Here is a 55,507-nt window from a genome sequence, read left to right as displayed (position 1 = left end):
GGTGTCCGGCTTCGTCGAGCTCTCCGATATTACTGAGGCCAGAGAAGCGATGGAACCGGCAAACTGCACCAGAATGTTACCGAGCGCGCCAAAGCGCACCCCAAAACAAAAACCGGCGCACACGCGCCGGTTTTCGTTTGCAGCAAAGCAAAGGGATTACTGGATTTTTGCCTTGTCCTTGAGCGACTTCATCATCGCCTGGAACTGCTCGCGCTGCCATGCCTGGTCGCCCATCAGCATCTGCTGGAGCTGCGGCTTCACTTCCTCGAACGTCGGGATCTTCTGGTCGCGCACGTCCACGAGTTCAATGATGTGCCAGCCGAACTGGGTCTTGACCGGCGTATCGGTCATCTGACCCTTCTTCAGGCCGGTCATGGCCGCTGAGAATTCCGGCACGTAGCTGCCGCTGTTGGCCCAGTCCAGGTCGCCGCCGTTGGCTGCCGAGCCGGTGTCCTTCGACGATGCCTTGGCGACGTCTTCAAACTTGGCGCCGCCCTTGATCTTGGCGATCAGTGCCTTCGCGTCCGCTTCCTTTTCTACCAGGATGTGGCGGGCGTGGTATTCCTTGCCATTGCCGAACTGGCCCTTGATCTTCTCGTATTGCTTGCGCAGTTCGTCGTCGCTGGCGCCATGTGTCTTGACGTAGTCCTCGAACACCGCACCCGCCAGCACGTTCAGGCGGGCCTGTTCGAGCTGGTCCTGGACGTCGTCGCGTTGCAGGATGCCGCGCTTGGAAGCTTCCTGCACCAGCAGTTCCCGGTCGATCAGCATGGTGCGGGCACGGTCGCGCAGTTCGGGCGAGGCGGGCTGGCCGGTGCCGGCGATCAGCTTGTCCACCTTGGCCGACGGGATGGGCTTGCCATTCACAACGGCGGCGTTCTGGGCGAACACGGGCAGGCTGCCAGCAGCAAGCACAGCCGCCAGGCTGAACGAGAGGACGGTGGTCTTCATGGAGTCAGGTCTGAGAGTAGCGAGAGCGCGTCGCGTCATGCTTCGCGGGATTGATATTCTTGGTCGGTGTACGCGCTGACGGCCAGCGCATGGATCTGCGCGGGGAATAGTTCGCGCAGCGCATCATACACCATACGGTGGCGGGTCACGCGCGAATGGCCGGCGAACCGGTTGCTGACGATCAGAACGTTGTAATGGCCCCCACCCGACGCCGCGCCGGCATGGCCCGCATGGGCCGCGCTGTCGTCGTGGACGTGCAGGTGGGAGGGTTCGAGCGCCGCACGCAGCAGCGCGTCGATGGTGGCGGGATCGGCTGCCATCGGTTAATCCTTCGGGAGTGTGATCGGGGGCGGCAGGGCGGCTGCGCTTATTCGGAGCGGCCTTCCTGCGACGGGCTTTCCTCGATGTGGCGCGACAGCCAGATGCTCTGCGCGACGATGAAGACGACCATCAGGCCCATGCTGCCGAACAGCTTGAAATTGACCCAGGTATCGGTGGAAAACTGATAGGCCACGTAGAGGTTCAGCACGCCCATCGCGGCGAAGAACGCGGCCCATGCGACGTTGAGGCGGCCCCACATCGCGTCCGGCATCGTGACCTGCTTTTCCATCATGGCGCGGATGAGGTTCTTGCGCCAGCCGATGACCGAGCCGATCAGCGTGACCGCGAACAGCCAGTACAGCACCGTGGGCTTCCACTTGATGAAGGTTTCGTTGTGCAGAACGATCGTCGCGCCGCCGAATACGCCGATGATCAGCAGGCTGACCCATTGCATCGGTTCGACCTTGCCATGACGGATGCGCACCCACGCGATCTGCAGCACCGTTGCCACAATGGCCACCGCGGTGGCCGGATAGATGCCGAACAGCTTGAAGGCGACAAAAAACAGGATGACCGGGAACAGGTCGAACAGGAATTTCATGCGGACCAAATCAGGTTGGCGAACCCGGCCGGCGGCCGGGCGCGCTGGCGATCCGCGAGGCGGATCGGGCGTGGCGTCCGGTGTGCGGGTGGCGTCACCCGCGATCAGCCGGATCGCGATCGTCGAATTTTAGCGCAGCCGAGTTGATGCAATAGCGCAGACCGGTCGGGGCGGGGCCATCCTCGAAGACATGGCCCAGATGGCTGCCGCATTCCTTGCAGCGGACTTCCACCCGCGTCATGCCGTGACTGTGGTCAACGTGCTCGGCAATCACCTCGCCGTTGATCGGACGGAAATAGCTGGGCCAGCCGCAACCGGCGTCGAACTTGGTGGCCGACTCGAACAGCGGGGTGCCGCAGCCTACGCAGTGGTAGATGCCCTGGTCCCAGTGGTCCCAGTAGCGGCCCGTGAACGGGCGCTCGGTGGCGGCCTCGCGCGTCACGCGGTACTCGATGTCGGACAGCTGTTCACGCCATTCGGCGTCGGTCTTGGTGGTGGTCATCTCGTTTCCTTGTTGCGATCCCGGGCAGTCTGCCGGACTTACGACGAACAGCTGACTTCGAGTCCCGACGCCCAGTCGGGCGGCAGGGCGGCATAGTGTTCCGCACCCGGCTGCTCGTCGAAGGGCGTGGACAGCACGGCCAGCAGGCGGTCCACTTCCGAGAAGTCCTTGTCGCGCGCGGCACGGATCGCGGTTTCGGCCAAATGATTCCGGAGCACGTATTTCGGGTTGACTTGCCGCATTGCAACCCCGCGCGCGGCGTCGTCGGACTGTTCCGCTTGCAGACGTGCGCGGTATTCGGCGGCCCACGCGTCCCAGGCCGCACGGTCCAGGAACAGGTCGCGCACGGGCGCATCGCGCGATCCGTCCTGCGACCCCACCTGGGCCAGGTTGCGCCAGAACAGCGTGTAGTCGACGCGATTGGCGTGCATCACACGGAACAGGTTCGTCATCAGCGTCTCGTCCTGGTCATGCGCGGTGCGCAGGCCAAGCTTGGCGCGGTAATGGCGGAAGAAGGCCTCGGCATAGCGGTCGCGGAAGGGGTCGAGCGCCTCGCGAGCGGCCTCCACGGCTGCGTCCTTGGCCGCTTCGGCATCGGCGGCATCCGCTTCGCGCCACAGCGGCAGCAGCGCCTGGGCCAGGCAATGCAGGTTCCAGAACGCGATCTGCGGCTGCTGGCTGTACGCGTAGCGACCCTGCTGGTCGGAATGGTTGCAGATGTGGTTCGCGTCGAACGCATCGAGGAAGCCGAACGGTCCATAGTCGATGGTCAGGCCCAGGATCGACATGTTGTCGGTGTTCATCACACCATGACAGAAGCCGACGGCCTGCCAGTGCGCCACCATGTCCGCCGTGCGCAGCGATACCTCGCGCAGCAGCGCCTGGTAAGGGCTGGCAGCCTCGCGGCAGGCGGGATAGAAGCGGTCGATCACGAAGTCGGCCAGCTGCTTCAGCGAGGCGTGGTCCTCGCGGGCAGCGAAATGCTCGAAATGGCCAAATCGGATGAAGCTGGGTGCCAGCCGCGTGACCACGGCCGATGTCTCGATGGTTTCCCGCCGCACCGGAGCATCGGACCCGATGATCGCCAGTGCCCGGGTGGTGGGCACGCCCAGCGCATGCATGGCTTCCGAGCAAAGGTACTCACGGATCGACGAGCGAAGCACCGCGCGGCCATCGGCCATGCGCGAGTAGGGGGTCAGGCCGGCGCCCTTGAGCTGAATCTCCCACGGGCCGTCGGGCATCGTGGCTTCGGCCAGGCGGATGGCGCGGCCATCGCCAAGCTGCCCGGCCCAGACGCCGAACTGGTGGCCCGAATAGACCGTGGCCAGCGGATCGGCCCAGTCAGGCACCGCGTTGCCGGCGAAGGTGTCGACAAACTTCGGATCCTGCGTGGCGGCGCGCAAGCCGCCTTCATCCCATCCGAGCAGGGCGCCAGCCTCGGGGGCTATGCTGACTACATAAGGCGAAGGCAGGGCGGTCGGAGCCAGCCGCGTAAAAAACCGTTCGCCCAATGCCGCCATGCCGGGTGCGGTCGTGAACGGCACGGGGAATGCAATACGCGGCAGGGCGTCGTTGGAATCAGTAGGCATAGACGGCGTGCATGACGCTAGGGGAAAACGACATATTGAGACGCATGAGGGCTCGCAGTATTGTACTTGCACCGGTTTTCTCCTGCCGGCCAAGGGTTGTCCGCTGCTCGCAGACCAGTCAAAAAGCGATGCAAATATTGGACATCAATCCCGTGCATGGCAGGGTCCGCGCGTAGGTGCGAAGAGAGCGCGCCCACTACGCGTCAGTCCACCAACAACACCAACAAGTTTCTTCATTTTTTGTCGATGCTTTTGCAGGGTGTGGGATAGTCGGCCAAAAATAAGAACGGTTGTTCGTTTTTCCCGAACCAAGGAGACCGTTTCATGGCATTGATGGGTCAAATGATGAGCGCGCCGCTGCTCATTTCCTCCATCATCAAGCACGCTGCGCGCTATTACGGCAGCACCGAAATCGTCTCGCGGCGAACCGAAGGCGATCTTCACCGATATACCTACCGCGATTGCGAACTGCGTGCCCGCAAGGTAGCCCAGGCGCTGGAGGCGTTGGGCGTGGCGCAGGGCGAGCGCGTAGGCACGCTGGCCTGGAACGGCTACCGGCACCTGGAGATCTACTACGGTGTGTCGGGCATGGGCGCCGTCTGCCACACGATCAATCCGCGGCTGTTCCCGGAGCAGATCGCCTACATCGTCAATCACGCAGACGACCAGTTCATTTTCTTCGATGCCACGTTCCTGCCGCTGGTGGAAGGCGTGGCGCCGCACTGCCCGAACGTGAAGGGCTGGGTCATGATGACGGACCGCGCGCATATGCCGGCGGAATCGAAGATTGACCTGCTGTGCTACGAAGACCTGATCGACGCCCACGACGGCGCCTACGAATGGCCGGAATTCGACGAAAACCAGGCGTCGAGCCTGTGCTACACGTCGGGCACGACCGGCAATCCGAAGGGGGCGCTGTATTCGCACCGCTCGACCGTGCTGCATTCCTATGCGTCGGCGCTGCCCGACGCACTGGGCTGCTCGGCCAAGGACGTGATCCTGCCGGTGGTGCCGATGTTCCATGTCAATGCCTGGGGCCTGCCGTATTCGGTGCCGCTGGTGGGCGCCAAGCTGGTGTTTCCGGGCGCCAGGCTCGACGGCGCATCGCTCTATGAGCTGTTCGAACAGGAAGGCGTCACGTTCTCCGCCGGCGTGCCGACCGTCTGGTTGGGCCTGCTGCAATACGTGCAGGCGAACAAGCTGAAGTTCTCCACCTTCCGCCGGACGGTGATCGGCGGCTCGGCCGCGCCGCCGGCGATGATCCGCACGCTAGAGGCATTCGACGTGGAGGTCATCCACGCCTGGGGCATGACCGAGATGTCGCCGCTGGGCACGTCCTGCAAGCTGCTGGCCCGCCACAAGGACCTGCCCGAGGACGCCCGGCACAAGATCCTGGAAAAGCAGGGCCGGGTGATCTACGGCGTGGACATGAAGATCGTGGATGGCGAAGGCCAGGAACTGCCATGGGACGGCAAGGCCTTCGGCGACCTGCTGGTGCGCGGTCCGTGGGTGATCGACCATTACTACCGCAACGACAGCAACCCGCTGATCGATGGCTGGTTCCCGACTGGCGACGTGGCCACCATCGACGAAGAGGGTTACATGCAGATCACGGACCGCAGCAAGGACGTGATCAAGTCCGGCGGCGAGTGGATTTCATCGATCGACGTCGAGAACGTGGCCGCGGCGCATCCGGCCGTGCATATGGCCGCGTGCATCTCCGCGTACCACCCCAAGTGGGACGAACGGCCACTGCTGGTGGTGGTCAAGCGCCCCGGCATGGATGTCACCCGCGAGGAATTGCTCGGCTTCTTCGAAGGCAAGGTCGCCAAGTGGTGGATTCCCGATGACGTGGCGTTCGTGACCGAGATTCCGCTGACGGCCACCGGCAAGATGCAGAAGCTCCGGCTGCGCGAGCAGTTCAAGGAATACAAGCTGCCCGGCGCCTGAAGGCCGGACTCCGGCATCTCAGGACCGGCAAGGCAGCAGCAGGCATTTGCGGTGTCCCGCCAAGGCAGTCGGATGGCGGTCACAGCGCAGACGCGGCGGCCCGGCGCGAGGAGGGCACGGGCCGCCGCCCATCGCCAATGACAACAAGTGAAGGAGACAGGTATGACAAGGTTGCGTCCGCTGGTACGAAGTGTGGCTGCAGTTGTTGCTCTGGGTTCCGCGCTGGCATCGGGCGCCGCGACGGCCGATACGGTGAAGATCGCCTTCATCGATCCGTTGTCGGGGCTGATGGCCCCGGTGGGGCAGAACCAGCTCAAGAGCTGGCAGTACGTGGCCGACGTGGCCAACCAGAAGGGCTGGGGCGGGGCGCACAAGTTCGAGGTGGTGGGTTTCGACAACAAGCTGAGCCCGCAGGAAAGCCTGACCATCCTCAAGCAGGTGGTCGACCAGAATATCCGCTACATCGTGCAGGGCAACGGTTCGTCGGTGGGCCTGGCGCTGGAAGACGCCGTGGCCAAGCACAACGAGCGCAACCCCGGCAAGGAAATCGTCTACCTGAACTACGCCGCGGTGGACCCGGACATGACGAACAGCAAATGCAGCTACTGGCATTTCCGGCTCGATGCCAATTCCGACATGAAGATGGAGGCCCTGACCACCTACCTGGCCAAGGATCCCAACGTCAAGAAGGTCTACCTGATCAACCAGAACTACTCGTTCGGCCACCAGGTGGCACGGGCGGCCAAGGACTACCTGAAGCGCAAGCGGCCCGACATCCAGATCGTTGGCGAAGACCTGCACCCGCTGGCGCAGGTCAAGGATTTCGCGCCGTATGCGGCCAAGATCAAGGCGTCGGGCGCCGATACGGTGATCACCGGCAACTGGGGCAGCGACCTGGCCCTGCTGATCAAGGCAGGCAAGGATGCCGGCCTGCCGGTCAACTACTACACGTACTACGCCGCCACGACCGGCGTGCCCACCGCCATGGGGGCGGCCGGCACCGAGCACGTCAAGTACGTGGGCTACTACAACCCGAACAACGCCACCTTCCGGGGCGGAGACATCGTCGAGGGCTACAAGAAGAAGTACAACGACGACTTCTACGTGATGGCGTCGTACACGGGCGTCGCCATGCTGGCCAAGGCCATCAAGGACACCGGATCCACCGATCCGGTCAAGGTGGCCAAGGCGATGGAGGGCCTGAAGGTGGAAAGCATGAATGGCACGGTGGAGATGCGTGCCAGCGACCACCAGGCCCAGCAGCCACTGGTAGTGGCAACCTGGACGAAGGTCAACGGCAAGGACATCAAGTACGACCAGGAAAACACCGGCTATGGCTGGAAGACCAATGCGACGCTTGACCAGTTCGTGGCGGCGCAGCCCACCTCGTGCCAGATGAAGCGGCCGGGCAGCGGAAGCTGACACCGCGGCAGGTGGGAAGGGGTTCCCCGCCGCGCGGGAACCCCTGACAATATGGCTTTTGTCGGGTCAGGCTCCGGCTCCGGGAACAGGCCCTGAGGACTTGCCGTGGAATTCTTCATCATCTCGCTACTGAACGGCGTCAGCTACGGCTTGCTGCTGTTCATGCTGTCATCGGGGCTGACGCTGATCTTCAGCATGATGGGCGTGCTCAACTTCGCCCATGCCAGCTTCTACATGCTGGGCGCCTACTTTGCCTACACCATCGCCACCAAGGTCGGCTTCTGGCCGGCGCTGATCCTGGCGCCGCTGCTGGTAGCCGCTGCCGGGGCACTGGTGGAGCGATTCGGCCTGCGCACCGTCCACAAGTACGGCCATGTGGCCGAACTGCTATTTACTTTCGGCCTGGCCTACCTGATCGAGGAAGGCGTCAAGCTGGTCTGGGGCCTGGCCGCCGTGCCGTACCGCATCCCGGCCGAGCTCGACGGGCCGCTGTTCACGGTCTTCACCTCGTCGTTTCCCAAATACCGCGCATTCATGATGCTGGTATCGCTGGGCATGCTGGTGGCGATCTACCTGGTCCTGACGCGCACCCGCATTGGCCTGGTCATCCAGGCGGCGCTGACCCATCCGGAGATGGTCGAGGCCCTGGGCCACAACGTGCCGCGCGTGTTCATGATGGTGTTCGGCGGCGGCGCGGCGCTGGCTGGCCTGGCCGGCGTGATCGGCGGCAATGCGTTTGTCACCGAGCCGTCGATGGCGGCGGCGGTCGGGTCGATCGTCTTCGTCGTGGCGGTGGTGGGCGGCATGGGCTCGCTGGTCGGGGCGTTCATCGCATCGATCCTGATCGGGGTGCTGCAGACGTTCGCGGTGACGATCGATGCGTCGCTGGCCGGCCTGTTTGGCAGCTTCGGCATGGCCGTCACCGATGCCACGCCGTTCAGTTCGGTCTGGAAGCTCACCGTGGCGCAGGTGGCGCCGGTGCTGCCGTACCTGCTGCTGGTGGTCATGCTGATATTCCGCCCGCGCGGGCTGATGGGCACCCGGGAGAGCTGAGCGATGGAGTCTACGACGATGCAACAAAGCTCCAACCCGGTCGTGACTGGCCGCACCCTGCGTTACCGCCCGTTAAACCTGGCGCGCTGGGTCATCTGGACCACGACGGCGCTGCTGATGCTGGTGATGCCGCTGGCCTTCACGGGCGGGTTCGCGGTAACGCTGATGTCCCAGATGGGCATCATGATCATCTTCGCGCTCTCGTACAACATGCTGCTGGGGCAGACCGGCATGCTGTCGTTCGGGCATGCCGTGTACTCGGGCCTGGGGGCGTTCATCGCGGTACACGTACTGAACATGATCGGCGCGGGCAAGGTCTGGCTGCCGGTGTCGATGCTGCCGCTGGTGGGAGGCCTGGCCGGGGCGTTCTTCGGCGTGCTGTTCGGGTACGTGACGACGAAGAAGTCCGGCACCACGTTCGCCATGATCACAATGGGCATCGGCGAAATGGTGTTTGCCAGTTCACTGATGTTCCCCGATTTCTTTGGCGGCGAAGGCGGGATCTCCACCAACCGCGTGGTTGGCGATCCCTTCCTGGGCATCACCTTCGGCCCGGGCCGGCAGGTGTACTACCTGATCGCGATCTGGTGCTTCCTGTCGATGGTGGCCATGTACGCCTGGACGCAGACGCCGCTGGGCCGCATCGCCAACGCGGTACGGGACAATCCCGAGCGGGTGGAGTTCATCGGCTACAACACCCAGCGCGTGCGCTACCTGGTGCTGATCCTGTCGGCGTTCTTCGCGGGCATTGCCGGGGCGCTGTCGGCCATCAATTTCGAGATCGTGTCGGCCGAAAACGTCAGCGCGGTTCGCTCGGGCGGCGTGTTGCTGGCCGCGTTTATCGGCGGCGCGGGCGTGTTCTTCGGCCCGGTCATCGGCGCCATCGTCTTCACGCTGTTCGCGGTGGCACTGTCGGACCTGACCAAGGCCTGGCTGCTGTACCTGGGCCTGTTCTTCGTGACGATGGTGATGTTCGTGCCAGGCGGCATCGCCAGCCTGCTGCTGATGCAGATGCCGCTGCTGGCGAGGAAGCAGTTCGGCCGCATGCTGCCGTCGTACGCAAGGGCCGGCGTGGCCGGCCTGGTGCTGCTGGCGGCCGTGATCCTGACCGTGGAAATGGTCTACAAGGTGCAGGTTGACAGTGCCAATGGCACGGCGATGTCGTTGCTCGGCGTCGGTTTCGACGCCGGCACGCTGCCGCCGTGGATCGTGGCGGCGGCGCTGTGGGCGCTGGGCTATGCGGCCTGGCGCTGGGCGACGGCGAAGGTGCGCGCCGAACTCGACGCCATCCAGGCGCAAACGGAAGGTCTGGCATGAACGCCGCACTTGAACTTTCGGATGTCCGCAAGCGGTTCGGGCAGACCGAGATCATCCGGGGGGTGACGCTGACCATCGGCAAGGGCGAGCGGCATGCGCTGATCGGCCCGAACGGGGCCGGCAAATCGACCACCTTCAATCTGATCTCGGGCCGGTTCGCACCGACGTCCGGGGCGGTGAAGCTGAACGGCCAGAGCATTGCGGGGCTGCGGCCGTTCGAGATCAACCGGATGGGCCTGTCGCGCAGCTTCCAGATCACGAACATCTTCCACCGGCTGTCGGTGTTCGAAAACCTGCGCTGCGCGGTGCTGTGGTCGCTGGGCTACAAGTATTCGTTCTGGCACCGGCTGTCGGCGTTGCGCGATGCCAAGGCGCGCGCCGACGAGGTGCTGGAACTGATCGGCATGCAGCACCGGCGCAATACGCAGGCCGGCCTGCTGACCTATGCGGAGCAGCGGGCGCTGGAGATCGGCATCACCATCGCCGGCGGCTCCGAGGTCATCCTGCTGGACGAGCCCACCGCCGGCATGAGCCGCTCCGAATCGGACCACGCCGTGGAGCTGATCCGCAAGGTGACGGTAGGCAAGACCCTGGTCATGGTGGAGCACGACATGAGCGTGGTGTTCGGCCTGGCCGACCGCATTTCGGTGCTGGTGTACGGCGAGGTCATCGCCACCGACACGCCTGAGGCCATTCGCAACAACCGCCGCGTCAAGGAAGCCTACCTGGGCACCTCGCTCGACGAACCCGCGCTGGCAGGAGCCCACGAATGAGCAAGCCCATGCTGGAAGTCACCGGGCTGCACGCCTATTACGGAAAGAGCCATATCCTGCACGGCGTGGATGCCCATGTCGACGAAGGCGAGATCGTGGCGCTGCTGGGCCGCAACGGCGTGGGGCGCTCGACGATGGCCAAGGCCATCCTGGGCATGGTCAAGGCGGAAGGATCGGTTCGCTTTCGTGGCGACGAAATCCTGGGCCGCCGTACGTTCGAGATTGCCCATGCCGGCATCGGCTATGTGCCCGAGAACCGCGACATCTTCCCGACGCTGACAGTGCGGCAGAACCTGCTGCTGGGCGAGAAGCGCAATCCGCGCCAGCAGAAGCCGCGCTGGAGCGTGGAGGACATGTACCGCATGTTCCCCCGGCTCAAGGAGCGCGAGAACACGTCGGCAGGCGTGCTGTCCGGCGGCGAGCAGCAGATGCTGACGCTATGCCGCACGCTGATGGGCGACCCCGACCTGATCCTGATCGACGAGCCCACCGAGGGCCTGGCGCCGATGATCGTCACGCTGGTGGGCGAATTCCTCAAGACGCTCAAGGAGCGCGGCGTGTCCGTGCTGCTGATCGAGCAGAAACTGGCCATTGCGCTGGATATTTCGCAGCGCGTCTACGTGATGGGCCACGGGCATATCGTGTTCGAGGGCACGCCCGTGGAACTGAAGGCCAATGCCCAGATCCGGAAGGAGTGGCTGGAGGTGTGAACCGATCGGCTCGATATGCCGCGTGCCCCCGCTGCCGCTGGCCTATCTGTTCCGGGTGTCGGCAGCCGGCATGCGCGCCGCTACCTGATCGAGTACGACCTCCGGCTCATCCGCTTCGATATCGGTCTCGCCGTCAAGCCTGCTGTGCATCCGCTCGACGTCCAGGTCGCCCGTCCACTTTGCCACGACGACCGTGGCGACGCCGTTGCCGATCAGGTTGGTCAGGGCGCGTGCCTCGGACATGAACCGGTCGATGCCGAGAATCAGTGCCAGCCCCGCGACGGGCACGTGTCCCACCGCGGAAAGCGTGGCTGCCAGCACGATGAAGCCGCTGCCTGTCACGCCAGCCGCGCCCTTCGATGTCAAAAGCAGGACCGCAAGCAAGGTAATCTGCTGGGTGAAGGTCATGTCGGTATTGGTGGCCTGGGCGATGAAGACCGCTGCCATGGTCAGGTAGATCGATGTGCCGTCCAGATTGAAGGAATAGCCGGTCGGGATCACCAGGCCCACCACCGATTTGCGGGCGCCCAGGTTTTCAAGCTTGGCCATCATCCGGGGCAACACCGATTCCGAAGACGATGTGCCCAGCACGATCAGAAGCTCTTCCTTGATGTACTTGATGAACTTCCAGATCGAGAATCCATGGAATCGCGCGATGGATCCCAGCACGACGAAGATGAAAAGCAGGCAGGTGGCATAGAACGTCGCCATGAGCTGGCCAAGCTGGAGCAGCGAACTCAGGCCGTATTTGCCGATGGTAAAGGCCATGGCGCCGAACGCCCCGATCGGCGCCACCTTCATGATGTACCCGACGATGGCAAACAGTACGTGCGAGAATTTTTCGATGAAGTCGAAAACCAGCGTGCCGCGCCCACCGAACCTGTGCAGCGCAAAGCCAAACATCACGGCAAATAGCAGCACCTGAAGGATTTCGCCTTTGGCGAACGCATCCACCACCGTATTGGGGATCACGTTCATCAGGAATTCGACCGTGCCCTGCATTTTTCCGGGGCCGGTATAGGCGGCGATGCCTTTGGTATCGAGGGTGGCTGGATCGACATTCATGCCTGCGCCGGGCTTGACGATATTGATGATGAACAAGCCCACCAGTAACGCAATGCTGCTGACGACCTCGAAATAGAGCAGCGCCAGGCCACCCGTTTTGCCGACCTTCTTCATGTCCTCCATGCCGGCGATGCCCACCACGACCGTGCAGAAGATGATCGGCGCGATGATCATCTTGATCAGCTTGATGAAGCCGTCGCCCAGGGGCTTCATGGCCTCGCCGGTCTGGGGAAAGAAGTGTCCAAGAATGACGCCAAGAATAATGGCGGTAATGACCTGAAAGTAGAGAGACTTGTAGAGCGGCTTTGAATGTCCGGCTGTTTCCATGATCGTCTCCATTGCTGGTTCAGTGTCGGAAGCCGGACATCGGCCGCGTCTTGGCCACCTCGCTCGATCCTCGGGCCGCATTCCGGAAACACGCTAAGCCGAGCTTAGTGCCGCGCAGTCGGGATTGGGTATGGACCCAAAGACCTAGAAGCCACCCGCAGATAAGCCGCGCGAGAAAAACGGGCCAGATGGTTGAGTAAAGTGCTTAATGAAGCACGTTATGCCGTCATGTAAGGCGCGGAACGCGGGGTTGCCCGGATGGGAAGTGGACCAAAGTCCATTGCCTGAAAACACCCGACGTCACATATTGGGGGGTAGGGGCCGAGTGGGCCGAGAAAACCGGGTATCGGTGATTCGATGTCGCCGCATCCCGCGCGTGGGAGGTGAAGACCAATGCTGTCCAAGTTGATGGCGATGTATCGCTATTTCATGTCAGTCGTACCGTTCCGGCTGACGCCCGCCATTATCGCCACGGCTGTCCTGGTCACGCTGCTGCTGCTTCCGGCGCCGGAAGGGCTGAAGCCCGAGGCCTGGCATCTGGTGGCGATCTTCCTGACCACGATTGTCGCGATCATCCTTAAGGTCATGCCGATTGGCGTGATGGCCATGATGGCGATCGTGATCGTGTCGCTGGCACAGGTGACATCGCCGACGTCGAAGGGCGCCATTGCCGACGCACTGAGCAGTTTCTCGAATCCGCTGATCTGGCTGATCGTCGTGGCGATCCTGATCTCGCGCGGACTGAAGAAGACGGGGCTCGGGAACCGGATCGGCCTGATGTTCATTGCCCTGCTGGGCAAGCGCACGGTTGGCATCGGATACGGACTCACCATCTGCGAACTGGTGCTGGCACCGTTCACCCCCAGCAATACGGCCCGCGGAGGCGGCATCGTCCATCCGATCATGCGATCGATCGCTGGCGCCTTCGACTCCGACCCGGCCAAGGGGACGCAGGGCAAGGTGGGCACATACCTGGCGCTCGTGAACTACCACGCCAATCCGATTACCTCCGCCATGTTCCTGACCGCCACCGCGCCGAACCCGCTGGTGGTGGATTACGTGGCCAAGGCCAGCGGCCAGGCGCTGCATCTGACGTGGACCACCTGGGCGTTGTGCATGCTGCTGCCGGGCCTGCTCTGCCTGCTTTTGATGCCGCTGATCATCTACCTGCTATCGCCGCCGGAGCTGAAGGTCACGCCCAATGCCGTCGACTACGCCCGGGGCGAGCTGGCGCGCATGGGCCCGTTGAGCGGCAAGGAACGCGTCATGATGGGCGTGTTCGCCATGATGCTGATCCTGTGGGCCAATCTGCCCGCGATGATTTTCGGGCCGGCCTACACGCTGGACCCGACCGTCGTGGCCTTCCTTGGCCTCTTTGGGCTGATCATCACAGGGACGATCGACTGGGACGATGTGCTGTCCGAAAAGAGCGCCTGGGACACGCTGATCTGGTTCGGGGCCCTGGTGATGCTGGCCGAACAACTCAACAAGCTGGGCGTGATCGCCTGGTTCTCGGCCGACATGCGCGACGCCATTTCCGCCAGTGGCATGGAATGGAAGGGGATTGCCGCCGTGCTGGTGCTGGCGTTCGTGTTCTCGCACTACCTGTTCGCCAGTACCACGGCGCATATCAGCGCCATGATGCTCGCATTCCTTACGGTCGGCGCGCATCTGATTCCGCCGGAGTACATCCCGCCGTTCATGCTGATGATGACCGCCGGGTCGGCGATCATGATGACGCTGACCCACTACGCAACCGGCACGTCGCCGATCATCTTCGGCAGCGGCTACGTCACGCTGGGGCAGTGGTGGCGGGCCGGCGCGGTGATGTGCGTGTTCGAACTCGTCGTCTTCGCCGTGGTCGGCGGCCTTTGGTGGAAGGTGCTGGGTTTCTGGTAAATCCGGCCGGTCTTCTGGCGGCTTGCGTGGCCGCCAGTACCGTCGTCACGTCATCAGCAGGTTCTCGTATTCCTCGCGAAACTGGTGCATGGAGCTTTCCACCACCGTCACCGCACCGTCGATCAGTCCGCAGCGGCCGCTGCCCGGCAGGATGCGGCAGAGGTTCTCCAGCGCCTCCAGGTCTGCCCGCACGCCGCGGCCGGTGTCGATCCGGTTGAGCAGCCGCATCAGCTGAAATGTGCCGCCCTTGCAGGACGGGCACTGGCCGCACGACCCCTGGGCAAAGAAGCTCACGTATTCGGCAACCTTGCGGACGATGCTGGTGCCTTCCGAGACGACGATCATGGCCCCGGTCCCCAGGCTCGAACGCCGCTGACGCACCGCGTCGAAATCCAGCGCGACGTCCAGGTCGCGCTTGGTCAGCAGGGTGTTGGAAGGGCCTCCCGTAAATACCGCCTTGAACTCCTTGCCCTGAAGCATGCCGCCGCCGTGCCCGAACACCAGCGATTCCAAACTCGTCCCCATCGGCAGTTCATACAGGCCCGGGCGCAGCACGTCTCCTGAAAGCGAATAGAGCTTCGTGCCCACCGCCTTGCCGAGACCGAGATCGCGATACCACTGTGGGCCATGGCGCAGGATGCCTGGCACGTGAGCCAGCGTCTCGGTGTTGTTGACGATGGTGGGCGCGCCATGGACGCCGTGCTCGGCCGGGTAGGGCGGCTTGCGGCGCGGGAACGGAAATCCGCCTTCCACGCTGGCAATCACCGCCGTCTCCTCGCCGCCGATGTACAGGCCGGAACTCGGCATGACTTGCAGCGAGACGGCGCCGCCGACCACGGCCGCCAGACGGTCGAACAGCGGATGGGTCTGCCACTGTTGCACCGCCAGCCGCGTGACTGCCAGCGACTGCAACTGATGCGGGTTGACGTACAGGACGACATGATTGGCCCGCGTGGCGGCCGCCGCGATCAGCGCGCCCTCGATCACCTGGTGTGGTGTGTGCTCCAGCAGAAAGCGATCCTTGAAGGTGCCCGGTTCGTCTTCGTTGCCATTGCAGATGACGTACTTTTCTCCGGCAGGCGCCGCCGCGACGGGCGCCCATTTTCGATGCGTCGGGAACCCGGCGCCGCCCATGCCACGCAGTCCCGCCTGTTCGATTGCTCCGATGATGGCCGCTGGATCGTCGAGGGCCCTGGCCAGCCCTTCACCGCCGCCGTGTGCCAGCCACGCGGTCAGGTCGGCACCGACCTGGATGTCGTCATTCAGCAGGACCTTGTTCGGGCGTTCCATGGCGTGGCTCATCGCAGGCTACCCACCGTACGGCCTCGCGCACCGGCACGCAGGCCGGCATCGACACGCAGATCGAAATGCGCGTAGCCGGGAAAAAGCTGGGGCGCCTGGACGTGCAGTGGCAGGCCGGCCAGCGTTAGTTCGCGCTGCCATGCGTGGACGTGGCCGATTCCGGCGCGGCTGGGCAGCGCGCCGCGCATCGATTCCGCCGCCTTTGCGCCGGCCCGGCGCCCCATGCTCAGGATGTCCAGCAGCGCATTGCCCATCAGCCGGTTGCGTCCGTGGATGCCGCCGGTGACTTCGCCCACGCCATACAGGCCCGGCACGTTTGTCGATCCATCCTTGTCGATCGCCATGCCGCCGTTCTGGTAGTGCAGCGTCGGGTAGACCAGAAAGGGCACCTGTGCCGCGTCATGCCCGCATTTGTGCGCCAGATGGGTGAGGGTGACCAGCCGGTTGGCGAGGATGCCAGGGTTTTCCAGTTCCAGCGTGGGCGTGTCGAGAAACACGCCAACCTGTCCATCGCGGCTGATGCCGCGGCCTTCCGCGCATTCTCGCAGGATGGCCGAGGCCACGACGTCGCGCGGCTTGAGTTCGTCCACGAATCGCTCCCCTTCGCCATTGATCAGCTTTGCCCCGGCCGAGCGCGCGGCCTCGGAGATCAGGCCGCCCGCCAGGTGGGGCGGATAGGCAATGCCGGTGGGATGGTACTGGAACGAGTCGAGTTCCCGCAGGCGGGCGCCCATGCGATAGGCCAGCACCAGGCCATCGGCGGTGGCGCCATAGTGGTTGGACGTCGGGAACGCATTCAGATGCAGCCGGCCGGCGCCACCGGTGGCCAGGATCACCGAGCGGGCGCGCACCAGCACGAAGGCGCCCCATTCGAGGTTGTAGATTACGGCCCCGGCGCAGCGTCCGCGCTCGTCGGACAGCAGTTCGACCACCGGGCAGCGGTTCCAGACGGCAATGCCCGGATCCAGGTCCACCGCCTCGCGCAGCACGCGCATCATTTCCAGGCCGGTGTAGTCGCGATAGGACAGGATGCGCGCAGCGGATGCCCCGCCGGGCTTCTTGCGCAGCAGGTTGCCACCGATGGCCCGATCCTCGGTCTGGTCGAACATCATGCCCAGCCGGATCAGCCACCGGATCACGTCCGGACCGTCAGAGACCATCTGTGCGACAAGTTCACGGTCTGCGCAAAAATGGCCGGCGCGCAGCGTGTCCTCGAAATGCATTTGCAGGGTGTCGTCCTCGCCGATGGCTGCCTGGATGCCACCTTCGGCCATCACGGTGTTGCTGTCGCCCAGGCGCAGCTTGGTGGCAAGGACGACCTGCGCGCCCTGTGCCGCGGCGGTCAGCGCCGCCGCGCAGCCGCCTCCGCCGCCGCCGATGACCAGGACGTCGGTCGTGACCAGTTGCGCGCCGGCGATATCGACGTCGTCGATCAGCGCATTGGCCTGAAGACTGCGGGCCAGATCGGGCTGGCAGGGGTCGCCACGGTTCGGCCCCACGGACAGGGCGACTCTGGCGTTCGGCCCATGATCGGGGTGATAGGCCTTGAGGAGCGCCTCGACGGAAGTCGTGTCGTCGCGCATGGCGGGCGTCACGCCACGCTTGTAGCGTTGGCATGCCTCCTGATAAGGGATGCTGTCGGGCATGGTGTGTGGTCTGTCAACCTTGTTGTGGGGGATGCGCGCCCGGCGCGTCCAGGTCGATCGTCATCTCGCCCCGCTCGGTCTGCTGCAACCGCTGCATCAGGTTCGCCGGACGCAGCGACAGCGAAGCGATCATGCGCCGCACGAACAGGCCAAGATGGTTGGGCTGGATCAGTTCGGGGCAGGCCAGCGTGCAGAGGTTGCACATGACGCATTCGTCGAAGACCTTCGCCGACGCCGCCAGTTCGCCGGCCACGGCAAGGTTGACGCCGCGCTGGACATCGAGCTGCTTGGGACAGGCCCGGTCACAGCCGCTGCAGTGCCGGCAATGGGCGGCCTCCGGAAAGGTCTCGGCAATGGTGCCCAGGATCTGCCAGCTGTCGCCGATATCCTCGATTCGATAGACATGGCGCGATGACGAGGTGAAGTAGTCAAGGAAGGCCACCTGCATGCCGTCCTCGACCATCGTCTCGCAGGCCAGCGCGGTCTTGACCTCCGGCTCGCCCTGGCGCCGGACCATGACCCGGCAGGAGCCGCACACCCCCTGGCCCATGCAGCCGACACCTTCCACGAGCGTCTCGCCTGCGTGGATGAATGCCTGCAGGATCGAACAACCGGCCGGCGCCGCGATTTCCCGTCCTTCTATGTTCAGACGTGCCATGCTTCTCCCGCGCATCCCGTTTTGCGGCAGTGGCCTGACCCCGCCGCGTCTTCGAATAGGTCGTATAAACCTTAGCACAGGGAAGGTTATTGCCAAGTCGGATCGCATGTTCCCAGCGGCGGCACCCGGTTAGCACTGACGACTCGCCTTCGCGGGGCAGGCGGTTGTCGTCGGGCATCTTTTTGCCGATTGGAGTGCCATGTCAAAAATTTCCTCGCCGAGAAGGATTGCCCGCGGAAGGGTGATTTATTCGGCATAAATGCCCTGATTCCGTCCCGCGTCCTACGGGTTCCCCCTGAGGGTTTGAACCCCGCTGCAGGCTCAACATGAATGCCGGAAAAAGCGGCCATGAAGGCCGCGCATGACGGCCGTTCCGCGGTGGAAAATTGAAATTGAACGACCGTGCTATTTTGTGTATGCTTGTCCCGCCTTCGAGCCGGATGGCTTGTGGCACAAGGGATTGCGGGCCATCGCGCAGGCGGCCCGAAGTTCCGGCAGGATCAGAGCAAGAACTGCATTCGAGAATTCGAATCCCGAGACAACCCATGAGCCCCTAGGAAGACGAAGGGCTCGCAAATACCAAAGGAACGCGTATGACAGCGCAGTATCAGGTACAGGACGGCGTAGCCGTTATCACGCTCGACAATCCCCCGGTCAACGGCCTCGGTCACAGCACCCGCCTGGGCATCGTCGAAGGCTTGACCCGTGCGCTGGACGATGCCGCCGTCAAGGCCGTCGTCATTACCGGCGCTGGCAAGGCGTTCTCGGGCGGCGCCGACATCCGTGAATTCAATACGCCCAAGGCCACGCAGGAGCCGACGCTGCATTCGGTGATCCGCGCGCTGGAAGCCTCGACCAAGCCGGTCGTGGCCGCCATCCACTCCGTCGCCATGGGCGGCGGCCTGGAACTGGCCCTGGGCTGCAACTACCGCGTGGCCGCCAAGGGCGCGCAGATCGCGCTGCCCGAAGTCAAGCTGGGCCTGCTGCCCGGCGCGGGCGGCACGCAGCGCCTGCCGCGCCTGATCGGCCTGGAGCACGCGCTGAACATGATCGTGTCCGGCACGGCCATCCCCTCGGAAAAATTCGCCGGCTCGAAGCTGTTCGACGAACTCGTCGATGGCGACGTGCTGCCTGCCGCCGTCAAGTTCGCCCAGAACGTGGCCGCCGCCCCCGGCCCGTACCCCAAGGTGCGCGACCTGAAGGTGCGTCACGAAAACGCCGAAGGCTTCCTGGCTTTTGCCAGGAACACCGTGGCTGCCGTGGCCAAGAACTTCCCGGCGCCGTCGAAGTGCGTGGAGGCCGTGGCCGCCTCGCTCAAGCCGTTCGAAGCGGGCCTGAAGGAAGAGCGCGAAGGGTTCATGTACCTGGTCGGTACGCCGGAATCGCGCGCCCTGCGCCATGCCTTCTTCGGCGAGCGCGCCGCCAGCAAGATCCCCGATGTGTCCAGCGACACCCCGGTCCGCAAGATCGAGCGCGTTGCCGTGATCGGCGCCGGCACGATGGGCGGCGGCATCACCATGAACTTCCTGAACGCCGGCATCCCCGTGACGATGCTGGAAACCAAGCAGGAGGCGCTGGACCGCGGCGTGGGCACGATCCGCAAGAACTACGAGAACAGCGCCAAGAAGGGCAAGCTCACGCAGGAAAAGGTCGAACAGCGCATGGGCCTGCTGACCACCACGCTGTCCTATGACGACATCAAGGACGCCGACCTGGTCATCGAGGCCGTGTTCGAGGAAATGGGAGTCAAGGAAATCGTCTTCAAGAAGCTGGACGAAGTGATGAAGGCCGGTGCGATCCTGGCCTCCAACACGTCCACGCTGGACGTGAACAAGATTGCCTCGTTCACCAAGCGTCCGCAGGACGTGGTCGGCATGCACTTCTTCAGCCCGGCCAACGTCATGAAGCTGCTGGAAGTGGTGCGCGGCGAGAAAACCGGCAAGGACGTGCTGGCTACCGTCATGCAGATCGCCAAGAAGATCAAGAAGACGGCCGTGGTCTCGGGCGTCTGCGACGGCTTCATCGGCAACCGCATGATCGAGCAATACAGCCGCCAGGCGGGCTACCTGCTGGACGAAGGTGCGCTGCCGGAGCAGGTGGACCGCGCGATCGAAAAGTTCGGCTTCGCCATGGGCCCGTTCCGCATGGGCGACCTGGCCGGCAACGACATCGGCTGGGCCATCCGCAAGCGCCGCGCCGTCGACAAGCCGGACATCCAGTATTCGAAGACGGCCGACAAGCTTTGCGAAATGGGCCGCTTCGGCCAGAAGACCGGTGCCGGCTGGTACGACTACAAGGCGGGCGACCGCAAGCCGTACCCGAATGCGCAGGTCAACGAGATGATCGTCGAGCATTCGAAGGAACTCGGTATCACCCGCCGCAAGATTTCCGATGAGGAAATCGTCGAACGCCTGGTGTTCGCACTGGTGAACGAAGGCGCCAAGATCCTGGAAGAGGGTATCGCGTCGAAGGCGTCGGACATCGACATGGTTTACCTGACCGGCTACGGCTTCCCGCTGTTCCGCGGCGGCCCGATGCTCTACGCCGACCAGGTTGGCCTGTTCAACGTGGCCCAGTCGATGAAGCGTTACGCCAAGGGTTACCACGGCGAAGCCTGGAAGGTGGCCCCGCTGCTGCAGAAGCTGGCCGACGAGGGCAAGGGCTTCAACGGCTGAGACACGACGGCCTGAATCGACAGAAACAGGAAAACAGGGGACACGAAAACCATGGCCTACGGCGCGCAGGACTGCCTGCTGGTGATCGACGTGCAGAACGATTTCATGCCCGGTGGCGCGCTGGCCGTGCCGCAGGGCGACGAAGTGGTGGCCGTGATCAACCGGCTGGCGCCGGCCTTCGAGCATGTGGTGCTGACGCAGGACTGGCATCCGGCCGGGCATGCGTCGTTCGCCACCAGTCATGCCGGGCGCGCGCCGTTCCAGACCACCACGCTGCCGTATGGCGAGCAGGTGCTCTGGCCGGACCACTGCGTGCAGGACACTCCGGGCGCCGCGCTGCATGCGGACCTGCGTGTTCCGCATGCGCGGCTTCTGATCCGCAAGGGTCATCATGCCGGCGTGGACAGCTACAGCGCCTTTCTGGAAGCGGATCGCACGACAAGGACCGGCCTGGGCGGCTACCTGCGGGAGCAGGGCGTCCGGCGCGTGGTCTGCGTCGGGCTGGCGACCGACTACTGCGTGGCCTGGAGCGCGCTCGATGCGCGCGCGGCAGGCTTCGAGGCGGTGGTCGTGGAAGACGCCTGCCGGGCGATCGACCTGGACGGATCGCTGGCCCGCGCCTGGCAGGACCTGGCCGCGGCCGGGGTCCGGCGTACCACGTCCGCGGCGTTGCTGGCCGGTAGTGCGAACCACAATCCCTGGCTTCCTGAATCCTGACGATTCACGTCGACATACCGAATATTCGTCGCAAGTTGGCTAGAGATAGCCAGAGACACCAAGATACCGAGGAGCAACACATGAACGAGGCAGTCATCGTATCCACGGCCCGTACCGGGCTGGCCAAGAGCTGGAAGGGCGCTTTCAACATGACCCACGGCGCCACCCTGGGCGGCCACGCCGTCCAGCACGCCATCGCGCGGGCCAAGATCGAGGCCGGTGAAGTGGAAGACGTGCTGATGGGTTGTGCCAACCCCGAAGGCGCCACCGGCGCCAACATCGCGCGCCAGATCGCCCTGCGCGCCGGCTGCCCGGTGACCGTGCCCGGCGCCACCGTGAACCGCTTCTGCTCGTCGGGCCTGCAGACCATCGCCATGGCCGCGCAGCGCGTGATCGCCGACGAAGGCGATATCTTCGTGGCCGGCGGCGTGGAATCGATCTCGTGCGTGCAGCAGGAGATGAACCGCCACATGATCCAGGAAAGCTGGCTGAACAAGAACAAGCCGGAAATCTACTGGAGCATGCTGCAGACCGCCGAGAACGTGGCCAAGCGCTACAACATCTCGAAGGAGCGCCAGGACGAGTATGGCGTGCAGAGCCAGTTGCGTGCGGCCGCTGCCCTGGAAGCCGGCAAGTTCAAGGACGAGATCGTGCCGATGACGGTGCTGGCCGGCGTGGCCGACAAGGCCACGGGTCAGCTGATGACCAGGGAAGTCACCATTGACGCCGACGAAGGCATCCGCGCCGACACCACGCTGGAAGGCGTGTCGAAGATCCGCACGGCCATGCCTGGCGGCGTCATCACGGCCGGCAATGCGTCGCAGTTCTCGGACGGCGCTTCGGCTGCGGTGGTGATGAATGCCCGCGTGGCGGCCGCCAAGGGCCTGCAGCCGCTGGGCGTGTTCCGCGGCTTTGCCGTGGCCGGCTGCGAGCCCGATGAAATGGGGATCGGCCCGATGTTCGCCGTGCCGAAGCTGCTGAAGAAGACGGGCCTGAAGGTCGAGGACATCGGCCTTTGGGAACTGAACGAGGCGTTCGCGGTGCAGGTGCTGTACTGCGCCGACAAGCTCGGCATCCCGATGGATCGCCTTAACGTGAACGGCGGTGCCATCGCCGTGGGCCATCCGTATGGTGTGTCCGGTGCCCGCCTGGTTGGCCATGCGCTGATCGAAGGCAAGCGCCGCGGCGTGAAGTACGTCGTGGTGACGATGTGCATCGGCGGCGGCCAGGGTGCCGCCGGCCTGTTCGAAGTCCTGTAAGCCTGCTGGCGCCGGACCGACGACGTACACGCCCTCTCCGCCTTGCGGGGAGGGCGTGGCTTCCTACCCCTTGCGACGGCTGTCTGCCGCGCTTTTCAGCCAGGAGTGTTGTCTCCCATGTCGCTGATTCTCTCCCGTCGTGATCTCAATTTCGTCCTGTACGAATGGCTCGATGCCGAGTCGCTGACCCGGATTCCCCGTTTTGCAGACCATTCGCGCGAGACCTTCGACGCCGCGCTCGATACCTGCGAAAAGATTGCCACGGACCTGTTCGCGCCGCATAACAAGAAGAGCGACGCCCAGGAACCGCACTTCGACGGCGAGACCGTCACGATCATCCCCGAAGTCAAGACCGCGCTGAAGGCGTTCTGCGAAGCCGGCCTGATGGCGGCCGGGCAGGACTACGAGTACGGTGGCATGCAACTGCCGGTCACGCTGGAAAAGGCCGCGTTCGCGTATTTCAAGGCTGCCAACGTTGGCACCAGTTCATACCCGTTCCTGACCATCGGCAATGCCAACCTGCTGCTGACGCACGGCACGCCGGCGCAGATCGACACCTTCGTGCGGCCGGAGCTTGAAGGACGCTTTTTCGGCACGATGTGTCTGTCGGAGCCCCAGGCCGGGTCGTCGCTGTCGGATGTCACCACGCGCGCCGAATACGAAGGCGAATCGCCGCTGGGCCAGCAATACCGGCTGCGCGGCAACAAGATGTGGATCTCGGCCGGCGAGCATGAGCTGTCCGACAACATCGTGCATCTGGTGCTGGCCAAGATCCCGGGGCCAGATGGCAAGCTGATCCCGGGCGTGAAGGGCATCTCGCTGTTCATCGTGCCGAAGTATCTGGTCAACGCGGACGGTTCGCTGGGCGAGCACAACGACGTCGTGCTGGCCGGCCTGAACCACAAGATGGGATACCGGGGCACCACCAACTGTCTGCTGAACTTCGGCGAGGGCATGAAGTACAGGCCGGGCGGCAAGGCCGGTGCCATCGGCTACCTGGTGGGCGAGCCGCACAAGGGCCTGGCCTGCATGTTCCACATGATGAACGAGGCGCGTATCGGCGTGGGCCTGGGCGCGGTGGCGCTGGGCTATACGGGCTACCTGCACGCGCTCGACTACGCCCGCAACCGTCCGCAGGGCCGGCCGGTGGGGCCGCAGGGCAAGGACCCGGCCAGCCCGCAGGTCAAGCTGGTAGAACACGCCGACGTGCGCCGCATGCTGCTGGCGCAGAAGAGCTATGTCGAAGGCGGCCTGGCGCTCAACCTGTACTGTGCGCGGCTGGTGGACGACGAGCACGCCGCCAAGGCGGCCGGCGAGACGGCAAGGCAGCGCGAGCTGTCGCTGCTGCTCGATATCCTGACGCCGATCGCCAAGAGCTGGCCGTCCCAGTGGTGCCTGGAAGCCAACAGCCTGGCCATCCAGGTGCATGGCGGCTACGGCTACACCCGGGAATACAACGTCGAGCAGTTCTATCGTGACAACCGCCTGAACCCGATCCACGAAGGCACGCACGGCATCCAGGGTCTGGATCTGCTGGGCCGCAAGGTGGTAATGCAGGACGGGGCGGCCTTCCAGTTGCTGGGCCAGCGCGTACAGGCGACCTGCGAGCGCGCCGCAGCCAGCGGCGACAAGGCGCTGGGCGAACAGGCGCGCGCGCTGGGCGCCGCGGCCGCGCGGCTGGCCGAGGTCACGCAGACGCTGTGGTCGGCCGGCGATCCAAACGTGACGCTGGCCAATGCATCGGTCTACCTGGAGGCATTCGGCCACGTCGTGGTGTCGTGGATCTGGCTGGAGCAGGCCCTGGTGGCGCACGCCGGGCTGGCAGGCGCGAAGGGCGAGGATGCCGACTTTTATCGCGGCAAGCTCGCGGCGGCGGCGTACTTCTTCCGGTTCGAGCTGCCGAAGGTATATCCGCAGCTCGACCTGCTGGCCTCGCTGGATCGCACCACGCTGGACATGCAGGACGCCTGGTTCTAAATGGCAAGCGGAATCGCACATTAGAGAAACGAGAAACGAGAAACGAGAAACGGAGACGACATGAGAACCATCCAGCAACTGTTCGACCTGAAGGGGCGTACCGCACTGATCACGGGCGGTTCGCGCGGGCTGGGCCTGCAGATTGCCGAGGCGCTGGGCGAGCAGGGCGCGCGTCTGGTGCTGTCGGCCCGCAAGGCCGACGAACTGCAGTCGGCGCAGGCCCACCTGAAGGCGCGCGGCATCGAGGCCGACTGGATCGCGGCCGATGGCTCGCGCGACGACGAGATCTCGCGCCTGGCGGACGAGGCGCTGGCCAGGCTCGGTCACGTCGACATCCTCGTCAACAACGCGGGGGCCACCTGGGGTGCCCCGGCCGAGGATCACCCGATCGAGGCCTGGGACAAGGTGATGAACCTGAACATCCGCGGTCTGTTTCTGCTGTCGCAGAAGATCGGCAAGCTGTCGATGATCCCGCGCCGCCACGGCCGCATCATCAACGTGGCGTCGATTGCCGGCCTGGGCGGCAACCCGCCGGGCTCGCTGGAGACCATTGCCTACAACACGTCAAAGGGCGCGGTGGTCAATTTCACGCGCACGCTGGCCGGCGAATGGGGCGAGCACAACATCACGGTCAACGCGCTGGCGCCGGGCTTCTTCCCGTCGAAGATGACCAAGGGGTCGCTGGACCGCCTGGGCGTGGACAAGATGTGCGAAGGCGTGCCGCTGCACCGGCTGGGCGACGACGAAGACCTGAAGGGCGCCGCGCTGCTGTTTGCGTCGGACGCCGGCAAGCACATCACGGGGCAGATCCTGGCGGTCGACGGCGGGGTCAGCGCGGTGTAAGTGCAGCGGGTGTGCACCCTTTCCCGCGCGCGGGAGAGCGGTGCGAAGCCGGCGCATAGTTCAGGCCGAAGGTTTTTTTCAATTGCCCCCAAACATGACCCAACGCCAACTCAACATCCCGTTCCTTGCCGATCTCGGCGTGCTGTGCAACTACATGGAAGGCGGCCGCAGCGAGATCGAGCTGGATCTGCAGACGCGCCACCAGAACAGCTGGGACATGGCGCACGGCGGCGTGATCATGACCCTGCTCGACGTGGCCATGGCCATTGCCGGCCGCTCGTCCGACGCCGACGGACGGGGCGTGGTCACCATCGAGATGAAGACCAGCTTCATGGCGCCGGGGCGCGGCAAGCTGACCGCGCGGGGGCAGACCGTGCATCGGACGTCGACGATGGTGTTCTGCGAAGGCGAGATCGTCGACGCCGACGGCAAGATCGTATCGAAGGCATCGGGCACGTTCAAATACATCAAGCGCATGCCGCCCAAGCGGGAATCCGGGGCGGCGGATTCGGGCGCGGACGGCTGATCGCGTCGCGCCAGCAGTTCTTCCATCCAAACGCAAAACCGCGCAAAACCGCGCTAACCCACGCGCAAACCGAGCGAAGGAATCCACACATGTCGAAGCAAACCTACAAGCGCATCGTTCTGGCCTCGCGTCCGGCCGCAGCCGTCACGCCCGAGAATTTCCGCCTGGAAGAGGTGGCCGTGCCGGATCTGGCCGACGGCCAGGTCATGGTGCGCAACCATTTCCTGTCGCTGGACCCGTACATGCGCGGCCGCATGAGCGACAGCAAGTCGTACGCCGATCCGCAACCGCTGGGCGAAGTGATGATCGGCGGCACCGTGGGCGAGGTCATCGCCAGCAAGAACCCGAAATGGAACGTCGGCGACAAGGTCGTCGGCATGTTCGGCTGGCAGGAAATCGGCGTGAGCGATGGCGGGGGCATGCAGAAGGTGGACACCACGCATATCCCGCTGTCGGCCTACCTGGGCTCGGTCGGCATGCCCGGCGTGACCGCCTGGTATGGCCTGAACAAGATCATCGCCCCCAAGGCCGGCGAGACCATCGTCGTCAGTGCGGCCTCGGGCGCCGTGGGCAGCGTGGTCGGCCAGCTGGCCAAGCTGGCCGGCTGCTACGTGGTGGGCGTGGCGGGCGGCAAGGACAAGTGCGACTACGTGACCAATGAACTGGGCTTCGACGCCTGCGTGGACTACAAGGCGGCCAAGGACGCAAAGGAGTTGTACGCGATGGTCAAGGCCGTGACGCCCAAGGGTGTCGATGGCTACTTCGAGAACGTCGGCGGCGACATCCTCGACGTGGTGCTGGCCCGCCTGAACCCGTTCGCGCGCATCGCCGTGTGCGGGCTGATCGCCGGCTACGACGGTCAGGACATGCCGATCCGCAATCCGCGCGCCATCCTGGTATCGCGCTGCAAGATCGAGGGCTTTATCGTGTCCGAACACATGGACGTCTGGCCGCAGGCGCTCAAGGAACTGGGCGGCTTCGTGGCGCAGGGCAAGATCAAGTTCCGCGAGAGCATCGCCGAAGGCCTGGCCAGCGCGCCGGAGGCCTTCATCGGCCTGCTGAAGGGCAAGAACTTCGGCAAGCAGCTGGTGAAGATGGCCTGAGCGGCACCCAACCCCACAAATAAGGAGACAGCCATGAACGCCCCGCAAACCGCCAATGACAAGGATGACATGGCCGCCGGCCTGTCCGAGGAGGTCAAGGCCCGCTACCGCAATCTGCCGCGCCCGCCGCAGTTCGATACGCCGGCCCAGGAGCGGCTGCATCGCAAGCAGCGGCTGGCGGCGGCGTTCCGGCTGTTCTCCAAATTCGGGTTTGACGAAGGCGTGGCCGGCCATATCACGGCGCGCGACCCCGAGTTCACCGACACGTTCTGGGTCAACCCGTTTGGCGTCCACTTCAGCCACGTCAAGGTGTCGAACCTGATCCGCTGCGATCACCACGGCAATGTGGTGGAGGGCGACTATCCGGTGAACGCGGCGGCCTTCGCCATTCACTCGCGCGTGCACCAGACGCGTGAAGACGCCGTGGCGGCTGCCCATTCTCATAGCACCTATGGCCGGGCGTGGTCCACGCTGGGGCGCAAGCTCGATCCGCTGACCCAGGATGTCTGCGCGTTCTACAACGACCATGCGCTGTACGACGATTTCGGCGGCGTGGTGGTCGAACTGGACGAAGGTCAGCGTATCGCCAACGCGCTGGGCCAGAACAAGGCGGCGATCCTGCAGAACCATGGCCTGCTGACGGTGGGCAAGACCGTGGACGAGGCCGCCTGGTGGTTCATCACGATGGAGCGGTCGTGCCAGGTGCAGATCCTGGCCGAATCGGCGGCCGTCCGGACGGGCCAGGCACCGAGGGTGATCAGCGACGCGGCGGCCAGCCAGGCCTATTCGATCGTCGGTACGGCGCAGGCCGGCTGGTTCCAGTTCCAGCCGTTATACGCACGTATCGTTAAAGAACAGCCGGATCTGCTCGATTAAGCAGGAGTCGATCTCCCCGATCTCCTCCTGAAAGGCCAAGATGCCCGACCTCATCCTTCACCAATACGCAACGTCGCCGTTTTCCGAGAAAGTCCGGCTCGTGCTGGGCGCCAAGGGCCTGTCCTGGTGCGCGGTGGAAATTCCGCCGATCATGCCCAAGCCCGATGTCACGGCGCTCACGGGCGGTTACCGCCGCACGCCGGTCATGCAGATCGGCGCCGATATCTATTGCGATACGGCGCTGATCTGCGCGGTGCTGGACCGCATGGCGCCCCATCCGCCGCTGTATCCAGTGGCGCAGGCCGCGCAGTCGCACATCATGGCTGCCTGGATCGACAGCGCGCTGTTTACGGCCGCCGTGACCTACGCGATGCAGCCGGCCGGCGTGCAGGCGATGCTGTCGCACCTGTCGCCGGGACAGATCCAGGCCTTCATGGCCGACCGCAAGGCCATGCGCGGCGACTCCAACGCGCTGCGCATGCCGTTGCCGGAGGCGGCGGCGATGCTGCACGAGACCTTCGCGCGGCTGCAGGAGCAGTTTTCCGCCGGCCAGCAGCATGTGGCCGGGCCGGAACTGTCGATCGCCGATTTCTCGCTGTTTCACTGTATCTGGTTTATCCGCCGGGCGCAGGCGCTGGCGGCATTGCTCGACGGGTATCCGCTGGTCAAGACGTGGTTTGCGCGCATGCAGGCGTACGGCCACGGCAAGCTGCGCGTGATTCCGTCCGAATCCGCCATTGCCGATGCCTACGATCACGACCCGCTGCCGCACGACACGACTATCCTGCCCGGCGCCGGCTTCGCGGCCGGTGACGCAGTCACCGTCACGCCCACCGACTACGCGAAGGACCCGGTGGCCGGCGTACTGCTGACGTTGACCGAACACGTGGTCACCATTCGCCGGCAGGACCCCCGTGCCGGCGCGGTCAACGTGCATTTCCCGCGTCAGGGCTATCACGTGCAGGCGGCGGGCTAGGGCGCCGGGCGGTGCAGCTTTTTCCCCCGCTCCCGCCTTTGGGAGAGGGGAGCAAAGACCATCAACAAAAGACGCATCCGAAAACGGAGGAGACACCATGAAGCAGTTCGAAGGCAAGGTCGCCGTCATTACCGGCGGCGCATCGGGATTCGGCAAGGAGTTCGCGCGGATTGGCGCCCAGTTGGGCATGAAGCTTGTGCTGGCCGATGTCCAGGAAGACGCGCTCGACGCCGCGGTGGCCGGGTTCAAGGCCCAGGGCGCCCAGGTGATCGGGCTGCGCACGGATGTATCGAAGGCCGAACAGGTTCAGGCGCTGGCCGATGCGGCCCTGACGGCCTTCGGCGAGGTCAATCTGGTTTTCAACAACGCGGGAGTCGGTGCGGGCGGCCTGCTGTGGGAAAACTCCGAGAAGGACTGGGAGTGGGTGCTCGGCGTCAACCTGTACGGGGTGATCCACGGCGTGCGCATCTTCACGCCGCTGATGCTGGAAGCCGCGAAGAAGGACCCGGGCTTCCAGGGTCACATCGTCAATACGGCGTCGATGGCCGGCCTGCTGAATCCCCCGGCGATGGGCGTCTACAACGTGTCCAAGCACGCGGTGGTGTCGCTGACCGAAACGCTCTACCAGGACCTGAGCCTGGTCACCGAACAGGTGCGTTGCTCGGTACTGTGCCCATACTTCGTGCCGACCGGCATCAGCCAGTCGCAGCGCAACCGGCCTGCCGGCCTGACCAACGACGCGCCGCCGACGCGCTCGCAGATGGTGTCGCAGGCGCTGTCGGACAAGGCGGTCAACTCGGGCAAGGTCACGGCGGCGGACGTCGCGCAGATGACGTTCGATGCCATCCGCGACGAGAGCTTCTATATTTATTCCCACCCGCAGGCCCTGGCCACGGTGCGGAACCGCATGGAGGACATCGTCAACCAGCGCAATCCTGGCGATCCGTTCGGCGACAAGCCCGAAGTCCGCGCCGGCCTGGTTGCCGCGCTGCGCGGCTGACCTGGCCGCTTTCTTGCATCGTCGATCGGGAGACGTGTGATGGCAGAAATGGCCAGGGAGACAACGATGACCGCACCCGCCGTGATTCATCATTTGCAGTTCGCCAACCTGCCCAACGGCACGCGACTGCATTACGGCAGCGCGGGCGAGCAGGGCAAGCCGCTGATTCTGTTCGTGCACGGCTTCCCGGAGTTCTGGTACGCGTGGGAGCGCCAACTGGCGGAATTCGGTCAGACCCATTTCGCGGTGGCGCCCGACCTGCGCGGCTTCAACCTGTCGAGCAAGCCGGCGTCGCCCGACGCGTACAAGCCGAAGCTGCTGGTCGAGGACCTGGTGCAGTTCATCCGGGTGCTGGGCTACGAGCGATGCACGATCGTGGCGCACGACTGGGGCGGGGCGGTTTGCTGGAATCTGGTGGCGCAGTTTCCGGATCTGGTCGAACACTTTGTCATTATCAACTCCCCCCATCCGTACCTGTTCGCCCGGGCGCTGTCGGCCGATCCGGCGCAGCAGCAGGCGTCCGCCTATATGAACTGGCTGCGCAAGCCCGGTTCGGAGCAGGCGCTGGCGGCCAACGACTTTGCCTTGCTGGAGAAGATGCTGACGGGCGAGGCGGGCGCCGTGCCGGCCTGGTTCACGGGCGAGACCCGCGCGAAGTATCACGCGGCATGGTCGGCGCCCGGCGACGAGGACTCGCACCCGCTGACCGGCGGCGTCAACTACTACCGGGCCACGCCGATGCACCCGCCGGCGCCTGGCGAGACCGCGCCGGACATCTCGCGGCTGGACCCCGCGATGTTCGTGATCCGGGTGCCGACCCTGGTGATCTGGGGCGAAAACGACCGCGCGCTGCCAAAGTCGCTGGTGGACGGGCTGGAAGACTTCGTGCCCGACCTGCGGCTGGAACGCATTCCCGAAGGCACGCACTGGGTCATCCACGAGCAGCCCGAGCGGATCAACCTGCTGATCCGCAGCGCGCTGCCGTAGTGGCACGGTGACAGTCAGGGAAAGCGCTGGCGGCTGGAACTGGAGCCGCCGGCGCGCTGCCCCTATTTGAGCCGCTCGCGATACAGCTTGAAGTTTTCGTCGTCGAAACACACAAAGGTCACCTGCTCGATCGACGGGGCGCGCCCCAGCGCCTCGCGCACCGCCGCAATGGCGATATCGACGGCCCGCTCGCGCGGGAAGCCATAGATGCCCGTGCTGATGTTCGGAAACGCGACCGTGCGCAGGTTATGTTCGCCCGCCAGCCGGATGCTGTTGCGATAGGCGCTGGCCAGCAGGGCATCTTCGTTCTGGCTGCCGCCTTTCCATACAGGCCCCACGGCGTGGATGACATAGGGGGCCGGCAGCAGCCCGCCCGTGGTGATCACCGCCTCGCCAGTCGGACACCCGCCCTGGGCATCCCGAATCGCCCGGCAAGCGGCCGCGATGGCCGGCCCGCCCGCGCCGTGAATGGCGCCATCCACGCCGCCTCCGCCCAGCAGTCCGCTATTGGCTGCATTGACGATGGCATCGACCTCCATTCTCGTGATGTCCCCATGCACAACCTGCAAGTGTTCGCCTGTCATGGTGTCTCCTGTCTGATAGGGGTGCCGTGCTGGCGTTGCACGCCCTACAAGCATAGGCGCGGAACGTGCGCCCGGCAGCATCGCGAGCATGGCCGGTGATCGCGCAAAAGGTGCTTCAGGCGTTGTCTTGAGGGTTATTTCGTAATGCTGCATGCCGGAAAGGCTGGCATGATACGGAAATCGAACGACCGTTCACAATTCGAATTGTTGTTGAGCCTGTGATCCTGTGTGCCCCCGGTCGGTATCGGTCTAACATGGCCGATTGTCCGATTTCGACTGTTCCTATGTCCGCTCAGCTTTCTCCGTCCGCTCCCGGCCTGCCTGCCCAGCCGCTCGACCCCCAGGTCGCGCAGCTGCTGGAACTGATTGCGCGAGCCAAGCGTCCGGCGATCCATACGATGGATCCGGCGGACGCCAAGATCGGCTACGAAAAGAGCGCGCCGATTCTGGATCTGTCGCCGGCGGCGGTACACAGCGTCGAGGATTTCGCGGTCACGGCCCGCGATGGGCATGCCATTCCGGTGCGGCTCTATGCGCCGCGCGAAGCCAGCTGGGCCGACCCGTTGCCGCTGCTGGTCTACTTCCACGGCGGCGGGTTCACGGTGGGCAGCATCCAGTCCCACGACTCGCTGTGCCGCGTGTTCTGCAATGGCGCCGACTGCCTGGTGCTGTCCGTGGACTACCGGCTGGGCCCGGCGTGGAAATTCCCGACCGCCGCCAACGACGCCTTCGACGTGCTGCATTGGGTCTTCGACGAAGCAGCCCGCCTCGGCGCCGACCCCGCCCGGATCGCCGTCGGCGGCGACAGCGCGGGCGGTACGCTGGCGGCGGCCTGCGCCGTCGAGGCGCGCGATACCGGCCTGAAGCCGGTGCTGCAGATGCTGATCTATCCGGGCACCAGCGCGCGCCAGGACACCCCGTCGCACCACGCGCTGGCCGATGGCTACCTGCTGACGGCCGACATGATCCAGTGGTTTTTCGGCCAGTATCTGGACCAGGATGCCAGCCGCGACGACTGGCGCTTTGCGCCGCTTGACGGTGGCGGGCAGGGGGCAGACGTCCGGAACGTATGCCCGGCGTGGATCGCCGTGGCCGGCTACGATCCGTTGCACGACGAAGGCGTGGCCTATGCCGCCAAGCTGCGCGGGGCGGGCGTGGCCGCCACGCTGGCCGACTACCCGACGATGATTCACGATTTCTTCAAGATGGGACGCTTTATCCATGCCGTGGCTGGCGCCCATGCCGACGCCATCGCCGCGCTGCGGGAGGCGTTTCGCACGTAGTAAAAATACGAATCTTGGCCTGACCTCTACCCATAACAACCGGGGCGGGCCTGCATCTGTTTCACGGTTTATCGAAGTCGCAACAGTGCATTTTTTGCAGCAGAAGGAGACAACACTCATGCAACGCCGCCACTTTATGGCCCAGGTGGGCCTGATCGCCGCTTCGGCCGCAGTTGGACTGGCCGCCATGCCGGCACACGCCCAGGCGGACAAATTCCCGAATCGCCCGATTCGCCTGATCATCGGCTACACGGCCGGCGGTTCCACCGACATTCCGTTCCGCGTGCTGGCGGAAAACGCCTCGAAGATCCTGGGCCAGCCCGTAATCGTCGAGAACAAGCCCGGCGCGGGCGGCGTGCTGCCCGCCCAGATGATGCAGTCCACGGCCCCGGACGGCTACACGCTGGCCCAGGTGGCCATGCCCGTGTACCGCCTGCCGTATACCACCAAGATCAACTGGGACCCGGTCAAGGATCTGAGCTACATCATCAACCTGGCTGGCTATTCGTTCGGCCTGGTGGTGCCCGCCGATTCGCCGATCAAGACGATGCAGGACTACATCGCGTACGCCAAGGCCAATCCGGGCAAGCTGACCTACGGTTCGCCGGGGTCGATGACCACGCTGCACCTGACCATGGAAGACCTGGCCATGCGCCAGGGCGTGCAGTTCTCGCACATCCCGTACAAGGGCAACTCGGAATCGATGCAGGCGCTGCTGGGCGGGCACGTGATGTCGGTGGCCGATACGCCGGCGTGGGCGCAGTACGTGGAATCGGGCAAGCTGCGCCTGCTGTCCACCTGGGGCGACAAGCGTTCGGCGCGCTTCCCGAACGTGCCCACGCTGAAGGAACTGGGCATGGGCATCGTGCAGACCTCGCCGTTTGGCCTGGTGGCGCCCAAGGGCACCGATCCGGCCATCGTCAAGAAGCTGCACGACGCGTTCAAGCAGGCCATGGAAATGCCGAACTACCGCGAATCGCTGGCCAAGTTCGACATGGAGCCGTACTACATGGGCTCCAGCCAGTACGCGGCGTTTGCGGCAGACACGGTCAAGCGCGAGCGCGCGATCATCGAGAAGCTCGGGCTGAACAAGCCGCAATAAGCCTGTCACCGGACGGGGCGTTCCACGGAGCGCCCCGTTTTTTCATTGGGAGCCTGTGCCAGATGGCCAAAGAGGATTTCCGCCACAGCATGCCGCTGCGGGTGCGCTGGGCCGAAGTCGATCCACAGTCGATCGTCTTCAACGCGCACTATCTGACCTACTGCGATATCTGCGTGACCGAATACTGGCGCGCGGTCGGTATCCGCTACCCCGAAGACGTGCTGCACGCGCATGGCGTGGACATCTTCGTGGTCAAGTCCACGCTCGAATACCACGCCTCGGCGCGTTTCGACGACATGCTGGATATTCGCGGCCGCATGGCGCGGCTGGGCCGGTCGAGCATGCTGTTCCGCGTGGAGATGTACCGCGGCGACGAGCACCTGATCACCGGCGAGATCGTCTACGTGTGCGCGGACCCGCAGACGCAGAAGTCCGCGCCGATTCCGGCGCAGGTGAGGGAGCAGATCGAGGCGTGGGAGGTAACGAGGCCCGCTGCGTGAAGCGTGGGGAGGGTTTGAGGCGCTCGCCCTCTCCGCCGCCCCTCTCCCGCAAGGCGGGAGAGGGCGCTCAACAGCGGTTGCCGTGCCCCTTGTTTTCTACCCTCTCCCGCTCTGCGGGAGAGGGCCAGCGCCTCAATAGCGATACGGCTAACTTAAAGCGGAATCCCTGCATCCTCCGCATACGCGCGGATCACGTCATCGAAGCTGGCATCGCTGACAAAGCCCAGTTCCAGCGCGCGGGAAGGGTCCCACGCGGCCGGCCAGGTGCCGACGATCTTCTCGATGCGCTCCTCGCGCTGCCAGGTTACGCGGTCGGCCACTGCATCGCCGGCCACGCGGCGCAGGGCGTCCACCATCTGCGCCGCCGTCACCGACAGGCCCGGCAGGTTCACCACGCGGCGGTTGCCGAAGCGCGCGCCGTCCAGTTCGATGCCATTGACCAGCGCCTGGATCGCGCCGCGCGGCGACAGCAGCCACAGCGCGGTATCCGGGTGTACCGGGCAGTTGGCCGCCACGCCCGCCAGCGGTTCGCGGATGATGCCGCTGGCAAACGACGACGCGGCGGCATTGGGCTTGCCCGGCCGCACGCTGATCGTCGGCAGGCGCAGCACGCGGCCATCGACAAAGCCCTTGCGGCTGTAGTCGGACAGCAGCAGTTCGCCGATGGCCTTCTGCGCGCCGTAAGAAGACTGCGGATTCAGCGCGGTATCGTCCTGCACCACGGCCGGCAGCTTGCCGCCATAGACGGCCACCGAACTGGTGAACACCACGCGCGGCACGTGGCCGATCTGGCGGCACGTTTCCAGCAGCGCCCGCGACGCGTCCAGGTTCACGCGCATGCCCAGGTCGAAATCAGCCTCGGCCTGCCCGCTGACCACGGCGGCCAGGTGGAAGATCGCGCCGGTGTCCCGGTCGATGGCCTGCGCCAGCACGGCCGGGTCGGACAGGTCGCCCGTCACCACGCGCACGCGTGCATCGTCGATCTGGGGCGCCACCACGTCGAGCAGCGTGAGCCTGTCGATCGCGACGGCGCGGCCGTCCAGGCTCAGCGTGCCGCGCTTGAGCAGCAGGCGGGCCAGTTGCAGGCCCAGGAATCCGGCACCGCCGGTAATCAGTACGTTCATGGTTGCAAGAATCCGGTGGGTTTGCGGAGGATCAACGCTTCAGATACGGCTTGAGCCAGCCCAGGCCCTCGGACGTGCCGGCGCGCGGGCGGTACTCGCAGCCGATCCAGCCCGTGTAGCCGAGCCGGTCGATCACGTCGAACAGGTACGGGTAGTTCAGTTCGCCAATGTCCGGCTCGTGCCGCTCGGGCACGCCGGCAATCTGGATATGGCCGATGCCGGCAAAATCGCGCTCCAGCTTCTTCGCGATGTCGCCTTCGACGATCTGGCAGTGGTAGCAGTCGAACTGCACCTTCAGGTTGGCGGCGCCCACCTGCTGGCAGATGGCCTGGGCGTCGTCCTGGCGGTTCAGGAAGTAGCCCGGCATGTCGCGCGTGTTGATCGGCTCGATCAGCACCGTGATGCCGTGCGCGGCGGCCGACGCGGCGGCGTAGGCCAGGTTTTCCAGGTAGACGGCGCGGCAGCGGGCGCGGTCGGCGCCGGCGGGCACGAGACCGGCCATCACGTGCACACGGTCGTTGCCGATCACGGCCGCGTATTCCAGCGCCTTCGCAAACGCGTTGCGGAACTCGGTCTCGCGCCCGGGCAGGGCGGCGATGCCGCGCTCGCCGGCGGCCCAGTCGCCCGGCGGCGCGTTGAACAGGGCCTGGGTCAGGCCGTGCGCGTCCAGTCGCTGGCGGATCTCGGCGGCCGGATGGTCGTACGGGAACAGGTACTCCACGGCCTGGAAGCCGTCCTTCGCCGCAGCGGCAAAGCGGTCCAGGAAGTCGTGTTCCGTGTACATCATCGAGAGGTTCGCGGCAAAGCGCGGCATGTCAGGTCTCCTTGAACTTCAGGTTCGATCAGCGGTTGACCAGCTTGGCCGGGGTCAGCCACACCAGCAGGGCGCCCACGACCAGGATGGCCGACAGCACATACATCGGCAATTGCGTGCTCTGCGTCAGGTCCTTGAGCGCGCCGACCATGTACGGCGACACAAAGCCTGCCAGGTTGCCCACCGAGTTGACCACGGCGATACCCGACGCGGCGGCAATGCCGCTCAGGAACGCGGTCGGCAGCGACCAGAACAGCGGCGCGCAGGTCAGCACGCCGGCGGCGGCCAGTGACAGCGCCGCAATGGCCACCGGGGTATTGTGGGTGAAGGACGCCGCAATCGCAAAGCCCGTGGCGCCCATCAGCGCCGGCACGATCAGGTGCCAGCGGCGTTCGCGGCGGGCGTCGGCGCTGTGGCCCAGGATATTCATGACGACGATCGCGCAGACGAACGGGATGGCGGACAGCAGGCCGATGTTGAGGTTGCCGGTCACGCCGCTGGCCTTGACCAGCGTCGGCATCCAGAACGTCAGCGCGTACTGGCCGGTCACGAAGCAGAAGTAGATGAGGCACATCCACCAGACGCGGCGGTCGCTGAACACGGCGCTCAGCGAATGCATGTCGCGCTGGCCATTGGCCGCGGCGGCGGCCAATGCGGCACGCTCGTCTTCCTCGATATTGCGCTTAAGCACGCGCTTTTCGTCATGGCTGAGCCACGGCGCCTTGTCGATGCCGTCGCGCAGCACGAAGATCGTCACGATGCCGATGGCAAACGCGGGCAGCGCCTCGATGAAGAACATCCATTGCCAGCCGGCCCAGCCGTGGGTGTCGTGGAACGCGTCCATGATCCAGCCCGACAGCGGGTTGCCGAACATGCCGGCCACGGGAATGCCCGACATGAACAGGGCGATCATCTTGGCGCGGCGGTGCGACGGATACCAGTACGTCAGGTACAGGATCACGCCCGGATAGAAGCCCGCCTCGGCCAGGCCCAGCAGGAAACGCATGACGTAGAACTGCGTGGGCGTCTGCACGAATACGAATGCGGCCGAGATGATGCCCCACGTGATCATGATCCGCGCAATCCAGATGCGCGCGCCGATGCGGTGCATCAGCAGGTTGCTGGGCACCTCGAACAGGAAGTAGCCGATAAAGAACAGGCCGGCGCCCAGGCCGAACACGGTCTCGGAGAATTGCAGGTCCTGCGCCATCTGCAGCTTGGCGAAGCCCACGTTGACGCGATCGAGATAGGCGATCACGTAGCACAGCATCAGGAACGGCATGATGCGCCAGAACACCTTGTTGTAGGCGCTCTTTTCGGTGGCGGCGTCGGCGTCCAGCCGGGCGTCGGCGGCAGGGGTCCCCACCGCTGGGTTGGATGCGGTCATTTGGTCAGTCTCCACGTGGATTGAAAATTCAGCCGGTTTGCTCCCTCTCCAGCAGGGCGGGAGAGGTTTGGGGAGAGGGCAGGGGCGTTTGTTATGTGGCGTCGCCTGGGGGATGCGCTGGCCCTCTCCCCCGGCCCCCCTCCCGCATGGCGGAAGAGGGGTGAAACAATCAGTTGGTCGGTATCACAGGTTCACCACTTTGCCTTGAACGTGTCGCGCAGTTCCGTCAGCGCGGCTTCATCGAGCGGGGCGGGCTTGTCACCGGGCATCATCCAGAGCCTGGCGGTTTCTTCCAGCTCTTCCAGCGCCCAGGCCGCGCGCGACACGCTGTCTTCCCACACCACCGGACCCAGCCGCGCCAGCAGCACGCCGCGTACCTCGCGGGCCAGCTGCGCCACGCGGGCGGCCACGGCGGGGTCGCCGGGGCGGTGGTACGGAATCAGCGGGATATGGCCCACCTTCATCACGTAGTACGGCGTGATCGGCGGCAGCACGTCGTCGGGCTGCCAGACGCCTGCCAGCGTCAGCGCCACCAGGTGGGTCGAATGGGTATGCACCACGCCGTGGGCGTTCGGGTTGTTGTCGTAGACGCAGCGGTGCAGCGTCAGCGTCTTCGACGGCTTGTCGCCCGATACCCAGGTGCCGTCGGCGGCCACCTTGGCCACCCTGGCCGGGTCGAGCGTGCCCAGGCAGGCATCGGTGGGCGTGATCAGCCAGCCGTCCTCCAGGCGGGCGCTGATGTTGCCGGCCGTGCCGACCGTGTAGCCGCGCTGGAACAGGCTGGCGCCGACGCGGCAGATCTCTTCGCGCAGCGCGCTTTCGTTATGGCTCGCGGTCTGGCTCATCGCGCGGCTCCCAGCGCCTGCAAGGCTTCGTCGAAGAAGTTCTCGCCGCCGAAGTTGCCCGATTTCAGGGCCAGCGCCAGCGGTTCGGCATCGAGCGTGACCGTGGCCGGCACGCCGGGCGCAATCTGACGGCCGATGCGCAGCGACTGCACGCCCAGCGCCTGCACCACCGCGCCCGACGTTTCGCCGCCCGCCACCACGAAGCGACGCGTGCCGCGCGCCTTGAGCGTGGCCGCAATGCACGCCAGCGCGTGCTCGACCAGTTCGCCCGCGCGCGCCACCCCCAGTTCGGCCTGCACGGCCTTGACCTGCTCCGGTTGTGCGGTGGCGTAGATCAGCACCGGCCCGTCGTGATCGCGGGCAAAGGCCAAAGCCTCGTCGGCCACGGCCTCGCCACGCGCCAGGCGCAGCGGATCGATCCGCAGGGCGGGGCGCTTCTGTGCGATCCAGTGAGCCACCTGGCCGTTCGTGGCGCGCGATGCACTGCCGGCCAGCACCACGCCGTGGCCATTGACGGCCGGCACTTCGGCGGCGTCGGTGCGCGCAGGCAGCAATCCGGCACGGCGGAAGTTCTCCGGCAGGCCCAGCGCGATGCCCGATCCGCCCGTGATCAGCGGCAGCGCCGCGCAGCCTTCGCCCAGCGTGAACAGGTCGGCGTCGGAGATCGCATCGGCAATCGCCAGCTTCACGCCCTCGGCGCGCAGGGCGTCGATGCGGGCGCGCACGGCGTCGGACCCCTTGGCCACGGTGTCGTAGCGCAGCAGGCCGGCCTTGGCCTGGCTCTGGCGCTGCAGTACGCGCACCAGATTGGCATCGGTCATCGGCGTGAGCGGATGGTGTTCCATGCCCGATTCGTTGAGCAGGGCATCGGCCACGAACAGGTGGCCACGGAAGATCGCGCGGCCGTTTTCGGGGAAGGCTGGGCAGGCGATCGTGAAATCGCTGCCCAGCGCGTCGAGCAGGGCCTCGGCCACCGGGCCGATATTGCCGGCGTCGGTAGAATCGAACGTCGAGCAATACTTGAACACGAACTGGCGGCAGCCCTGTTCGCGCAGCCAGGCCAGTGCGGCCAGCGATTGCGCTACGGCGTCGGCCGCGGCAATCGTGCGCGACTTCAGCGCGACGACGATGGCGTCGGCTTCCACGGCCGACGTGGGCACGCCAATCGTCTGTACGGTGCGCATGCCGTTGCGCACGAGCGTGTTGGCCAGGTCGGTGGCGCCGGTGAAGTCATCGGCGATGCAGCCCAGGAGCGGACTATTCGAGCCGTCGGGGCGGTTCTGGCGATCGGTCGTCATCGCCTTACTCCCCGGTCTTGCCGGCCGGCAGTTCGATGCCGGGGAAGATCTTGATGACGGCCGAATCGTCCTCGCCGCCGTGGCCGGCGGTGGATGCCATCATGAACATCTGGTGCGCGGCGGCCGACAGCGGCAGCGGGAATTTGCTGGTGCGCGCGGTGTCGAGCACCATCCCCAGATCCTTGACGAAGATATCGACGGCCGACAGCGGCGTGTAGTCGCCCGCCAGGATGTGTGGCACGCGGTTCTCAAACATCCACGAATTGCCGGCGCTGTGCGTGATCACGTCGTAGAGCGCATCCGGGTCCACGCCTTCGCGCAGGCCCAGGGCCATGGCTTCCGCCGCTGCGGCGATATGCACGCCAGCCAAGAGCTGGTTGATGATCTTGACCTTCGAGCCCGCGCCGTGGGCATCGCCCAGGCGATAGACCTTGCCGGCGATGGCGCCCAGCACGTCTTCGGCCAGCGCGTAGGCTTCGGCCGGTCCCGACGTCATCATGGTCATTTCGCCACTGGCTGCGCGGGCAGCGCCGCCCGAGACCGGTGCGTCGAGCAGCAGCAGGCCCTTTTCGGCCAGTCGCTTGCCCAGCGCCTCGGCAAAGCCGGGCGGCACGGTGGCGCTGGCGATCACGAGCTTGCCGGCGGCCATGGCGGGCACGGCCCCCTGCTCGCCGAACAGCACCGATTCGGTCTGCGCCGCGTTGACCACCAGCGTGATCACCACGTCGCAGCGTTCGCCCAGTTCGGCCGGGCTGCCGCAGGGCACGCCGCCGGCGTCGGCAAAGCGGCGCAGCACTTCTTCGCGCAGATCGAACGCATGGACGTTGAAGCCGGCGCGCAGCAGCGACTGCGCCACGCCATAGCCCATCGCGCCCAAGCCGATGACACCAATATTCCTGGACATGGAAATCTCCTGAAAGCGGAATTAATGCGACGGGCCTTGCGGCAGGTCGCCGGCGGCAGCATCGTCGTCGCCCAGTTGCGACAGGCGGCGCGCCGCGTTGTACATGTGGTTCTGCGCGGCATTGCGCGCGGCGTCGGGGTCGCCCGCGCGGATGGCGGCGACGATGGCCTGATGTTCCTCGCGCACCTGGCGCGAGAAGTCCTCGCGGCGCGCCTCGTTGGTACGGGTAACGCGCGTCGCGGTTTCCAGGTACTGGCTCAGGAATGCCAGCGTCTTGAGGAAGTAGGGATTGCCGGTAGCTTCGGCGATGGCACGGTGAAAGCCCACGTCGGCGTCCACGCCGTCGCCGCCGGCGGCCACCTCGGCATCGAGGCGGGCTAGCGCGGCATCGATGCCGGCCATGGCGGCGTCGGTGCGGCGGCGGGCGGCCTGCGCGGCCACCTCGGCTTCGATGGAACGTCGCAGTTCGACGATTTGCAGCACGGATTCGAGCGTGCCGACGTCGGTGTAGTCGATGCGCAGCGGCCGGATGCCGGCCTGTTCCGTGACGAATACGCCGCTGCCCTGGCGTGATTCCACCAGCCCCTCGTACTTCAGTCGCGCAATGGCCTCGCGGATCACGGTGCGGCTGACGCCGAATTCCTCGGACAGCACGGCTTCGGTGGGTAACTTGGCGCCACGCGGAAAGGTGCCGCCCTCGATCTTTTCGAGTAGCTGTTCGGCCACGCTGTCGGTCAACGCACGGGCGGGAATCTTCTGGAACATCGTCGTCACGTCATCGGGTAGTCAGGTCATCATACAAATTTAGCCAACGGATGGCAGAGGGGGTAATCCCTAGGATGGTGCGATGCGTGGCCGATAATCGAACGGGGCGGCGGCGTCACCTTGACCGCCGTCAGAGGGCGGTCGGCGTATGATTGCGCCTTTCCCAGACTTTCCCCTGAACATCATGTCCGTTTCCTCCTATTCCGTACTGGTCTGCGCCTGGGATGAAGCCCGCGAACGTGCGCGCGCCATCCGCTACAGCGTGTTTGTGGAGGAGCAGGGGGTGCCGGTGGAACTGGAGTGGGACGACATGGACGCCCCAAGCTGGCACGCGCTGGCGTTTGCCGCCGATGGCACGCCGGTGGCCACGGGCCGGCTGCTGCCGGACGGCCATATCGGCCGCATGGCCGTGCTCAAGGCGGCGCGCGGCACCGGCGTGGGCGCCAAGGTGCTGGACGCGCTGATGGCCAAGGCCGCCGAACTGGGTTATCCGGAGCTGATCCTCAACGCCCAGACCCACGCCGCGCCGTTCTATGCGCGCGTGGGCTTCGCGCAGGTGGGTGAGGAATTCGAGGAAGCCGGCATTCCGCACGTCGAGATGCGCAAGCGCATCGGCTGAGGTCTGCCGGTCTTCGCTTTTCGGCTACGCGCCGAACTCGTCGAGCAGCGCCTCGCGGTCCTCATCGAGCCGGGGGGCCGGCCGCACCGCGCCGGTCTGCCAGGCGTCGCCGATCTTGATCGGATTGCCTGCCACGCGCAGCAGCTTGTCGGCGCCGATGCCAACGTCGAGCAGCATCTGCCGGGCCTCGACGTGGGCGTTCTCCATGATCTGCGGCACCCCGTTCAATGGACCATGCGGCACGCCGGCGGCCTCCAGGACGGCTTCCCATTCGGCGGTCGGCGCGTCGCGCAGGCGCGACTCCAGGCACTGCTTCAGTTCCGCATGGTGTTCGTTGCGGGCCGGGACCGAAGCGAACCGTGGGTCGTCAGCCCAATCCGGCCGCCCCAGCGCACCGCAGAGCCGTTCGAACAAGGCGTCGTTGCCCACGGCAATCACGACAAAGCCGTCCTGCGTGGCGAACATGTCGAACGGCGTGATCGACGGGTGCCGCGTGCCCAGCGGCTTTGGCACGTTGCCGGTGGCCGAGAAGCGGGCGATGGGATTTTCCAGCAGCGCCACCTGGCAATCGAGCATCGAGATATCGACCCGTTCGCCCAGCCCGGTAGCGGTGCGCCGCAGCAGCGCAGCCTGAATACCGATGGTGGCATACAGGCCCGCGCCGATATCGCCAATCGACACCCCGACACGCGCCGGATTGCCGCCGGGCTCGCCGGTCACGCTCATCAGCCCGCCCATGGCCTGCACCACCATGTCGTAGGCAGGCCGGTTGCGGTAGGGGCCGGTCTGGCCGAAGCCCGAGATCGACGCATACACCAGGCGAGGATAGCGGGCGCGCAGCATTTCCCATGTGTAGCCCAGCTTGTCCATCACGCCGGCCCGGAAGTTCTCTACCAGCACGTCGGCACCTTCCAGCATCCTTTCCAGCACCGCGCGGTCCGACGCGGCCTTGAGGTCCAGCGCGATCGACGACTTGTTGCGGTTCACCGACGCAAAATAGGCCGACTCGCCGTCGACGAACGGCCCCACCTGGCGCGAATCGTCGCCCCGGTCGGGATTCTCGATCTTGATGACGCGGGCGCCCAGGTCGGCCAGCATCATCGTGCAGTACGGGCCGGCCAGCACGCGCGTGAGATCGACCACCGTGATGCCCTGCAGGGGGCCGTTTGGCGTTGTCATGCTTGACTCCTTCATGTTCGATGCGCGGGCCGGCATCAGTCGATCTTCGCGCCGCTGGACTGCGCCAGGTCCACGCCGATCTTCCCTTCGCGGGCCGCGAAATCCCGGAATTCGGCCACCGATGCCGACACGGACACCTCGTCGCCCTGCGCCAGGAACCGCTTGCGCAGTTCGGGGTCGGCCATGACCTTGGCGGTGGCTGCAAACAGCTTGTCGATGATCTCGGGCGGCGTTTTCGCGGGGGCGAACAGCCCGTACCAGGCCGACAGGTCGTAGCCCTTGACCCCGCTTTCGGCGATGGTCGGCAGCTGCGGGTTGGCGTTCGAGCGGTGGGCCGAGGTGACGGCGATGGGCACCACCTTGTGGGTGTCGATCATCGGCTTGACCGATGGCGCGGTACCGAACGTCACCTGCACGTCGCCGGCGGCCACGGCCTGCGCCGACGGCGCGCCGCCCTTGTACGGCACGTGCGTCATGCGCACGCCGGCCAGCTTGGTGAAGTAGACGCCGGCCAGGTGCGTGATCACGCCATTGCCCGACGACGAATAGTTGATGGCGCCCGGGTGCGCCTTGGCCTGGGCGATCAGGTCCTGCACGTTCCGGATGCCGCTGTCCTTGTTGACGGCCAGGATCAGCGGTGCGGCCGACAGTTTCGTGATCGGCGCGAAGTCGGACGGTTCGTAGCGGACGTTCTTGTAGAGCACCTTGTCGCCGCCCATCAGGCTGGCCGTGGCGATGTAGAGCGTGTAGCCATCGGGCGCCGACTTGGCGACGTACTCGGCGGCAATCGTGGTGCCGGCGCCGGGCCGGTTGTCCACCACCACCGGCTGTCCAAGCTCGCGGCTCAGCGCATCGCCATAGAGCCGCGCCGTGTTGTCCGCGCCGCCGCCGGCCGGAAATCCGATCACGAGCCGGATCGGCTTGTTGGGGTAGGGCGTCTGCGCCGGGGCGGCAACGGGCAGCGCCGCGAACAGCGTGCCGAAGATGGCCAGCGCGGCGCGATGGGTCAGGGTGGTCGTCATGATGATGTCTCCTCCGTAGCTGTTTCGCCACTTGAGTGAATGGACGCGGCTGTGCCTGGCGTGGCTATCGGCCGCGGAACGCAGGGGTTCGTTTCTCCTTCCATGCCGCCGCGCCCTCGCGCAGGTCTTCCGAGGTTTCGGAGCGGTGTATGTCGCGTTGCAGCGCGTCGGCGTCGAGCCGGCCGCAGGCGATGTCGTTGAGGTGGCGCTTCATGCCGACCAGTGCGATCGGCGCCATGCCGGCCAGTTGGGTGCTCAATGCCGCCACGCGCGCGGCCAGCGCATCGGCGGTCACCATTTCGGTCAGGAAGCCGATGCGCAGCATCTCGTCGGCCTCGATGCGGTCGGCGGTCAGGAACAGCCGCTTGGCGGCGTTCAGGCCCAGGCGGGAGACATAGCGTTCCATGCCGCCGCGATAGAAATGCAGGCCCAGCCGGGCGGCCGGCATGAACATGTCGCATCCCGGCACGCCGATCCGGAAATCGCACGCCAGGCACAGGTCTGTCGCGCCGCCATAGACGCCCCCCTGGATGGCGGCAATCGTGACGGGCCGCGCGGCCTCGATGGCATCGATCACGTCGCCGAAACTGGCCGCGCCTTCGTCGGGCTTGCCGCCCAGCGATCCGATGTCGTAGCCGCTGCAGAAGTACTTGCCCTCGGCAGCGAAGCACAGCACCAGCAGGTCGGGCATGGCATTGACGGCGGCAACGTGGTCGCGCAGGGCAATCAGGTCGGCCGGGCTGAGCCGGTTGGCCACTTTGGGCCGGCGCAGCGTGATGGTGGCCACGCGGCCTTCGATGGCCAGGGAGGGTGAGGTATCATCCATCTCGTTATATCTCATAGCCGATTTGATATATCAAAAGAGGCTACAGATATTTTTATACGGAAGGTAGAGGGTAAACCCATGCAATCGCTACAAGATCGCATCCGCGAAAGCGTGATCGCCGCCATCCAGGATGGAGATCTGCGGCCCGGCGCGCAGATTGACGAGAAGATGCTGGCCGAGCAGTTCGACAGTTCGCGCACGCCGGTGCGCGAGGCGCTGCTGATGCTGGCCGCCCAGGGGCTGGTGTCGATCGCGCCGCGTGCCGGCATGTTCGTGCACAAGCCGAGCGCGGCAGAACTGGTGGCGATGTTCGAGACGCTGGCCGAGATGGAAGGGGTGGTGGCCCGCCTGGCCACGCGGCGTATTTCGGCCGAAGGGCGCCGTGCGCTGGTCGATTCGCACGAGGCCGCCGGCGTCCCGGCGCGCCAACGCGATGCGCTGGCATACGCCGAAGCAAACCGCGTCTTCCACGAGGTGCTGTACCAGGCGGCGGCCAATCCGTTTCTGTCGGAGCAGATCGTTCAGTTGCGGCGCCGCCTGGCGATCTACTGGCAGCGCAAGGACCTGATCAACGAGGCGCGCGTGGCGACGTCGTACCGCGAGCACGGCCACGTGGTCGAGGCCATTCTGAGCGGCCAGGCCGATGCCGCCGCCGAGGCCATGCGCACGCATATCTCGGCGGGCGGCAAGGCGCTGGCGGATCTGGTGCTGCTGGCCGACGCGGCGTCGGCATAGCGTTCGAGGAGGATCCGCCCGCACGTGGCGAAGGAGGAACGGATTTTGCGGGATGGCGTGGCCGTCTACCTGAATCCGGAGGCCATCATGAGCATCTTCAAGGACATCCTCAACAAGCTCCTGCACCGCAGCCAGTCTGGCGGGTCCGCAACCGCCAGCGCCACGCCTGGCACGACGCCGAGCGCCACCACCGGCACCACGGCGCAATCGGCCAGCCCGAACGCCCCGTCGCCGGGCGCGGTTCCCCCGGCTGGCAGCGCGCCCGCGCCGTCCGCTGCACAGGCGCAGCCATCGTTGTCACAGGTCGATGTGGAAGCGGTCATGGACAAGGCGGCCAGCGAGGCTGGGCAACCGCTCAACTGGCGCACATCGATCGTCGATACGCTGAAGGCGCTCGGCATCGACAGCAGCCTCGAACATCGCAAGGCGCTGGCCAAGGAGCTGAACTACACCGGGGACATGAATGATTCCGCGTCGATGAACATGTGGCTGCACAAGCGCGTCATGCAGGAACTGGCCGCCAATGGCGGCAAGCTGCCCAAGGACCTGACCGACTGACCGATGGATGGACGCGCGGTTCTGCTTCCGCCGTGAAAGTTTGCACGCCAGCTTTGCAAACCGCGGTGCGATCCCGGGCCAGGGCGGCCCGGCGGCATGATTACCGGGGTGCCGGAACCGTCCCGGTATCGCGCGCCACCTTCAGGCGGCCCTGATACGACACCTCGCCGGTCTTGCCATCGGCGTCGAAGCTGCGCTCGACAAAATCGAAGCGGCCGTCGTGCCGCACGCGCAGCACGGTGCTGGCGCGCGTGCCGTAGCTGGGCGAACGGATAAACGCCGACGACAGCAGCTTTTCCCATTCGGGCGCCACGCCGGTGCTTGGCAGTTCCCAGTCGGGCGCCTGCTTTTCATCGGCCAGCAGCTGCAGGTAGGGCTCGGGGTCCGATCCAAACTGTCCACGGTCGGCGGCCAGTACCTCGCACATGGCTCCCACGCGGCTGCGCACCTTGGGCCAGGGCGTATCGAGCAGGGCGTTGGACAGGCCATACAGCCCGGGCTTGAGCTTCTGCGGCTGGCGCGACTTGGACCGGTTGCTGTACCACCAGAGATCGTGCAGGTCGCTGGCCAGCAGGTTGAAGCCGTTGTACGCGCCGGGCGCGCGGGCCAGGTCGTGCAGATACTCGTCGGCCGTCTGGTTGCCGCGCAGGAAGTGCGACACCAGTTCGCCGCGCGACCGGGCGTCGGTACGTTTTTCGGAAGGGGCGCGGTAGTTGGTCAGCGCCGCAAAGCGGGCGCGTGAATCATCGGGCCATTCTGGCGATTCGGCGTTGGCGACGCCCATCCACGTACCGGCATCGCCAATCACCTCCGCCAGATCACGGCCACCCAGCACTTCGTGGGCGTCCTGCCACCAGTGCGCGGCCGCCGCGGGGCGGGCATAGAATTCGTCGCGGTTGCCAGCTACCACCAGGGCATAGTCCGGGTGCGATTGCCAGGCCACCAGTATCAGACACATGGGGGCTTCCTTTCTACGGCTTCTCTCGCGCGGTCAGAGCACGTCCAGATCGATGAACCGCTCGGTCATCCGATCGCCGCTGATCCACTGCGCCAGCCCGCTCTGGCGCCACAGCCCGTCGAGCGTGGCGTCGAACGCGGGCGGCACATCGGCGTAACTCTCCATCCACGTCTGCAGGCCCGCTCGGGTCTCGGGCCTGCGCATCAGCGTACCACCAATTCCGGTCGCCTCGGCGACCGTTTCCATCCAGCGGTGCCAGTGCGGCAGCGCGTCGGCCGCGTGCGCATCGGGTATCTTGAAGTAGACGTAGAGATGATCGCTCATGGCGGCGTTCCCGGGGCGTTCAGCTGGCCGATTCGGCCTCGTTCGGCAGCGGTACTTCGTACGGCAGCGCACGCGTGGCCAGTGCCGGTCCGTTGGCGGCGCCCAGGTGCAGCGCACCGGCGGCGGCATCGATTTTCAGTTCGGCCAGGCCGTCCCAGCCGCCCAGCGGCGACGCGGCGGCGTTGACGACCATGCCGCACGGCTGCTCGGGGTCTTCCGGACGGAAGATCTCGGCGGCCGCCGCCGGCACGGCGCCTTCGCCCTGCACGCGCCACATGCGCCGCTTGAGCGTACCGCGATACTGGCTGCGCGCCACCACTTCCTGGCCGGGATAGCAGCCCTTGCGGAAATTGACGCCGCCCACCAGTTCGAAGTTGATCATCTGCGGCACGAACTGCTCTTGCGTGGGGGCGGTGATGCGCGGGATGCCTGCGCCGACGTCGAGCCAGTCCCAGAATGCCGGGTCGGCGGCCGCCAGCGTGGCACCCAGTACCTGCTGCAGTGCATCGGCGCGGTCGGCGGCAGCCACGATCTGCCAGCGCGCCTCGCCTTCGGCATCGGCCAGCCGGATCACCGTGACGCCATCGGCGTGGGCCACGGCCAGCGGGCCCTGCGGCGCGGGCAGCCCGGCCTGGCGCAGCGCGGCCTCGGCGCCTGCGCCGGCCACGCCCAGCACGCGATGCGTGGCGGACAGGTCAGATAGCTTGGCCTTGGCGCGCAGCACGAACATGGTCAGGCGCTTCTGGATGGCGGGCTGAATGTCCGCCGACAGCTGCAGCACGATGCCTTCGGCATCGCGCCACATCAGGAAGCTGGCCATCAGGCGCCCCTTGGGCGAGCAGTAGCCGGCCAGCCGCGCCGCATCGGCGGGCAGGTCTTCCACGGCATTGGTCAGCTGGGTGTGCAGGAAGGTGGCGGCGTCGTCGCCGGCCACGCGGATCAGGCCCAGGCCGGCGGGCGCGGTCACGATACCGGCGGCGGGCAGGGCGGCGAAGCTGTCGGCGAGGGGCGGGAAGTCAGTGGCGGACATGCGGACGGTCCTGAAAATCGTATGAATGGGTAAATTGGAGGCGCAAGTGCGGAACACAATGTACGGCGACGCAGGCGCGGCCATCGGCGCGGCGGATCACTGCGGGCCGCCAGGTAACGCTCGGTGACACATTGGCCACAAGGCTCCCGGTATTATATGGGCCTGTCGCCATTCCGACCGGCCGCTCCAATGATCCCGACCCGCCGGCGGGGACATGGCGGCCGGTGTTTATTCTTACGCCATGAAACGTCTGTTCCTGCGCCTGGTCGGGGTATTGCTGGTCTTCGCCATGGCCGCCGCCGGCGGCTTTGCCTGGTGGGCCCGCCAGCCGCTTGCCCTGTCCGCATCCCCCGTCGAAGTCATCATCAAGCCGAATTCCGGCGTGGCCAGCGTGGGCCGCCAGATCCAGCGCGGCGGCGTGGGCATGGACCCGCGCCTGTTCCAGCTGCTGGCGCGCGTGACCGGGCATGCCACCGAACTCAAGGCTGGCGGATACCAGTTCGAGACCGGCGTGACACCGCTCGATGTGATCGAAAAGCTGGCCAAGGGCGACGTCACGCACTATGTGGTCACCGTGATCGAGGGCTGGGAATTCCGCAAGATGCGCGCGGCCGTGGACGCCAGTCCGGCCCTGAAGCACGACACGCAGAACATGTCCGATGCCGACCTGATGAAGGCCATCGGCGCGGCCGAGACATCGCCAGAAGGCATGTTCTTTCCCGATACCTACCTCTTCGCACGCGGCAGCAGCGACGTGGAGCTGTACAAACACGCCTACCGCGCCATGCAGAAGCGCCTGAACGATGCCTGGAACGCGCGCTCGCCCGACCTGCCATACAAGACGCCGTACGAGGCGCTGGTCATGGCATCGATCGTCGAAAAGGAGACCGGCCAGGCGGCAGAGCGGGCGCTGATTGCCGCCGTGTTCGTGAACCGGCTGCGCAAGAACATGATGCTGCAGACCGACCCGACCGTGATCTATGGCATCGGGCCGACCTTCGACGGCAACCTGCGCAAGAAAGATCTGCAGACCGACACCCCGTACAATACGTACACCCGGACCGGCCTGCCGCCGACCCCGATCGCGCTGCCAGGCCTGGCATCGCTGGCCGCGGCCACCACGCCGGCGCCTTCCGATGCGCTGTACTTCGTGGCCCGAGGCGACGGCAGCAGCCATTTTTCCAGCTCACTCCCCGAACATAATCGCGCGGTCGACAAGTACCAGCGCGGAAAGCCCTGAATTCATGCGCGGCAGATTCATCACCTTTGAAGGCATCGACGGCGCCGGCAAGAGCACCCATATCGATTGGGTAGCCGGGCGCCTGCGCGAACGCGCAACCGTTGTGACCACCCGCGAGCCGGGCGGCACGCCGCTGGGCGAAGACCTGCGCGGCCTGCTGCTGCACCGGAAGATGGACCTGGAGACCGAGGCGCTGCTGATGTTCGCGGCGCGCCGCGAGCACATTGCCGAGGTCATCGAACCGGCGCTGGCACGCGGCGACTGGGTCATCTCCGATCGCTTCACCGATGCCACGTTCGCCTACCAGGGCGGTGGGCGCGGCCTGCCGCGCGAGCGGCTCGAAGTGCTGGAGCAGTGGGTGCAGGGCAACCTGCAGCCCGACCTGACGCTGTTGTTCGACGTGCCGCTGGAGACGGCGGCGCAGCGCCTGGCCGGTGCCCGCGAGCCGGACAAGTTCGAGGCGGAGTCGCGCGCGTTCTTCGAGCGCACCCGCGCCGAATACCTGCGCCGCGCGGCCGAGGCGCCGGGGCGGTTCCGCGTGATTGATGCCACGCGCTCGATCGACGAGATTCGCGTGACGCTTGAGGAAATCATCTCAAGCCTTTGATTCATTGGATATATATGCGCGCGCTGATGTGGACGGCCTAGGCTCGGACAATACATGAGACGATCGCGCTAACTGACTGATCCGGCATGCTTTATCCCTGGCAACGAGAAGACTGGCAACGGCTGGCCGCGCTACGCGACCGTCTGCCGCACGCGCTGCTGCTGCATGGGCAGCAGGGCATCGGCAAGCGCGACCTGGCGCTGCACTTTGCGCAGGGCCTGCTGTGTGAATCCCCTGTGGCCGATGGCCAGCCCTGCAATACCTGCGGCGCCTGCCACTGGTTCAGCCAGGGCAATCACCCCGATTTCACCGTGGTGCGCCCGGAGGCGCTGGAAGCGGGCGGGGGCGATGCCGAAAGTGACGGCGAAGGCGGCGGCAGCAGCAAGAAGAAGGCGCCCAGCAAGATCATCCGCATGGAGCAGGTGCGTGGGCTGATCGAGGCCGTGGGGGTGGGCACCCATCGCGCCGGCCTGCGCGTGGTGGTGGTGTACCCGCTCGACGCGCTGCAGACCGAGGGTGCCAATGCGTTGCTGAAGACGCTGGAAGAGCCGCCGCCGTCCACCGTGTTCCTGCTGGTGACTGACCGGATCGACCGCGTGCTACCGACGATCCTGTCGCGCTGCCGGCAGTTTTCGGTGGCGCGGCCCACTCACGCCGCGGCGCTGGAATGGTTGCGCACCCAGGGCGTGGCCGATGTCGAGGCCCAGTTGGCGCTGTCGGGCGGTGCGCCGCTGACCGCGCTGCATGCGGCCGAAGCCGAGGAACAGCCGCTGCAGCGGTTGCTGGTGGGCCAGTTGGGCGCCGGCGCCGCGTTCGATCCGCTGGCGGCGGCCGACCAGTTGCAGAAGCTGCCCGTGCCGGCCGTGCTGGGCGTGCTGCAACGCTGGACGTACGATCTGCTGGCGCTGTGCCTGGGGACGGGCACGGTGCGCTATTTCCCGAAGGAGCAGGTCGCGCTCGGCCGCTGCGCCGGCGCCACCGACGCCCATCGACTGCAGGGGTTTGCCGCCCGTCTGGTCAATCATCGGCGTAGCGAGAACCATCCGCTGGCGCCGCGGCTGGTCCTGGAGTCAGTTTTCCTCGATTACCGGCAGTTGTTCCGCTGAAAGCGACAAAAAAGGACCGAAGCGGCCAAAAGCATAGGCATCGATGGGCACACGTGGTAAAAGTCGAGCCACGCAGTTCCCATATTCCATAGCCCGCCTAAGTGGGCAAAAGCACAGCAGGGGTCAAACATGAATGCACCAGTCACGATGCCGCCGCGTCCGGCGGCGGCTGCGCCCGTCAATCCGGCGGGGCCCGCCACGGGCGGCGCGCCGCAGCGGCCGAATGTGCTGTCGCTGTCGATCAAGGACCAGGCGGGGCTCTATGCGGCCTACATGCCGTTCCTGTCGCGCGGCGGCATCTTCGTGCCGTCGAACCGGCCGTTCCGGCTGGGTGAGCAGGTCTTCCTGGTGCTTTCCTTGCTGGACCGGCCGCAGAAATACCAGGTGCAGGGCACCGTGGCCTGGATTACCCCGGCCGGCACGCCGATGAAGACGCCCGGCGTGGGCGTGCATCTGCCGGACGATGACAATGGCCGCATGCTCAAGCGCGCGGTGGAAGAACTGCTGGGCAAGACCATCGAATCCGGACGGCCCACGCAGACCCTGTAACTTCAAGTGAAACGCGAAGCATACTTCGCAAGTATCTGTTTTTATGAGTAATAGTGGCTTTTCGGTGCGTCTGGCGACGCGTGGCGACCTGGCTGGCATCGTCGATATCTACAACAGCACGGTGCCGTCGCGCATGGTGACTGCCGATACGGAGCCGGTGTCCGTGGCTTCGCGCGAAGCCTGGTTCGCGGCGCACCTGCCCGAACGCCGCCCGCTCTGGGTGTGCGAAGCCGCCGATGGCCGCATGGCGGGCTGGGTCAGCTTCTCGGACTTCTACGGTCGTCCCGCCTACGGCGCTACCGCCGAAGTCTCGATCTATCTGCACGAGGATTTCCGTGGCCAGGGTCTGGGCCGGTACCTGCTGGAGCAGGCCATTGCGCATGCGCCCCGGGTCGGCGTCAACACGCTCCTGGGCTTTATCTTCGGCCATAACGCGCCTAGCCTGGCCCTGTTCGAGCGCCATGGCTTCTCGCGCTGGGGCGACCTGCCGCGCGTGGCCGTGCTCGATGGCGTCGAGCGCGATCTCGTGATCCTGGGCCGCCGCCTCGGCTGAGCGCGGAGGAGTACACAATGTTTGTCGATTCCCATTGCCATATCGATTTTCCGGAGCTGGCGCAGCGACTGCCCCAGCTGCTGGAAAACATGAAGACCAACCAGGTCACGCATGCACTGTGCATTTCCGTGACGCTGGAGGATTTTCCGCGCGTGCTGGCGCTGGCCGAACAGCATCCCAACCTCTACGCGTCGGTGGGCGTGCATCCCGACTACGAGGAAGACGCCGAGGAACCGACGCTGGAGCGGCTGGTGACGCTGTCGGCCCATCCGCGCGTAGTGGGTACCGGCGAGACCGGCCTGGACTACTACCGGCTCAACGGCCGCAGCGTCGGCGACATGGAATGGCAGCGCGAGCGTTTCCGCACCCATATCCGCGCCGCCCGCCAGACCGGCAAGCCGCTGATCATCCATACGCGTTCGTCGGCCGACGACACGATCCGGCTGATGCGCGAGGAAAATGCGCGTGAGGCCGGCGGTGTCATGCACTGCTTTACCGAGACCTGGGACATCGCGAAGCAGGCGCTCGACGAAGGCTTCCATATCTCGTTCTCAGGCATTGTCACGTTCAAGAGCGCGGCGGACCTGCAGGAAACCGCCAGGAAGGTGCCGCTGGACCGCATGCTGATCGAGACCGATTCGCCGTACCTGGCGCCCGTGCCGTATCGTGGCAAGACCAACGAACCCGCCTGGGTACGCCACGTGGGCGAGTTCATCGCCCGCCTGCGCGATGTGCCCGTGGAGGCGGTAGCGGAGCAGACGACGGATAACTTCTTCCGTCTTTTCAAGCACATAGACAGGAATGCTCATGCTTGATATCAGGATTCGACGCCTGGCGTCGACGATGGCCCTGGTGGGCCTGACCGCGATGTCGGGCTGCGCGCTGGTGCAGGCCGCACCGGCCGACGACATGCGCAAGGCCGTGGAATTCGATGACGGCAACACGGTGCAGAAGCTGCTGGCCAAGGGCGTGGACCCCAACCTGGTGGACAACCGCGGCAACCCGATGCTGGTGGTGGCGCTTCGCGAAAAGTCGAAGAAGGCGGCCACGGCGCTGATCAAGGCCAGGAACATCGACTTCGACAAGACCAACCCGGCCGGCGAGAACGCGCTGATGATGGCGGCGCTCAACGGCGACCTCGACATGATCAAGCTGATGGTCGATGGCGAGGAGGCCGAGGTCAACAAGAAGGGCTGGGCGCCGCTGCACTATGCCGCGACGAACGGGCACAACGACGTGGTCAAGTATCTGGTGGACCATGCCGCCTATCTGGACGCCGAAAGCCCGAACGGCACCACGCCGCTGATGATGGCGGCACGCGGCGGGCACATCGAGACGGTCAAGCTGCTGCTGGACGAAGGTGCCGACATGCGCCTGAAGAACCAGCAGGGCATGACGGTGATCGACTTCGCCGAGCAGTACAACCAGAAGGAAATCGCCGACGGCCTGAAGTCGCGCTGGCAGAAGCTGTACGGCAATGTGCCGGCAGCGGCGCCCAAGCCGAAGCCATACGTGGTGCCGAACGGTCAGCCCCAGCCCAAGCCCTATTGATCCCTGCTGGACGCTTTCCCGCACCTGCGGGGCCGGCGTCCCGTTCCCGGCTCAGGGAAATTCGCGCTCGGAGATGGTCACCGAGCGCGATGTGCCGCCCGGTACCGCATACAGCTTGAAGACATTGCGGTTGGCGCTGGTGCCGGCCGCCTCGCGGATTTCTGACAGATCGAAGCGTTCCGAGCGGAAGATCTCGCCCGAGTCCAGGCTCTGGTAGCGCAGGTCATAGGCGCCGGGCGAGATATTTTCCATCGTGAACGACGATCCGCCGCGCACGAAGCTCGTGCGCACCGGCAGCGGCGCATTGCCGTCCACGGCCACGAGTTTCAGCAGTACGTCCGACGCGCTGCCGGAATTGTCGACCGTCAGCGTCGACAGCCCATTCCCGTTGAGTACCGGATAGCCCGGCAGATAGCCAGAATGATCGGGCCAGGGCATGCCGCGCGGCGTCATCGCCGGCCGGGTGTAGCCACGATCGCGGGCAACCAGCTGCACTCCCGGTGACACCGATCTGGCCAAAGCCTGCGCGGCGCTGGCCGGCACGGCCCGGGCGTCGGGGCTGCCCGCCGTGGCTTCGCCGGTGCCCGACCAGTCTCCCAGCATGATCACGATGATCGCGCCGATGGCCGCATACAGCGCGACCGAGCCGTATTTTGGCAGCGGTACGGCGGGTCCGTCGGACGCACGTTCGCGGGCCGCACGCCGGGTGCGCTCCTGGCGGTCCGGACGCGCCTTGCGCGAACGGAAGGGCGGCGCATCGGTGGGCTCCGGATCGGCGGCGCGCGCCTGCTGCCCGGGGCGGGAAGCCGCCTGTCGCGCGGCCTGCTGGCGTTGTGCGGCCTGGCGCTGGGCCTGGGCCGCCGCTGCCCGCTGGGCCTGCGCCTGGCGCTGCGTCCGCTCGGCCTCGCGTTTTTCCTCGGCGATGATCCACTGGTCGTGCTCGGCGCGGCGCTCGGGGTCGCGCAGCACTTCATAGGCGGCGTTCAGCAGCCGCATGATGCGGTTGGCTTCCTCGCTGT

General features: G+C 65.7%; 55 protein-coding genes (1 of these 55 cut by a window edge). 31 read left to right on the top strand and 24 right to left on the bottom strand.

Annotated features, from left to right (window positions below; translation table 11 throughout):
- Nucleotides 1–156: 156 nt before the first annotated feature.
- The 5 genes from BLQ58_RS06570 to BLQ58_RS06550 all read right to left on the bottom strand — a co-directional run bounded on the left by BLQ58_RS06570 (nt 157) and on the right by BLQ58_RS06550 (nt 3,895).
- Complete coding sequence (locus BLQ58_RS06570) at nt 157–951, bottom strand: peptidylprolyl isomerase (RefSeq protein WP_092595716.1); 795 nt, start codon at nt 949–951, stop codon at nt 157–159.
- Between the two features lie 35 nt (nt 952–986).
- Complete coding sequence (locus tag BLQ58_RS06565; RefSeq protein ID WP_092595714.1) at nt 987–1,271, bottom strand: BolA family protein; 285 nt, start codon at nt 1,269–1,271, stop codon at nt 987–989.
- Between the two features lie 47 nt (nt 1,272–1,318).
- On the bottom strand, nt 1,319–1,873 hold the full coding sequence (locus BLQ58_RS06560) for a septation protein A (RefSeq protein WP_092595712.1): 555 nt from the start codon (nt 1,871–1,873) through the stop codon (nt 1,319–1,321).
- Between the two features lie 94 nt (nt 1,874–1,967).
- Nucleotides 1,968–2,375 carry a peptide-methionine (R)-S-oxide reductase MsrB gene (gene msrB, locus BLQ58_RS06555; protein WP_092595710.1) on the bottom strand — a complete coding sequence of 136 codons (408 nt, stop codon included), beginning with the start codon at nt 2,373–2,375 and terminating at the stop codon, nt 1,968–1,970.
- Between the two features lie 38 nt (nt 2,376–2,413).
- The gene (locus BLQ58_RS06550) at nt 2,414–3,895 is read right to left on the bottom strand and encodes a protein adenylyltransferase SelO (RefSeq protein ID WP_254775846.1); all 1,482 of its coding nucleotides are present in this window, start codon (nt 3,893–3,895) and stop codon (nt 2,414–2,416) included.
- A 393-nt stretch (nt 3,896–4,288) separates the two neighbouring features.
- Between BLQ58_RS06550 and BLQ58_RS06545 the strand changes: the two genes are divergently transcribed.
- From BLQ58_RS06545 to BLQ58_RS06520, 6 genes are all read left to right on the top strand, one after another.
- A complete protein-coding gene (locus tag BLQ58_RS06545; protein WP_029051202.1) occupies nt 4,289–5,914 on the top strand; it encodes a 3-(methylthio)propionyl-CoA ligase in 1,626 nt (541 codons plus the stop codon).
- 162 nt (nt 5,915–6,076) lie between these two features.
- Nucleotides 6,077–7,336 carry a branched-chain amino acid ABC transporter substrate-binding protein gene (locus BLQ58_RS06540; protein ID WP_029051201.1) on the top strand — a complete coding sequence of 420 codons (1,260 nt, stop codon included), beginning with the start codon at nt 6,077–6,079 and terminating at the stop codon, nt 7,334–7,336.
- A gap of 105 nt (nt 7,337–7,441) precedes the next feature.
- A complete protein-coding gene (locus BLQ58_RS06535; RefSeq protein ID WP_029051200.1) occupies nt 7,442–8,389 on the top strand; it encodes a branched-chain amino acid ABC transporter permease in 948 nt (315 codons plus the stop codon).
- A gap of 3 nt (nt 8,390–8,392) precedes the next feature.
- A complete protein-coding gene (locus tag BLQ58_RS06530; RefSeq protein WP_029051199.1) occupies nt 8,393–9,706 on the top strand; it encodes a branched-chain amino acid ABC transporter permease in 1,314 nt (437 codons plus the stop codon).
- Complete coding sequence (locus tag BLQ58_RS06525; protein ID WP_029051198.1) at nt 9,703–10,479, top strand: ABC transporter ATP-binding protein; 777 nt, start codon at nt 9,703–9,705, stop codon at nt 10,477–10,479. Before BLQ58_RS06530 ends, BLQ58_RS06525 begins: the two co-directional genes overlap by 4 nt.
- A complete protein-coding gene (locus BLQ58_RS06520) occupies nt 10,476–11,189 on the top strand; it encodes an ABC transporter ATP-binding protein (protein ID WP_029051197.1) in 714 nt (237 codons plus the stop codon). The genes BLQ58_RS06525 and BLQ58_RS06520 overlap by 4 nt, the downstream gene beginning before the upstream one ends.
- A 42-nt stretch (nt 11,190–11,231) precedes the next feature.
- Here the strand turns inward: BLQ58_RS06520 and BLQ58_RS06515 are convergent, their stop codons facing one another.
- A complete protein-coding gene (locus BLQ58_RS06515; RefSeq protein WP_029051196.1) occupies nt 11,232–12,581 on the bottom strand; it encodes a dicarboxylate/amino acid:cation symporter in 1,350 nt (449 codons plus the stop codon).
- Between the two features lie 393 nt (nt 12,582–12,974).
- On the opposite strand from BLQ58_RS06515, the gene BLQ58_RS06510 reads away from it, so the two are divergent.
- Nucleotides 12,975–14,480, top strand: coding sequence for a DASS family sodium-coupled anion symporter (locus BLQ58_RS06510; RefSeq protein ID WP_029051195.1), 1,506 nt, complete (start codon nt 12,975–12,977; stop codon nt 14,478–14,480).
- Nucleotides 14,481–14,525: 45 nt separating this feature from the next.
- Here BLQ58_RS06510 and BLQ58_RS06505 read toward each other — a convergent pair whose 3' ends face one another.
- From BLQ58_RS06505 to BLQ58_RS06495, 3 genes are read right to left on the bottom strand one after another with little or no spacing between them, the layout of a single operon-like run.
- Nucleotides 14,526–15,770, bottom strand: a complete 1,245-nt coding sequence (locus BLQ58_RS06505) for a complex I 51 kDa subunit family protein (protein ID WP_029051194.1) — start codon at nt 15,768–15,770, stop codon at nt 14,526–14,528.
- Nucleotides 15,771–15,778: 8 nt separating this feature from the next.
- Nucleotides 15,779–17,428 (bottom strand): FAD-binding protein, encoded by a 1,650-nt coding sequence (locus BLQ58_RS06500; protein ID WP_029051193.1) that lies wholly within the window; start codon nt 17,426–17,428, stop codon nt 15,779–15,781.
- A 13-nt stretch (nt 17,429–17,441) separates the two neighbouring features.
- A complete protein-coding gene (locus BLQ58_RS06495) occupies nt 17,442–18,086 on the bottom strand; it encodes a 4Fe-4S dicluster domain-containing protein (RefSeq protein ID WP_029051192.1) in 645 nt (214 codons plus the stop codon).
- A 593-nt stretch (nt 18,087–18,679) separates the two neighbouring features.
- On the opposite strand from BLQ58_RS06495, the gene BLQ58_RS06490 reads away from it, so the two are divergent.
- From BLQ58_RS06490 to BLQ58_RS06440, 11 genes are all read left to right on the top strand, one after another.
- Complete coding sequence (locus tag BLQ58_RS06490) at nt 18,680–20,761, top strand: 3-hydroxyacyl-CoA dehydrogenase NAD-binding domain-containing protein (RefSeq protein ID WP_029051191.1); 2,082 nt, start codon at nt 18,680–18,682, stop codon at nt 20,759–20,761.
- Between the two features lie 51 nt (nt 20,762–20,812).
- Nucleotides 20,813–21,478 (top strand): bifunctional nicotinamidase/pyrazinamidase, encoded by a 666-nt coding sequence (gene pncA / locus BLQ58_RS06485; protein ID WP_029051190.1) that lies wholly within the window; start codon nt 20,813–20,815, stop codon nt 21,476–21,478.
- An 80-nt stretch (nt 21,479–21,558) separates the two neighbouring features.
- Nucleotides 21,559–22,737 (top strand): acetyl-CoA C-acyltransferase, encoded by a 1,179-nt coding sequence (locus BLQ58_RS06480; protein WP_029051189.1) that lies wholly within the window; start codon nt 21,559–21,561, stop codon nt 22,735–22,737.
- Nucleotides 22,738–22,854: 117 nt separating this feature from the next.
- A complete protein-coding gene (locus BLQ58_RS06475) occupies nt 22,855–24,714 on the top strand; it encodes an acyl-CoA dehydrogenase (protein WP_029051188.1) in 1,860 nt (619 codons plus the stop codon).
- A 60-nt stretch (nt 24,715–24,774) separates the two neighbouring features.
- Nucleotides 24,775–25,557 carry an SDR family oxidoreductase gene (locus BLQ58_RS06470; protein ID WP_029051187.1) on the top strand — a complete coding sequence of 261 codons (783 nt, stop codon included), beginning with the start codon at nt 24,775–24,777 and terminating at the stop codon, nt 25,555–25,557.
- A gap of 94 nt (nt 25,558–25,651) precedes the next feature.
- Nucleotides 25,652–26,083 carry a PaaI family thioesterase gene (locus BLQ58_RS06465; protein ID WP_029051613.1) on the top strand — a complete coding sequence of 144 codons (432 nt, stop codon included), beginning with the start codon at nt 25,652–25,654 and terminating at the stop codon, nt 26,081–26,083.
- 89 nt (nt 26,084–26,172) lie between these two features.
- Entirely contained in the window at nt 26,173–27,186 is a 1,014-nt protein-coding gene (locus tag BLQ58_RS06460) for an NADP-dependent oxidoreductase (protein ID WP_029051612.1), read from the top strand.
- A gap of 33 nt (nt 27,187–27,219) precedes the next feature.
- Nucleotides 27,220–28,062 carry a class II aldolase/adducin family protein gene (locus tag BLQ58_RS06455; protein WP_029051611.1) on the top strand — a complete coding sequence of 281 codons (843 nt, stop codon included), beginning with the start codon at nt 27,220–27,222 and terminating at the stop codon, nt 28,060–28,062.
- 40 nt (nt 28,063–28,102) lie between these two features.
- A complete protein-coding gene (locus BLQ58_RS06450) occupies nt 28,103–29,038 on the top strand; it encodes a glutathione S-transferase family protein (protein WP_029051610.1) in 936 nt (311 codons plus the stop codon).
- Nucleotides 29,039–29,135: 97 nt separating this feature from the next.
- Entirely contained in the window at nt 29,136–30,038 is a 903-nt protein-coding gene (locus BLQ58_RS06445) for an SDR family oxidoreductase (RefSeq protein ID WP_029051609.1), read from the top strand.
- 66 nt (nt 30,039–30,104) lie between these two features.
- Nucleotides 30,105–31,025 (top strand): alpha/beta fold hydrolase, encoded by a 921-nt coding sequence (locus BLQ58_RS06440; protein ID WP_092595706.1) that lies wholly within the window; start codon nt 30,105–30,107, stop codon nt 31,023–31,025.
- A gap of 62 nt (nt 31,026–31,087) precedes the next feature.
- Here the strand turns inward: BLQ58_RS06440 and BLQ58_RS06435 are convergent, their stop codons facing one another.
- Nucleotides 31,088–31,609 carry an O-acetyl-ADP-ribose deacetylase gene (locus tag BLQ58_RS06435; RefSeq protein ID WP_092595704.1) on the bottom strand — a complete coding sequence of 174 codons (522 nt, stop codon included), beginning with the start codon at nt 31,607–31,609 and terminating at the stop codon, nt 31,088–31,090.
- 284 nt (nt 31,610–31,893) lie between these two features.
- Between BLQ58_RS06435 and BLQ58_RS06430 the strand changes: the two genes are divergently transcribed.
- From BLQ58_RS06430 to BLQ58_RS06420, 3 genes are all read left to right on the top strand, one after another.
- Entirely contained in the window at nt 31,894–32,892 is a 999-nt protein-coding gene (locus tag BLQ58_RS06430) for an alpha/beta hydrolase (protein ID WP_254775829.1), read from the top strand.
- A gap of 118 nt (nt 32,893–33,010) precedes the next feature.
- Nucleotides 33,011–33,994, top strand: a complete 984-nt coding sequence (locus BLQ58_RS06425; RefSeq protein WP_092595700.1) for a tripartite tricarboxylate transporter substrate binding protein — start codon at nt 33,011–33,013, stop codon at nt 33,992–33,994.
- 62 nt (nt 33,995–34,056) lie between these two features.
- Nucleotides 34,057–34,494, top strand: a complete 438-nt coding sequence (locus BLQ58_RS06420) for a YbgC/FadM family acyl-CoA thioesterase (protein WP_092595698.1) — start codon at nt 34,057–34,059, stop codon at nt 34,492–34,494.
- Nucleotides 34,495–34,646: 152 nt separating this feature from the next.
- Here the strand turns inward: BLQ58_RS06420 and denD are convergent, their stop codons facing one another.
- The 7 genes from denD to BLQ58_RS06385 form a co-directional block, all read right to left on the bottom strand.
- The gene (gene denD, locus BLQ58_RS06415) at nt 34,647–35,618 is read right to left on the bottom strand and encodes a D-erythronate dehydrogenase (protein ID WP_092595696.1); all 972 of its coding nucleotides are present in this window, start codon (nt 35,616–35,618) and stop codon (nt 34,647–34,649) included.
- A 31-nt stretch (nt 35,619–35,649) separates the two neighbouring features.
- Nucleotides 35,650–36,432, bottom strand: a complete 783-nt coding sequence (gene otnI / locus BLQ58_RS06410; protein WP_092595694.1) for a 2-oxo-tetronate isomerase — start codon at nt 36,430–36,432, stop codon at nt 35,650–35,652.
- Between the two features lie 28 nt (nt 36,433–36,460).
- Nucleotides 36,461–37,819: an MFS transporter gene (locus BLQ58_RS06405; RefSeq protein ID WP_092595692.1), complete on the bottom strand. Its 1,359-nt coding sequence runs from the start codon at nt 37,817–37,819 to the stop codon at nt 36,461–36,463.
- A 191-nt stretch (nt 37,820–38,010) separates the two neighbouring features.
- Entirely contained in the window at nt 38,011–38,664 is a 654-nt protein-coding gene (locus BLQ58_RS06400; protein ID WP_092595690.1) for a 3-oxo-tetronate 4-phosphate decarboxylase, read from the bottom strand.
- A complete protein-coding gene (gene otnK, locus BLQ58_RS06395) occupies nt 38,661–39,962 on the bottom strand; it encodes a 3-oxo-tetronate kinase (RefSeq protein WP_092595688.1) in 1,302 nt (433 codons plus the stop codon). Before otnK ends, BLQ58_RS06400 begins: the two co-directional genes overlap by 4 nt.
- Nucleotides 39,963–39,966: 4 nt before the next feature.
- A complete protein-coding gene (gene ltnD / locus BLQ58_RS06390) occupies nt 39,967–40,866 on the bottom strand; it encodes an L-threonate dehydrogenase (protein ID WP_092595686.1) in 900 nt (299 codons plus the stop codon).
- A gap of 21 nt (nt 40,867–40,887) precedes the next feature.
- Nucleotides 40,888–41,631 carry a FadR/GntR family transcriptional regulator gene (locus BLQ58_RS06385; protein WP_092595684.1) on the bottom strand — a complete coding sequence of 248 codons (744 nt, stop codon included), beginning with the start codon at nt 41,629–41,631 and terminating at the stop codon, nt 40,888–40,890.
- Nucleotides 41,632–41,815: 184 nt separating this feature from the next.
- Here BLQ58_RS06385 and BLQ58_RS06380 point away from each other — a divergent pair, with 184 nt between their 5' ends.
- The gene (locus BLQ58_RS06380; RefSeq protein ID WP_254775828.1) at nt 41,816–42,250 is read left to right on the top strand and encodes a GNAT family N-acetyltransferase; all 435 of its coding nucleotides are present in this window, start codon (nt 41,816–41,818) and stop codon (nt 42,248–42,250) included.
- Nucleotides 42,251–42,274: 24 nt separating this feature from the next.
- Here BLQ58_RS06380 and BLQ58_RS06375 read toward each other — a convergent pair whose 3' ends face one another.
- The 3 genes from BLQ58_RS06375 to BLQ58_RS06365 form a co-directional block, all read right to left on the bottom strand.
- Complete coding sequence (locus BLQ58_RS06375; protein ID WP_092596437.1) at nt 42,275–43,429, bottom strand: CaiB/BaiF CoA transferase family protein; 1,155 nt, start codon at nt 43,427–43,429, stop codon at nt 42,275–42,277.
- A gap of 35 nt (nt 43,430–43,464) precedes the next feature.
- Nucleotides 43,465–44,451: a Bug family tripartite tricarboxylate transporter substrate binding protein gene (locus BLQ58_RS06370; RefSeq protein ID WP_092595683.1), complete on the bottom strand. Its 987-nt coding sequence runs from the start codon at nt 44,449–44,451 to the stop codon at nt 43,465–43,467.
- 64 nt (nt 44,452–44,515) lie between these two features.
- Complete coding sequence (locus BLQ58_RS06365; RefSeq protein ID WP_092595681.1) at nt 44,516–45,277, bottom strand: enoyl-CoA hydratase/isomerase family protein; 762 nt, start codon at nt 45,275–45,277, stop codon at nt 44,516–44,518.
- Between the two features lie 78 nt (nt 45,278–45,355).
- Between BLQ58_RS06365 and BLQ58_RS06360 the strand changes: the two genes are divergently transcribed.
- Nucleotides 45,356–46,012 carry a GntR family transcriptional regulator gene (locus BLQ58_RS06360; protein ID WP_092595679.1) on the top strand — a complete coding sequence of 219 codons (657 nt, stop codon included), beginning with the start codon at nt 45,356–45,358 and terminating at the stop codon, nt 46,010–46,012.
- Between the two features lie 87 nt (nt 46,013–46,099).
- Nucleotides 46,100–46,570, top strand: a complete 471-nt coding sequence (locus BLQ58_RS06355) for a DUF3597 domain-containing protein (RefSeq protein WP_092596434.1) — start codon at nt 46,100–46,102, stop codon at nt 46,568–46,570.
- Between the two features lie 100 nt (nt 46,571–46,670).
- Here the strand turns inward: BLQ58_RS06355 and BLQ58_RS06350 are convergent, their stop codons facing one another.
- The 3 genes from BLQ58_RS06350 to BLQ58_RS06340 are packed head-to-tail and all read right to left on the bottom strand — an operon-like array spanning nt 46,671 to nt 48,882.
- Entirely contained in the window at nt 46,671–47,528 is an 858-nt protein-coding gene (locus tag BLQ58_RS06350; RefSeq protein ID WP_092595677.1) for an NRDE family protein, read from the bottom strand.
- A gap of 33 nt (nt 47,529–47,561) precedes the next feature.
- Nucleotides 47,562–47,852, bottom strand: a complete 291-nt coding sequence (locus BLQ58_RS06345; protein ID WP_092595675.1) for a DUF4936 family protein — start codon at nt 47,850–47,852, stop codon at nt 47,562–47,564.
- Nucleotides 47,853–47,871: 19 nt separating this feature from the next.
- Nucleotides 47,872–48,882: a CAF17-like 4Fe-4S cluster assembly/insertion protein YgfZ gene (locus tag BLQ58_RS06340; RefSeq protein WP_092595673.1), complete on the bottom strand. Its 1,011-nt coding sequence runs from the start codon at nt 48,880–48,882 to the stop codon at nt 47,872–47,874.
- A gap of 241 nt (nt 48,883–49,123) precedes the next feature.
- On the opposite strand from BLQ58_RS06340, the gene mltG reads away from it, so the two are divergent.
- The 7 genes from mltG (at nt 49,124) to BLQ58_RS06305 (ending at nt 54,488) form a co-directional block, all read left to right on the top strand.
- Nucleotides 49,124–50,122, top strand: a complete 999-nt coding sequence (gene mltG / locus BLQ58_RS06335) for an endolytic transglycosylase MltG (protein WP_092595671.1) — start codon at nt 49,124–49,126, stop codon at nt 50,120–50,122.
- 4 nt (nt 50,123–50,126) lie between these two features.
- A complete protein-coding gene (gene tmk / locus BLQ58_RS06330; protein ID WP_092595669.1) occupies nt 50,127–50,729 on the top strand; it encodes a dTMP kinase in 603 nt (200 codons plus the stop codon).
- An 86-nt stretch (nt 50,730–50,815) separates the two neighbouring features.
- The gene (locus BLQ58_RS06325; RefSeq protein WP_092595667.1) at nt 50,816–51,835 is read left to right on the top strand and encodes a DNA polymerase III subunit delta'; all 1,020 of its coding nucleotides are present in this window, start codon (nt 50,816–50,818) and stop codon (nt 51,833–51,835) included.
- A gap of 129 nt (nt 51,836–51,964) precedes the next feature.
- On the top strand, nt 51,965–52,384 hold the full coding sequence (locus BLQ58_RS06320) for a PilZ domain-containing protein (protein ID WP_092595665.1): 420 nt from the start codon (nt 51,965–51,967) through the stop codon (nt 52,382–52,384).
- A gap of 43 nt (nt 52,385–52,427) precedes the next feature.
- Nucleotides 52,428–52,937: a GNAT family N-acetyltransferase gene (locus tag BLQ58_RS06315; RefSeq protein ID WP_092595663.1), complete on the top strand. Its 510-nt coding sequence runs from the start codon at nt 52,428–52,430 to the stop codon at nt 52,935–52,937.
- 17 nt (nt 52,938–52,954) lie between these two features.
- Nucleotides 52,955–53,752, top strand: coding sequence for a TatD family hydrolase (locus BLQ58_RS06310; RefSeq protein ID WP_092595661.1), 798 nt, complete (start codon nt 52,955–52,957; stop codon nt 53,750–53,752).
- Nucleotides 53,745–54,488, top strand: a complete 744-nt coding sequence (locus BLQ58_RS06305; protein WP_092595659.1) for an ankyrin repeat domain-containing protein — start codon at nt 53,745–53,747, stop codon at nt 54,486–54,488. The genes BLQ58_RS06310 and BLQ58_RS06305 overlap by 8 nt, the downstream gene beginning before the upstream one ends.
- Nucleotides 54,489–54,539: 51 nt before the next feature.
- On the opposite strand, the gene BLQ58_RS06300 is transcribed toward BLQ58_RS06305, so the two are convergent.
- Nucleotides 54,540–55,507: the 3' portion of a J domain-containing protein gene (locus BLQ58_RS06300; protein WP_092596431.1), read on the bottom strand. Its footprint extends 109 nt past the window's final position; the window shows 968 of its 1,077 coding nt (coding positions 110–1,077); its start codon lies off the right edge, out of view; the stop codon is at nt 54,540–54,542.

Origin of the sequence: Ralstonia sp. 25mfcol4.1 (assembly GCF_900104095.1) — a bacterium.
GTDB lineage: Bacteria > Pseudomonadota > Gammaproteobacteria > Burkholderiales > Burkholderiaceae > Cupriavidus.
Note: the sequence above shows the minus strand (reverse complement) of the source record. Positions and strands in the feature narration are given on the sequence as shown.

Bases quoted from the DNA above. Each gene is read 5' to 3' on its own strand.
- BLQ58_RS06570 (WP_092595716.1), bottom strand. From the start codon at position 951: ATGAAGACCACCGTCCTCTCGTTCAGCCTGGCGGCTGTGCTTGCTGCT.
- BLQ58_RS06565 (WP_092595714.1), bottom strand. From the start codon at position 1,271: ATGGCAGCCGATCCCGCCACCATCGACGCGCTGCTGCGTGCGGCGCTC.
- BLQ58_RS06560 (WP_092595712.1), bottom strand. From the start codon at position 1,873: ATGAAATTCCTGTTCGACCTGTTCCCGGTCATCCTGTTTTTTGTCGCC.
- msrB (WP_092595710.1), bottom strand. From the start codon at position 2,375: ATGACCACCACCAAGACCGACGCCGAATGGCGTGAACAGCTGTCCGAC.
- BLQ58_RS06550 (WP_254775846.1), bottom strand. From the start codon at position 3,895: ATGGCGGCATTGGGCGAACGGTTTTTTACGCGGCTGGCTCCGACCGCC.
- BLQ58_RS06545 (WP_029051202.1), top strand. From the start codon at position 4,289: ATGGCATTGATGGGTCAAATGATGAGCGCGCCGCTGCTCATTTCCTCC.
- BLQ58_RS06540 (WP_029051201.1), top strand. From the start codon at position 6,077: ATGACAAGGTTGCGTCCGCTGGTACGAAGTGTGGCTGCAGTTGTTGCT.
- BLQ58_RS06530 (WP_029051199.1), top strand. From the start codon at position 8,393: ATGGAGTCTACGACGATGCAACAAAGCTCCAACCCGGTCGTGACTGGC.
- BLQ58_RS06525 (WP_029051198.1), top strand. From the start codon at position 9,703: ATGAACGCCGCACTTGAACTTTCGGATGTCCGCAAGCGGTTCGGGCAG.
- BLQ58_RS06520 (WP_029051197.1), top strand. From the start codon at position 10,476: ATGAGCAAGCCCATGCTGGAAGTCACCGGGCTGCACGCCTATTACGGA.
- BLQ58_RS06515 (WP_029051196.1), bottom strand. From the start codon at position 12,581: ATGGAAACAGCCGGACATTCAAAGCCGCTCTACAAGTCTCTCTACTTT.
- BLQ58_RS06510 (WP_029051195.1), top strand. From the start codon at position 12,975: ATGCTGTCCAAGTTGATGGCGATGTATCGCTATTTCATGTCAGTCGTA.
- BLQ58_RS06505 (WP_029051194.1), bottom strand. From the start codon at position 15,770: ATGGAACGCCCGAACAAGGTCCTGCTGAATGACGACATCCAGGTCGGT.
- BLQ58_RS06500 (WP_029051193.1), bottom strand. From the start codon at position 17,428: ATGCCCGACAGCATCCCTTATCAGGAGGCATGCCAACGCTACAAGCGT.
- BLQ58_RS06495 (WP_029051192.1), bottom strand. From the start codon at position 18,086: ATGGCACGTCTGAACATAGAAGGACGGGAAATCGCGGCGCCGGCCGGT.
- BLQ58_RS06490 (WP_029051191.1), top strand. From the start codon at position 18,680: ATGACAGCGCAGTATCAGGTACAGGACGGCGTAGCCGTTATCACGCTC.
- pncA (WP_029051190.1), top strand. From the start codon at position 20,813: ATGGCCTACGGCGCGCAGGACTGCCTGCTGGTGATCGACGTGCAGAAC.
- BLQ58_RS06480 (WP_029051189.1), top strand. From the start codon at position 21,559: ATGAACGAGGCAGTCATCGTATCCACGGCCCGTACCGGGCTGGCCAAG.
- BLQ58_RS06475 (WP_029051188.1), top strand. From the start codon at position 22,855: ATGTCGCTGATTCTCTCCCGTCGTGATCTCAATTTCGTCCTGTACGAA.
- BLQ58_RS06470 (WP_029051187.1), top strand. From the start codon at position 24,775: ATGAGAACCATCCAGCAACTGTTCGACCTGAAGGGGCGTACCGCACTG.
- BLQ58_RS06465 (WP_029051613.1), top strand. From the start codon at position 25,652: ATGACCCAACGCCAACTCAACATCCCGTTCCTTGCCGATCTCGGCGTG.
- BLQ58_RS06460 (WP_029051612.1), top strand. From the start codon at position 26,173: ATGTCGAAGCAAACCTACAAGCGCATCGTTCTGGCCTCGCGTCCGGCC.
- BLQ58_RS06455 (WP_029051611.1), top strand. From the start codon at position 27,220: ATGAACGCCCCGCAAACCGCCAATGACAAGGATGACATGGCCGCCGGC.
- BLQ58_RS06450 (WP_029051610.1), top strand. From the start codon at position 28,103: ATGCCCGACCTCATCCTTCACCAATACGCAACGTCGCCGTTTTCCGAG.
- BLQ58_RS06445 (WP_029051609.1), top strand. From the start codon at position 29,136: ATGAAGCAGTTCGAAGGCAAGGTCGCCGTCATTACCGGCGGCGCATCG.
- BLQ58_RS06440 (WP_092595706.1), top strand. From the start codon at position 30,105: ATGACCGCACCCGCCGTGATTCATCATTTGCAGTTCGCCAACCTGCCC.
- BLQ58_RS06435 (WP_092595704.1), bottom strand. From the start codon at position 31,609: ATGACAGGCGAACACTTGCAGGTTGTGCATGGGGACATCACGAGAATG.
- BLQ58_RS06430 (WP_254775829.1), top strand. From the start codon at position 31,894: ATGTCCGCTCAGCTTTCTCCGTCCGCTCCCGGCCTGCCTGCCCAGCCG.
- BLQ58_RS06425 (WP_092595700.1), top strand. From the start codon at position 33,011: ATGCAACGCCGCCACTTTATGGCCCAGGTGGGCCTGATCGCCGCTTCG.
- BLQ58_RS06420 (WP_092595698.1), top strand. From the start codon at position 34,057: ATGGCCAAAGAGGATTTCCGCCACAGCATGCCGCTGCGGGTGCGCTGG.
- denD (WP_092595696.1), bottom strand. From the start codon at position 35,618: ATGAACGTACTGATTACCGGCGGTGCCGGATTCCTGGGCCTGCAACTG.
- otnI (WP_092595694.1), bottom strand. From the start codon at position 36,432: ATGCCGCGCTTTGCCGCGAACCTCTCGATGATGTACACGGAACACGAC.
- BLQ58_RS06405 (WP_092595692.1), bottom strand. From the start codon at position 37,819: ATGACCGCATCCAACCCAGCGGTGGGGACCCCTGCCGCCGACGCCCGG.
- BLQ58_RS06400 (WP_092595690.1), bottom strand. From the start codon at position 38,664: ATGAGCCAGACCGCGAGCCATAACGAAAGCGCGCTGCGCGAAGAGATC.
- otnK (WP_092595688.1), bottom strand. From the start codon at position 39,962: ATGACGACCGATCGCCAGAACCGCCCCGACGGCTCGAATAGTCCGCTC.
- ltnD (WP_092595686.1), bottom strand. From the start codon at position 40,866: ATGTCCAGGAATATTGGTGTCATCGGCTTGGGCGCGATGGGCTATGGC.
- BLQ58_RS06385 (WP_092595684.1), bottom strand. From the start codon at position 41,631: ATGTTCCAGAAGATTCCCGCCCGTGCGTTGACCGACAGCGTGGCCGAA.
- BLQ58_RS06380 (WP_254775828.1), top strand. From the start codon at position 41,816: ATGTCCGTTTCCTCCTATTCCGTACTGGTCTGCGCCTGGGATGAAGCC.
- BLQ58_RS06375 (WP_092596437.1), bottom strand. From the start codon at position 43,429: ATGACAACGCCAAACGGCCCCCTGCAGGGCATCACGGTGGTCGATCTC.
- BLQ58_RS06370 (WP_092595683.1), bottom strand. From the start codon at position 44,451: ATGACGACCACCCTGACCCATCGCGCCGCGCTGGCCATCTTCGGCACG.
- BLQ58_RS06365 (WP_092595681.1), bottom strand. From the start codon at position 45,277: ATGGATGATACCTCACCCTCCCTGGCCATCGAAGGCCGCGTGGCCACC.
- BLQ58_RS06360 (WP_092595679.1), top strand. From the start codon at position 45,356: ATGCAATCGCTACAAGATCGCATCCGCGAAAGCGTGATCGCCGCCATC.
- BLQ58_RS06355 (WP_092596434.1), top strand. From the start codon at position 46,100: ATGAGCATCTTCAAGGACATCCTCAACAAGCTCCTGCACCGCAGCCAG.
- BLQ58_RS06350 (WP_092595677.1), bottom strand. From the start codon at position 47,528: ATGTGTCTGATACTGGTGGCCTGGCAATCGCACCCGGACTATGCCCTG.
- BLQ58_RS06345 (WP_092595675.1), bottom strand. From the start codon at position 47,852: ATGAGCGATCATCTCTACGTCTACTTCAAGATACCCGATGCGCACGCG.
- BLQ58_RS06340 (WP_092595673.1), bottom strand. From the start codon at position 48,882: ATGTCCGCCACTGACTTCCCGCCCCTCGCCGACAGCTTCGCCGCCCTG.
- mltG (WP_092595671.1), top strand. From the start codon at position 49,124: ATGAAACGTCTGTTCCTGCGCCTGGTCGGGGTATTGCTGGTCTTCGCC.
- tmk (WP_092595669.1), top strand. From the start codon at position 50,127: ATGCGCGGCAGATTCATCACCTTTGAAGGCATCGACGGCGCCGGCAAG.
- BLQ58_RS06325 (WP_092595667.1), top strand. From the start codon at position 50,816: ATGCTTTATCCCTGGCAACGAGAAGACTGGCAACGGCTGGCCGCGCTA.
- BLQ58_RS06320 (WP_092595665.1), top strand. From the start codon at position 51,965: ATGAATGCACCAGTCACGATGCCGCCGCGTCCGGCGGCGGCTGCGCCC.
- BLQ58_RS06315 (WP_092595663.1), top strand. From the start codon at position 52,428: ATGAGTAATAGTGGCTTTTCGGTGCGTCTGGCGACGCGTGGCGACCTG.
- BLQ58_RS06310 (WP_092595661.1), top strand. From the start codon at position 52,955: ATGTTTGTCGATTCCCATTGCCATATCGATTTTCCGGAGCTGGCGCAG.
- BLQ58_RS06305 (WP_092595659.1), top strand. From the start codon at position 53,745: ATGCTTGATATCAGGATTCGACGCCTGGCGTCGACGATGGCCCTGGTG.